This is a genomic window from Pseudoalteromonas sp. SR45-6 (assembly GCF_014163545.1).
GTDB classification, from domain to species: Bacteria; Pseudomonadota; Gammaproteobacteria; order Enterobacterales; family Alteromonadaceae; genus Pseudoalteromonas; species Pseudoalteromonas rhizosphaerae.
Genome location: NZ_JACJDM010000038.1, coordinates 1 through 48,030, shown reverse-complemented (window position 1 = coordinate 48,030; position 48,030 = coordinate 1). Strand labels below are relative to the sequence as shown.

38 protein-coding genes and 1 riboswitch are annotated in these 48,030 nt (G+C 41.0%); of the genes, 20 read left to right on the top strand and 18 right to left on the bottom strand.

The features are described from left to right. Positions 1-228 precede the first annotated feature (228 nt). The 5 genes from H5158_RS15635 to H5158_RS15615 form a co-directional block, all read right to left on the bottom strand. Positions 229-5,751 carry a leucine-rich repeat domain-containing protein gene (locus tag H5158_RS15635; protein WP_182740389.1) on the bottom strand — a complete coding sequence of 1,841 codons (5,523 nt, stop codon included), beginning with the start codon at positions 5,749-5,751 and terminating at the stop codon, positions 229-231. A gap of 495 nt (positions 5,752-6,246) precedes the next feature. Then, on the bottom strand, positions 6,247-8,844 hold the full coding sequence (gene acnB / locus H5158_RS15630; protein WP_182740388.1) for a bifunctional aconitate hydratase 2/2-methylisocitrate dehydratase: 2,598 nt from the start codon (positions 8,842-8,844) through the stop codon (positions 6,247-6,249). A gap of 276 nt (positions 8,845-9,120) precedes the next feature. Further along, the gene (locus H5158_RS15625) at positions 9,121-10,185 is read right to left on the bottom strand and encodes an OmpA family protein (protein ID WP_182740387.1); all 1,065 of its coding nucleotides are present in this window, start codon (positions 10,183-10,185) and stop codon (positions 9,121-9,123) included. Positions 10,186-10,648: 463 nt separating this feature from the next. After that, positions 10,649-12,064, bottom strand: coding sequence for a YdiU family protein (locus H5158_RS15620; protein ID WP_182740386.1), 1,416 nt, complete (start codon positions 12,062-12,064; stop codon positions 10,649-10,651). An 8-nt stretch (positions 12,065-12,072) separates the two neighbouring features. Then, positions 12,073-12,774: a DNA-3-methyladenine glycosylase I gene (locus tag H5158_RS15615; protein ID WP_149980470.1), complete on the bottom strand. Its 702-nt coding sequence runs from the start codon at positions 12,772-12,774 to the stop codon at positions 12,073-12,075. A 190-nt stretch (positions 12,775-12,964) separates the two neighbouring features. Beyond that, a riboswitch (Lysine riboswitch) is annotated at positions 12,965-13,158 on the top strand. A gap of 132 nt (positions 13,159-13,290) precedes the next feature. Here H5158_RS15615 and dapA point away from each other — a divergent pair. The 5 genes from dapA to H5158_RS15590 all read left to right on the top strand — a co-directional run bounded on the left by dapA (position 13,291) and on the right by H5158_RS15590 (position 18,589). Next, a complete protein-coding gene (gene dapA / locus H5158_RS15610; protein ID WP_182740385.1) occupies positions 13,291-14,175 on the top strand; it encodes a 4-hydroxy-tetrahydrodipicolinate synthase in 885 nt (294 codons plus the stop codon). A 15-nt stretch (positions 14,176-14,190) separates the two neighbouring features. Further along, positions 14,191-14,931, top strand: coding sequence for a 2,3,4,5-tetrahydropyridine-2,6-dicarboxylate N-succinyltransferase (locus H5158_RS15605; RefSeq protein WP_145237985.1), 741 nt, complete (start codon positions 14,191-14,193; stop codon positions 14,929-14,931). Continuing rightward, complete coding sequence (locus H5158_RS15600) at positions 14,931-16,136, top strand: PLP-dependent decarboxylase (RefSeq protein WP_182740384.1); 1,206 nt, start codon at positions 14,931-14,933, stop codon at positions 16,134-16,136. The genes H5158_RS15605 and H5158_RS15600 overlap by 1 nt, the downstream gene beginning before the upstream one ends. Before the next feature lie 5 nt (positions 16,137-16,141). Beyond that, positions 16,142-17,263, top strand: coding sequence for a succinylglutamate desuccinylase/aspartoacylase family protein (locus H5158_RS15595; RefSeq protein WP_182740383.1), 1,122 nt, complete (start codon positions 16,142-16,144; stop codon positions 17,261-17,263). A 285-nt stretch (positions 17,264-17,548) separates the two neighbouring features. Beyond that, on the top strand, positions 17,549-18,589 hold the full coding sequence (locus H5158_RS15590) for a phospholipase A (protein WP_149980465.1): 1,041 nt from the start codon (positions 17,549-17,551) through the stop codon (positions 18,587-18,589). A gap of 52 nt (positions 18,590-18,641) precedes the next feature. Here the strand turns inward: H5158_RS15590 and H5158_RS15585 are convergent, their stop codons facing one another. After that, positions 18,642-19,535, bottom strand: coding sequence for a bifunctional GNAT family N-acetyltransferase/hotdog fold thioesterase (locus H5158_RS15585; RefSeq protein ID WP_145237973.1), 894 nt, complete (start codon positions 19,533-19,535; stop codon positions 18,642-18,644). Between the two features lie 217 nt (positions 19,536-19,752). Here H5158_RS15585 and H5158_RS15580 point away from each other — a divergent pair, with 217 nt between their 5' ends. Beyond that, the gene (locus H5158_RS15580) at positions 19,753-20,442 is read left to right on the top strand and encodes a spermidine synthase (RefSeq protein ID WP_182740382.1); all 690 of its coding nucleotides are present in this window, start codon (positions 19,753-19,755) and stop codon (positions 20,440-20,442) included. Between the two features lie 13 nt (positions 20,443-20,455). On the opposite strand, the gene dtd is transcribed toward H5158_RS15580, so the two are convergent. From dtd to H5158_RS15565, 3 genes are read right to left on the bottom strand one after another with little or no spacing between them, the layout of a single operon-like run. Next, on the bottom strand, positions 20,456-20,893 hold the full coding sequence (gene dtd / locus H5158_RS15575) for a D-aminoacyl-tRNA deacylase (protein WP_149980463.1): 438 nt from the start codon (positions 20,891-20,893) through the stop codon (positions 20,456-20,458). Then, complete coding sequence (locus H5158_RS15570; protein ID WP_182740381.1) at positions 20,881-21,834, bottom strand: alpha/beta fold hydrolase; 954 nt, start codon at positions 21,832-21,834, stop codon at positions 20,881-20,883. Before H5158_RS15570 ends, dtd begins: the two co-directional genes overlap by 13 nt. Before the next feature lie 32 nt (positions 21,835-21,866). Beyond that, the gene (locus H5158_RS15565; RefSeq protein WP_182740380.1) at positions 21,867-22,760 is read right to left on the bottom strand and encodes a virulence factor BrkB family protein; all 894 of its coding nucleotides are present in this window, start codon (positions 22,758-22,760) and stop codon (positions 21,867-21,869) included. A gap of 88 nt (positions 22,761-22,848) precedes the next feature. Between H5158_RS15565 and H5158_RS15560 the strand changes: the two genes are divergently transcribed. Together H5158_RS15560 and H5158_RS15555 are read left to right on the top strand one after the other, a co-directional pair. Then, positions 22,849-23,505: a DUF2959 domain-containing protein gene (locus H5158_RS15560; RefSeq protein WP_145237960.1), complete on the top strand. Its 657-nt coding sequence runs from the start codon at positions 22,849-22,851 to the stop codon at positions 23,503-23,505. Positions 23,506-23,682: 177 nt separating this feature from the next. Continuing rightward, on the top strand, positions 23,683-24,774 hold the full coding sequence (locus H5158_RS15555; protein WP_182740379.1) for an MBL fold metallo-hydrolase: 1,092 nt from the start codon (positions 23,683-23,685) through the stop codon (positions 24,772-24,774). Here the strand turns inward: H5158_RS15555 and H5158_RS15550 are convergent. Next, positions 24,769-25,044 carry a hypothetical protein gene (locus H5158_RS15550; protein WP_182740378.1) on the bottom strand — a complete coding sequence of 92 codons (276 nt, stop codon included), beginning with the start codon at positions 25,042-25,044 and terminating at the stop codon, positions 24,769-24,771. The genes H5158_RS15555 and H5158_RS15550 overlap by 6 nt on opposite strands. A gap of 194 nt (positions 25,045-25,238) precedes the next feature. Between H5158_RS15550 and H5158_RS15545 the strand changes: the two genes are divergently transcribed. Further along, entirely contained in the window at positions 25,239-25,967 is a 729-nt protein-coding gene (locus tag H5158_RS15545; RefSeq protein WP_182740377.1) for a CBM9 family sugar-binding protein, read from the top strand. Between the two features lie 453 nt (positions 25,968-26,420). On the opposite strand, the gene typA is transcribed toward H5158_RS15545, so the two are convergent. Next, the gene (typA, locus tag H5158_RS15540) at positions 26,421-28,244 is read right to left on the bottom strand and encodes a translational GTPase TypA (protein ID WP_182740376.1); all 1,824 of its coding nucleotides are present in this window, start codon (positions 28,242-28,244) and stop codon (positions 26,421-26,423) included. Between the two features lie 519 nt (positions 28,245-28,763). On the opposite strand from typA, the gene glnA reads away from it, so the two are divergent. From glnA to H5158_RS15515, 5 genes are all read left to right on the top strand, one after another. Further along, a complete protein-coding gene (gene glnA / locus H5158_RS15535) occupies positions 28,764-30,170 on the top strand; it encodes a glutamate--ammonia ligase (RefSeq protein ID WP_182718979.1) in 1,407 nt (468 codons plus the stop codon). Positions 30,171-30,302: 132 nt separating this feature from the next. Then, complete coding sequence (locus tag H5158_RS15530) at positions 30,303-30,815, top strand: DUF4124 domain-containing protein (protein ID WP_246175485.1); 513 nt, start codon at positions 30,303-30,305, stop codon at positions 30,813-30,815. Positions 30,816-30,905: 90 nt separating this feature from the next. Continuing rightward, positions 30,906-31,976: a nitrogen regulation protein NR(II) gene (gene glnL, locus H5158_RS15525; RefSeq protein WP_145237942.1), complete on the top strand. Its 1,071-nt coding sequence runs from the start codon at positions 30,906-30,908 to the stop codon at positions 31,974-31,976. An 18-nt stretch (positions 31,977-31,994) separates the two neighbouring features. Next, the gene (gene ntrC, locus H5158_RS15520; protein ID WP_145237940.1) at positions 31,995-33,380 is read left to right on the top strand and encodes a nitrogen regulation protein NR(I); all 1,386 of its coding nucleotides are present in this window, start codon (positions 31,995-31,997) and stop codon (positions 33,378-33,380) included. Positions 33,381-33,408: 28 nt separating this feature from the next. Next, positions 33,409-33,867 carry a cyclic nucleotide-binding domain-containing protein gene (locus tag H5158_RS15515; protein ID WP_182718978.1) on the top strand — a complete coding sequence of 153 codons (459 nt, stop codon included), beginning with the start codon at positions 33,409-33,411 and terminating at the stop codon, positions 33,865-33,867. On the opposite strand, the gene H5158_RS15510 is transcribed toward H5158_RS15515, so the two are convergent. Further along, positions 33,864-34,529: a hypothetical protein gene (locus tag H5158_RS15510; protein ID WP_182740375.1), complete on the bottom strand. Its 666-nt coding sequence runs from the start codon at positions 34,527-34,529 to the stop codon at positions 33,864-33,866. The genes H5158_RS15515 and H5158_RS15510 overlap by 4 nt on opposite strands. Before the next feature lie 56 nt (positions 34,530-34,585). After that, positions 34,586-34,873: a hypothetical protein gene (locus H5158_RS15505; RefSeq protein WP_182718976.1), complete on the bottom strand. Its 288-nt coding sequence runs from the start codon at positions 34,871-34,873 to the stop codon at positions 34,586-34,588. A 257-nt stretch (positions 34,874-35,130) separates the two neighbouring features. On the opposite strand from H5158_RS15505, the gene H5158_RS15500 reads away from it, so the two are divergent. From H5158_RS15500 to H5158_RS15480, 5 genes are all read left to right on the top strand, one after another. Then, positions 35,131-35,514, top strand: a complete 384-nt coding sequence (locus H5158_RS15500) for an RNA-binding S4 domain-containing protein (protein WP_182740374.1) — start codon at positions 35,131-35,133, stop codon at positions 35,512-35,514. Positions 35,515-35,597: 83 nt separating this feature from the next. Further along, positions 35,598-36,017, top strand: coding sequence for a hypothetical protein (locus tag H5158_RS15495; protein WP_149980456.1), 420 nt, complete (start codon positions 35,598-35,600; stop codon positions 36,015-36,017). 197 nt (positions 36,018-36,214) lie between these two features. After that, positions 36,215-38,962: an aconitate hydratase AcnA gene (acnA, locus tag H5158_RS15490; RefSeq protein ID WP_182740373.1), complete on the top strand. Its 2,748-nt coding sequence runs from the start codon at positions 36,215-36,217 to the stop codon at positions 38,960-38,962. 125 nt (positions 38,963-39,087) lie between these two features. Next, positions 39,088-39,324 carry a hypothetical protein gene (locus H5158_RS15485; RefSeq protein WP_149980454.1) on the top strand — a complete coding sequence of 79 codons (237 nt, stop codon included), beginning with the start codon at positions 39,088-39,090 and terminating at the stop codon, positions 39,322-39,324. Then, a complete protein-coding gene (locus H5158_RS15480) occupies positions 39,308-40,180 on the top strand; it encodes an ABC transporter substrate-binding protein (protein ID WP_182718974.1) in 873 nt (290 codons plus the stop codon). The genes H5158_RS15485 and H5158_RS15480 overlap by 17 nt, the downstream gene beginning before the upstream one ends. Here the strand turns inward: H5158_RS15480 and H5158_RS15475 are convergent. The 5 genes from H5158_RS15475 to H5158_RS15455 all read right to left on the bottom strand — a co-directional run bounded on the left by H5158_RS15475 (position 40,177) and on the right by H5158_RS15455 (position 45,946). Next, positions 40,177-40,707, bottom strand: coding sequence for a DUF4124 domain-containing protein (locus H5158_RS15475; protein WP_182740372.1), 531 nt, complete (start codon positions 40,705-40,707; stop codon positions 40,177-40,179). The genes H5158_RS15480 and H5158_RS15475 overlap by 4 nt on opposite strands. 45 nt (positions 40,708-40,752) lie before the next feature. Beyond that, positions 40,753-41,490 (bottom strand): transporter substrate-binding domain-containing protein, encoded by a 738-nt coding sequence (locus H5158_RS15470; RefSeq protein ID WP_182718972.1) that lies wholly within the window; start codon positions 41,488-41,490, stop codon positions 40,753-40,755. A 104-nt stretch (positions 41,491-41,594) separates the two neighbouring features. Continuing rightward, entirely contained in the window at positions 41,595-42,335 is a 741-nt protein-coding gene (locus tag H5158_RS15465; RefSeq protein ID WP_182740371.1) for a phosphoadenylyl-sulfate reductase, read from the bottom strand. Positions 42,336-42,377: 42 nt separating this feature from the next. Continuing rightward, positions 42,378-44,075 (bottom strand): assimilatory sulfite reductase (NADPH) hemoprotein subunit, encoded by a 1,698-nt coding sequence (cysI, locus tag H5158_RS15460; RefSeq protein ID WP_149980449.1) that lies wholly within the window; start codon positions 44,073-44,075, stop codon positions 42,378-42,380. A gap of 62 nt (positions 44,076-44,137) precedes the next feature. Beyond that, positions 44,138-45,946 carry an assimilatory sulfite reductase (NADPH) flavoprotein subunit gene (locus tag H5158_RS15455; RefSeq protein ID WP_182740370.1) on the bottom strand — a complete coding sequence of 603 codons (1,809 nt, stop codon included), beginning with the start codon at positions 45,944-45,946 and terminating at the stop codon, positions 44,138-44,140. Between the two features lie 407 nt (positions 45,947-46,353). On the opposite strand from H5158_RS15455, the gene H5158_RS15450 reads away from it, so the two are divergent. Beyond that, positions 46,354-47,985 (top strand): endonuclease, encoded by a 1,632-nt coding sequence (locus H5158_RS15450; protein WP_182740369.1) that lies wholly within the window; start codon positions 46,354-46,356, stop codon positions 47,983-47,985. Positions 47,986-48,030: the final 45 nt, after the last annotated feature.

Sequence of the window (48,030 nt, the reverse complement as noted above, 5' to 3'; positions counted from 1 at the left end):
CAGTTTGCTGTAGATCCAAAAACAGGTTCATTAAATGGTCGAGCGAATGGCAGCATCCAAGAAGGAACGCTGCATTCACCTCATTTCACCGCTAGCGCATCGGGCCATATGCATGCAACGGGCTAATAATAGTCAGTTGAGTCCCAAGTACCATCACAGCCTGTTACGCTTACAACTTCATAACCACTATCAGTGGTATAAATTTATCCCGCGGCTTTCACCATCTGATTATAGAAAGTTAGATTCACTAACACTACCGTTGCCAGTAACGTTCACAGTAACACTGTAGTTTACTGAATACGAAATATTGTAATAACCTTGGTTATCACGTAAATCATCTAAATAACTAACAGTACCACTGCTTAGCGGATTATAATCAAAGTCCAACCTTGCTGATTTATCAGCAATAGCTTCTATTCCACTAATAGTCTCTAATGCATTCTGTCTAGAATAGACGTCTGTTAAATTGCTATTATTACTAAAATCTAGAGTCGTAATTGGAGAGTTATTCACCTGCAGCCAGTATAAAGACGTCATCTCACTTATATTTAGCTGTTCAAGCTGATAATTACCAAACAAATCCAGTGATAAAATTAGCTCAGGATTAGCAATTGACGATAAGTCACTAATACCTGATTGATATATTCCTAGTCTTGATAAATTAGTAAAAGACGAAAAATCAAAACTTGTATAATTAGCTCCACCTATCGTTAAACTTGATATGTGATAGACCTGTGACCATGGCACAAGTGATTGCTCAATACCTTCGATACTTAATGAAGTCAAGCTTTGTAAAGCTGAAAAATCTAGATTATTTATTGAGGTATAAGAAATGCTAAGGCTTTCTAAATTAACGAGATTTGTTAGGTTAAGCACTGAAACCCCCATTTTACCAATATCAAGGCGAGTTAATTTCGTTAAATTGGTGACATCAAGCTCTGTTACCCCCGTTTGCCCCCATAAAAACGCATTTCTTAGCTCTGTTAAATGCCCAATATTGAGTTCAGTTAAGCTACCACTATTAATTGCTAAGTACTCTAACTGAGTGTTAAAGATTAGGTCTAGCTGATTTAACTCTATGCCTTGTAAGTCTAAATGCACTAATTGTGTTTGATTAGATAAATCAATCTGAGTCAATGGCATATCATGCAAAGTTAAATACTGCAGTGAGGTATATGCAGATAAGTCAATATCTGAAAGATTTTGTCCACTCAACTCTAGGCGAGTAATTAGACTAGAGTCGTAAAATTGAATAGATTCTATTTTTGTTTGCTGCTCAGAACCATAGTTATAACCATTAGAAAACTCTGTTAATTGCTCAAAAGCAGATAAATCAAGATGGGGACCCAAGTTTAAGTCTGAGAGTTCAAGAATCTGTAAATTAGGCAAGGCCTCTAGACCGGCTAAAGACGTAATCTCACCATAGTTGTTCCACAGGCAATTTAATTCAATCACACTCTCTAAGCTTGTTTCACCTGAATTATCAACACACATTGCAAGCGCAGGATCTGTAATATTCGCTTGGGTAGATAACGGAATAAGCTCTTTAAACGTTACATCAATTTGACAACTTTCTTTCACATAAGGGATTCTATAATCACTGCCATCTTCATAGCCGTCACAACCTGAAATACTATCAAGCTCATAACCTGAACTTGGCTCAATAGATGTCGACCAATTTGAGCCATGAGCAACATTACTATCATCTCCTACAGCTAATGAGCCATTACCATCACCATTAACTGTGATTGTATGCATAGGTAAATCAAACGATAAGTAAACTTTATCTTGCTCTAAGCAGCTATTACCTTTTAAGTACTTACAGAAAGTAACATTACGGCGGTTGTTATCAATTAATTCAATAACAGTATCTTGACCGTCGAGGGTTAACTCTAACTTTCCATCAACTAGCTCAACATATACAGGTTCAGTGTCGTCAATCTGGAAAATATAGTGTTGCTTATTTAGCACTTCATCATAGTAACCATAGGTAACAGCCCAGCGAGCAATACCATTACTATCATTTTGATAAAGGCTAAAAACTAAGTTATGTTCTTCAAACTGAGCGACATCTGTTGAAGGTGTGTAATCATGTATATATAAATGTGCTGTAGTGTCTCCACCATTTACGGCACCGCCAAGCGTCCGTTCTATAAAATAACGCTGACCATCAACAGCGACTAGGGTATATATAAACTCCCCCTCAAGTGTGCATGTATCTAAAGAAACATCGCACCAATCAACTCTCTGATAGATGCCATCAACGTATTCAGAATATCGATCACGTTTTAAATGTCCACCTTCAAACCCTCCTTGAAAAGAGCTTGTGTCAAAAGTAAAGAAAACCTCTCCATCATCATAAACTTGTATTTCCCCCCAATGGGTGTCTAGGTCATGACCATCTCTAAACTGGTGACGACCAGCAAAGTTATCTGCACTAATTGGTTGTTCATTACGACGCACCATGATGCCTGAATCTGTATAATGCTCACCGTCAAAAATACCTTGAGTAACAAGCTGGTAACCAACATTTAAACCTTTAGTGATATAAAATGATTCAGTTCCGTTATCTTCAGGAAAGAAAAGCGCTATAGAGTTATCAACTATTTGCCAAGTGAAATTCTCTTCGGATAAGTCACTTATATTATGAGATACACCAGACCCATCAAGATTAAAATTTACTTTATTAACAGTCTTTTCCCCGACCAAGTCAACTGACCATTGTCCTGCGATATCATCGGTTGTAATAGCTAAACGTTGATCGAGTGATGTTTTACTCACTTCATAAGAAGTTGTGTATTCATCAACTAACACATCATCTTTATATTGTTCGATTACTCGATCTAACTCATACCAGTTAATTCCTTTCTCTGGTAATGGTTTTAATCTCAGGCTTGTAGCAATATTTTTAAAATTAACCTCAAGTGGAAAACCCTCTGGATATTCTATATTTTGATATTCATTAAGAATAAACGCTTGCTGTGGGGTGATTTCAATCACACCTTGCTCATCCTCTTGCCAAGTAATATCAACTTTACCGTTGTAGGTTAAATAGCCGGTATTATCTTCATTAAGATCTACAGTATAAGCACTTGCATAATACAGATCTTGATTACCAATAATGAAGCTACCAGCTGTTGCCTGCTTCTCTTTAAAGGTTGCTGTAATTTCACAATCAGTGTTACTTGCAAATGCAATGTAGTGATTACCTTCAATATAGCCATCGCAGCCTTCAATTACGTCTAAAACGAAACCGTCGTCAGGAATGATTTCAAACCCAACTTTTTGATACAAAAATGACGCTTGTGATGCGGGTGAAATTTCACCATTGCCACTTGAGTTAGCGCTAAGGGTAACTTTAGGGCGCTTTGGTAAGTAAGTAATTTGTGACGCAGCATTACACGTGCCACCATCTTGATAATGGCAAACTACAATGCTGCCGGTATCTGATGAAACAAGCTCAAGATGCCACGTTTCACCATTTCGGTCATAACTTAATACACCGTCATTAAAGGTTGCGCCGGTGTAAGTCTGCCCCTCTAATTCAACAACGTATATTACGTTACCGTTTTCGTCATATTCAGTATAAATTCTATCTGTTTGGCCATCTGCTGAATAAAACTCTGTGTAATTCTCTAATAGCTCTTCGGTGAATGCGCTGTAGGTTAAGTCTTTGCTGTATTCATAAACTAATATTGCACCGCTTTGAGACCTAATCTCACCATTTGGTAAATAGTAATTTAGAGTGCGCTTAATGTAATACAGGTTACCAACAATACTGATGAACTCATGAATCATTTCACTTTCAAGGTAGCAACTTGCACCAAAGCCTTCACATGACGTAACAATTTCATTGTTATAAATAAAACGCTTACGTGTAAACTGACCATCATTTAAATGCCCCTGCCAATCAGTGATGCCTAGGCCGATCATCATTGTGCCATCGCTAAAAATATTTAAATCATACGATTGAGATGTGCCGATAAAGCCATGCCAACGACCAATTAAATCATCATTCGTAGTCGATACCGCTTGTTTTTTGATTAATAGCCCCGTTAGGGTGTCACTCGGCTTATCAAAGCTCGTATCAAGACCAACTAATTGATAGCCGCCACTTAATGCTTTTGTAAACCAAAGCTCTAGCTGCCCTGTTTCGCCGCCGTCATCATAGTTAACAATTAAGCTATGGCTATTTAGCTGCCAAGTAAACGCTTCGCTACTATCAACAACGCCTGTACCGTCAGCATAAAATTGCAGAGTTTCAGGTAGGTTGGGATCGTAGCTAGTATAAAAGTCATTATCTTGTACATGAAGTGCCCACTCACCTACCAGCTGTTCAGCTAATAATGAAATGGTTTTATTTTTATATATTAGATTCGTCGTATATGTTTCATCATCTTCAGTCGTCATTGTAACTGAACCGCTGTTGCTATTAACAACCGTTCGCTCTGTTGAACGCGTCACTTCGATGGTTCTAAACACATCGTTTTCAGCCAATACAGTAAAGCTGAATCCAGTTAAAACTACAGACTCTGAACTTTCTGCATCTGAATTTTGATAAATCGTAACTTTTTCAGCAAAGTCTAATGTATAAACGCCTGCATTTTCAGCCCAAGAGATCGCACTACTGGTATTAGAGCTAAACTGCCCGCTTCCATCAGCCCTTAAGCTAAGGTGGAATGCTGTATTGGTATGATAACGAGGTGAGTTAATAATATAATTACCCTCGAGCGTACCTGTTGCGCCGGTTACGAGAGCATCATCTTCTTTAATTTCTTTTTTGGTTTTTTCGATGATTTCAGGATCTTTCTCTATCACTTCTTCTTCAAACTGCTTCGCGACTTGTTCATTCGCAACAAGCTCCAGCGTGCTATTAATACCTTCAGGTAATTGATAATCTGGATTATCAACAACAATCTTAATAAGTGTTGCTAGCTGAATCTTCTCATCCGCATCAACATTTAACAGTGCGCTATTAAGCTCTTCTTCACTCGCAGGCTCTGTACCATCACGTGTTAAAAGTGCAAATTCAGCAGTGGTAACATTAGTGATATTGACACTAAAATTATCATTACTATCAAGCGTATTATCCTCGCCCGCTTGTGCTAAAAGCTTTTCAACTGAACTTAGCTGCGATACAAACTCAACACCTGGGTTTAAGGCATCTAGTCCTTTCGCTTTTACTCTTACCAACTTTTTAGTTGATGACTCATCGATATTTAAAACCGCTGTATAACGACCACTATCATTTGCTTGAACCTGGAACGATTCACCACCAACAACAATTTCAAGTTCAGCATTTGCAATTGGCTCATCAGTAACAAGCCCTGTTATGGTTACATTGGATACTTTACGCTTGATGAGCACCGCTTGAGAGGATGATGCTGAAGCACCATCATTATCAGTAACCGTTACAGTAAAATTAACCGTAATGTCTTCACTGATATCGGGGGAAGTAAAGCTCACTTCAGCACTGGAAAGACCATCACTGATAAAGTCAAAGCTCGCATCGTGGCTCCAACTATATGACGAAATTTCACCATCAGTATCATTTGCTGTCGCTTTAAGAGTGAATGTTTCTTGTTCTATTTGTTCATCTGCAGCCGTTAGTGTAACTATTGGGCCTTGGTTAACTGGGTCAACAGGTTTTGGCGTTGTACTACCGCTATCATCACCTCCGCCTCCACAGCCAGTTAAAAATAGCGCACTGGCTAGTAAGCCTATGCGTAGCTTTATTTCAAAAAAACCCATTTTATTCCCCTTTTAAATGGATGCTATTGAGGGAGCTGTGTTTAAATCATTTCCCTTTAATAATTTAAAAAAGCCTTAGCTTAATGTGGCTTTAAAATTTTGTTTTCGGTTCTTATAACTTTTTATATTTATACTTTAAGAATTACACCTCAGAAGCCTCAAGCTCGAATCATCATTCTCAAGTTATTAAATCTCCCAATCCCCTGATTCTCATAGGCTAATTATTCTTTCGTACACTAAAGATATTGATGCTGCGTAATTTGATGTGGTAAATGAAATTGAAATTAGCTAAGGAGTTTACGATGGTGCCTTTCATTGCTGATTAATTATTTTAATAGCATGAAGGAAGTTATCGCCTTTTCCATGGCAACTAATAACATATGTTAATTTTTTATTGGTAAGATTCTAGACTAAGAAAACTTTTCGTCAAGTGGAAATGAACAAAGGCTTAACAAAAACCCACATATTGTGGGTTTTTTTGCAACAAGTAGACTTTTAAACAGCTTGTTGAATAATCACGTTGTCTGCTTTTTTAGTGTAAGCAGGCATCCGATGGAAGTTCAAGTAACGGTATGTATCTGATGCTGTTGCATTGATCTTCGCAGCATATTCTTGATACTCAGGAGATGTTGGTAACCTACCTAAAATTGCAGCGATTGCAGCAAGTTCAGATGAAGCTAAAAATACGTTTGCGCCATTACCTAAACGGTTCGGGAAATTACGTGTAGAGGTAGACACAACTGTTGCTTGATCTGCAACACGTGCTTGGTTACCCATACATAGTGAACAACCTGGAGTTTCGATACGTGCGCCAACACGACCAAAAATACCGTAATAACCTTCTTCTGTAAGTTGGTCTTTATCCATCTTAGTTGGTGGAGCAACCCAAAGCTGAGTCGGTAATTGACCTTTAAAGCCATCAAGCAACTTACCAGCAGCACGGAAGTGACCAATGTTAGTCATACAAGAGCCGATGAATACTTCATCAATTTTCTCGCCTGCAACATCAGAAAGAAGACGCGCATCATCTGGATCATTTGGTGCACAAAGAACTGGCTCTTTAATTTCGGCTAAATCGATATCAACTATATGAGCGTACTCAGCGTCTTTATCAGCTTCCATAAGTTCTGGGTTAGCTAACCACTCTTGCATTGCTGTAACACGACGTTCAATCGTACGTACATCACCGTAACCTTCAGAGATCATCCACTTCAGCATCACAATGTTTGATTCTAGGTATTCAGAAATAGATTCTTTAGATAACTTAACAGTACAACCTGCCGCCGAACGCTCTGCAGATGCATCAGATAATTCAAATGCTTGCTCAACAGTTAGGTGCTCAACGCCTTCAATTTCTAGTACACGACCAGAGAATTCGTTAATTTTTCCTTTTTTCTCAACGGTTAATAAGCCTTGCTTAATACCGTAGTAAGGGATTGCATGTACTAGGTCACGTAATGTGATACCAGGCTGCATTTCGCCTTTAAAACGGACTAAAATTGATTCAGGCATATCAAGTGGCATTACACCAGTTGCTGCTGCGAATGCTACTGCACCCGACCCAGCTGGGAATGAAATACCTAATGGGAAACGTGTATGTGAATCACCACCAGTACCGACGGTATCTGGTAATAACATGCGGTTTAACCATGAGTGGATAATACCGTCACCTGGGCGAAGTGAAACACCGCCACGGTTCATGATGAAATCAGGAAGCGTATGGTGAGTATTTACATCAATAGGTTTAGGGTAAGCTGATGTATGACAGAAAGACTGCATTGTTAAATCTGCAGAGAAACCTAAACAGGCTAAATCTTTAAGTTCATCACGCGTCATAGGACCGGTTGTATCTTGCGAACCAACAGTTGTCATTTTAGGCTCACAGTATTGACCTGGGCGAATACCAGCAACGTTACATGCTTTACCAACCATTTTTTGCGCTAGTGTGAAGCCTTTATCAGAAACTTCTGTTGCTGTTGGTACTTTAAATACATCAGTTGCACCCAAGCCAAGAGATGTACGCGCTTTGTCAGTTAAACCACGACCAATGATTAGTGGGATACGACCACCAGCACGAACTTCATCTAAAATTACCTCAGATTTAAGTTCAAAAGTAGAAATAATTTCATCAGTACCGTGACGCTTAACAACACCTTCGTAAGGGAAGATATCGATTTGCTCACCCATGTTAAGTTCATCAACATTTAATTCGATTGGTAATGCGCCTGAATCTTCCATTGTGTTGAAGAAGATTGGCGCAATTTTATTACCTAAACATACACCGCCAACACGCTTGTTTGGTACAAACGGGATATCATCGCCCATAAACCAAAGTACAGAGTTAGTTGCTGACTTACGAGAAGAGCCAGTACCAACAACATCACCTACGTAGGCAAGTGGTAAGCCTTTCGTTTTTAGTTCTTCAAGTTGTGTAATTGGACCAACTTCACCAGCTTTATCAGGTGTAATACCGTCACGTTCAATTTTTAGCATTGCTAAAGCATGCAATGGAATATCAGGACGTGACCAGGCGTCTGGCGCTGGTGATAAATCATCAGTATTTGTTTCGCCTGTTACTTTGAATACCGTAACTGAGATTTTTTCAGCAACCGCAGGTTTATTGGTAAACCATTCTGCAGCAGCCCAAGATTCAATAATTTGCTTAGCGTATTCATTACCCGCTTTTGCTTTTTCTTCAACGTCATAAAATGCATCAAACATTAATAACGTATTTGCAAGACCTTTAACAACGATTGGCGCAAGCGCTTCTTCGTCAAGTAGCTCAATCATGGGGGCGATGTTGTAACCGCCAAGCATTGTGCCTAATAGTTCAGCTGCTTTTTCTTTTGAAATTAGTGGTGAAGTTGCCTCACCTTTAGCAACTGCGGCTAAAAAGCCAGCTTTGATGTAAGCTGCGTCATCCACACCTGGCGGCACGCGATTTACTAATAAGTCTAAAATAAACTCTTCTTCACCTGCAGGTGGTGTTTTAACTAGCTCGATAAGATCAGCCGTTTGCTGAGCATCCAATGGCGCTGGTACGATACCTAACGCGGCACGTTCTTCTACGTGTTTACGATAATCTTCTAGCACAATATTGCCCTCTTGGTGACGTGAAAGTATTCAGTAATACACATTCTCGCGAAAAATTACTCAATACTTATAGTATTCTGACGATTAATTATAAAGCTTTTAAATATAGATGAAAATCCGTGCAATCAAGCAAAATTCTATACTCATTATAAATACTGTGAATAACCAATTAGGAAAAAACCATTCACATGAATGTTAATTAACTGCGAATCATTGCTATTTTTTAGGCATAAAAAAACCCAGCATCTTGCTGGGTTTTTAATAAATCAAATGCTATTAACGCTTAACTTTCACGCGCTCAATTGACTTAAGGTGTGCTTCTACACGACGGTTTTCCGCGTGTGCAGCAGGTGTGTTGTCTGTATTTTTAAGACGCTCTTCGCCTAGACCAACAGTAGTAATACGATCTTCAGCAATGCCATCAGCAATTAGCTTAGCAGCAACTGCATCAGCACGCTTTTTCGATAACCACTTGTTATACTCAGCTTTACCAACAGCTGAAGAATGACCTTCAAGTAATACTGTTGTGTCTGTATGCTCTTTTAAGAAGCTAGCAACTTGGTCAATACCGCTGTCATATTTACCAGCAACTTTTGAGGCGTTGTTAGGGAATGTTACTAACAAGCTTTTAGTTACTTCACGGTCTTCATATAAAGTACAACCTGTACCATCAACAGCATCTGTCATTGGTGTGTTTGCACATTGGTCATCTGCATCAGGGATGTTATCACCATCGCTATCTACCGGGGCAACTGCTACAGGTACTACTGTAGCTGGAGCTGGAGCAGCTTTAACTGGCTCAGCAGCTGAACTTTGCTTGCCAAATAAATAGCTAAGACCAAGTTTAGCACCTACATCTGTGTAACCACGGTCAAGGCCTTGGTAAATAGATGTTTCAGCATTAAATGCAAAATTATCAGTGAAGTAATGTTGGTAACCAGCACCCACATTAGCAAAAGTTAGGTTTTCTGTAATATCGATTTTTTTAAGACCGAAAATACCATAGAAAGGGCCGCCGTTGATGTGATAAAGACCATCAATACCTAAACGGTCGCCGTCCATGCTTGTTGCGTTCATGGCAGGATTTGCATTTGAAATGTCAAAATCCATATCAGCATATTCTAGACGTGCACTCCAGTAATCGTTAAAACGATAACCAATTTCTGCACCCCAACCAGTTGAATCATCAACGTTGGTACCTGCGCTTCCACGGACATTTTCCCATGAAGCATCGTAATAATCGCCAAAAGCACCGATAAAGAAACCTTCTTTTTCAGCAGCGAAACTTGAAGCGCTAGTTGCAGCTAGTGCTAAAGCAATAGTAAGTGATTTTAATTTCATTGTTTCCTTCCCATTTTCACAATTAAAATTGTAGCTAAGAGACCCTAGCTCAATAAGTTTAACCATAGAGTACCGTATCTTTAGTTAATCATTACTTAACGAAAATATTTAAATGCATATTTTGCAATTTAACTATTTATTAAAATAAAGCGCCCTACATTATAGTTCAGATAAAAAACTTTACCTAACTTGCACATCTATCGATTGTCAGCATTGTAATTGCTATCACTGCAATTTCAGCCACAACGTTTCTAATATCTTTGGCTTTAATAATTTAAATGCTTAAGCTAATGAGTGCATTATATTGGTTAATTTTAAATCAACAAGTAGTTAAGCATATTTATTTCTTATAATTATTAATAAATAACAGCTTTTAACTAAAGATCTGGATGTATAAGTCACATCAATTCATTAATCGTCGCTCAATTTACGAACAATACGCCTAACAATCAGCACTGCGTTATTATGTTCCGCAGAATGTTTGGTAATTAGTATCCCCATCAACAGGCGGGGAGTACCAAAATGCAGGGCTTGCCAACAATTGGTAAGGCGACCTCAAGGCCGTTAAATATTCATCTAACATGCTGCTTTCACCAGTACTTTCATACTGCTGTATTATGCTTTCAACGATATGATTACGCGGGATCAAGCGTGGGTTGGCTTGGCGCATCAGCTGATAGCTTTGCGTATTTGTTCTGGCTAACCACTTAATAGACCAACCAGCCAAGTCACTCGGAATGGCAGTCTGACCTTGCAATGATTCTGTTAAGGAGTCAAAAGTATTGGTGTAATCAAGCTGATGACTTTTCAGTAAAGTTAATAACTCGAATACTAATTCAGCATCGCCGTCTTGATGACCATCAAAGCCCAATTTTTTCGCCCACATCTGTGTAAATGCTTGATGAAACTGCTCAGCAAAACTATTTATTAATGGGCTTAATAGCTCAACAGCCTGCTCTTCGTCATCGCTAATTAAAGGAATTAAACTTTCAGCTAAACGTGCACAATTCCAATTAGCAATATTAGGTTGATTGCCAAAAGCATAGCGGCCTTGGCGATCAATAGAACTAAATACAGTATCAAAATCAAACTGATTCATCATTGCACAAGGGCCATAATCGATGGTCTCACCACTGACGAGCGTATTATCAGTATTCATTACTCCATGAATAAAACCAACGCGCATCCAGCTAACAATCAGGCTAACTTGCTTTTCAATTACCGCACTTAAAAATGCCAAATAACGCGCAGAGCCCGTAGACTTTATCTCAGGATAATGACGCTCAATAGCTAAATCAGCTAAGGCTTTTAAACCAGTAACGTCACCTTGCGCAGCTAAATACTGAAACGAACCGACACGTATATGACTACTAGCAACGCGGGTAACAATGGCTCCTTGTTGTGGTGGTTGACGGTAAACTGTTTCACCACTGGCAACAACTGCCAAACAACGTGTCGTCGGTATGCCAAGCCCGTGCATTGCCTCACTCATTATATATTCACGTACCGCAGGACCGATTGCACAACGGCCATCACCTCCACGTGAAAATGGCGTAGCACCAGAACCTTTGAGTTGAATGTCCCAAAGCTGTTGCTGCTGATCAGTGACAGCCCCTAATAAATGTGCTCGCCCATCACCTAAACGCGGTGAAAAATGTCCAAATTGATGCCCTGAGTAACCTAATGCCACAGCAGCAACATCGCTGTTATTAAGATTACCAGAAAAAATTACCGCACGTTCTGATGTGGCAACCTCAATATTAAGCTGCCTAGCTAACGTATCGTTCCACAGCAGTAAGTTTGGAGCAATAACAGCACTTGGCTGATCCGCCACAGCAAAATCATCAGTAATCTGGGTGTAACGAGCAACTAATTTCATAGTATTCCTTAGGCTTGGGTTGTTTGTATGCCAACGCGATTATCGCCCACGCTGTATGCAACTAACAAACTGAGCTCTTGAAGGCTTAATCCGCTTTGTTGCTGCAATTCATTAAAAAAATGTTGAGCGCTGGCAAGTGACTTTTTAGTTTGTAAACCGCCATCAATTATTTTATGAGCACGGAGATAACTTTCTACATCACGCGATAATAAAAAAGTATCTTTCCCTAAGGTTCGCAATGCATAAGGGCCGGTGTTACCACCTAAACGCGCCCCATGCTTTTTTAAATACCCCCACAAACCAATAATATCGTCGCTCGGCCAATCTGCAATAAACTGACTAAAACTGCCATGTTCACTTGCCACTTCATGGATCATATACGCATTTTCTGGGATCGTTTGCACTTTTTTAAAGTTACGAACGATTCGCTCATCGGTGGCTTTTTGCTCAAGCATATCTGGCGGCATCATTAATAATTTAGCCACACTAAAATCCCAAAATACTTCCCGAAAACCTGGCCATTTATTGTTGATCACTGACCAATAAAAACCACTTTGAAAAATTTTGCGGGTAAACTCTTCAAGCCATGCATCATCAGGTAAAGCAGTTAATTGCTTTGCATTTTGAGGGGCAACAAGTAATTGCTGTAACATTACTTCGCTACCTTTTCGCTGTGCCGCTCGTTGATATATATCTTGAAATTTTTCCATTACTCACTACCACTGCTTGTTATTACGCTTACTGTAACGCTATTTACGTTGTAAAAAAATGTCAGGAGCACATTGCAGCTAAAAATAAACTTAAAAATATCCAGCCTTGACACCTAGACGGCTAAAATGCTTTAATCTTTCGCATTACCCCTATTAAAGGTTTGAGTTTTAAACGATAAAACTTACACCATGGGCTAGAAGAGGTGCGTTATTCAGGTAACGTATGTGAGGAGCACACACTCCAGTGATCATACGTGAGGGGAATTAACGCCGAGAAGTAACACTTTTTGTGAAGTTTTACTTCGGGCGACTGGGTTGAATCCCAGCGACTGTCACCAATAACAGCTTGGCTGTTAAAATATTTGGTGGAGAGCTTCTGGTCTTAGCGTAATAAGGCCATAGCGCCCTATTATATTAAGCCCATTCGCTCTTCGAATTATTAGTTCGAACGACGTTAATGTGGCTCCAATCATAAAAGCTTATTAACTCCTCGAATCACTTATAAGTTCGTGAGAGATGATCAATAACTTCAATTTAAATGACTACCCTTTGTGGACGGCACTCGTCACGCCATTTACTGACGCTGGTGAAGTCGACTATGCCACTCTTGATCAGTTAGTTGCACAGCAGCAAGTGGCTGACAATGGTATTTTATTACTTGGTAGCACCGGCGAAGGCCTCGCACTAACACTCAAAGAGCAACAAGCGATTGTTGAACACGTGTGCCAATTAACGCCAACAGTACCGCTGATGGTTGCAGTAGGCGGTATAAATCTAAAGCAACAAATTGCCTGGGTTGAATACTGTAATCAGTTACCCATTCATAGCTATTTACTGGGCACTCCCCTATACGCTAAGCCCGGCGTGGTAGGCCAAACACATTGGTTTGAAAGCTTACTTAATACCAGTAAACATCCTTGCATGCTTTATAACGTACCAGGGCGCAGTGCTGTTGATATTCCATCGGCCGTAATTAGCAACTTGAAAGACCATAAAAACTTGTGGGCACTCAAAGAAGCCAGTGGCGACATTACTAAATTTGAAGGTTTTAGAAAAGTCGCACCTAATTTAGCTATTTTTAGCGGTGACGATGCACTGATGCCTTACTTTGCCCAGGCTGGCGCAAAAGGTTTAGTCTCTGTGGCTGCTAATGCATGGCCTGTGCAAACCCATGAGTTTGTAAAACGAAGTCTCAGCGGTCAACACCCCAATTTATTTGCCGACTGGTCACAAGCCATTCAAAGCTTGTTTGCTGTCGCAAACCCTATCCCCGTCAAAGTATTGATGCATTTACAAGGGCGAATTAACAGCCCGTACTTACGTCCACCTTTGACGCATCTTGAGTTAACGCAAACTGATTGTATTAACAACGCAAACAACACCATTTTATCTTGGCATTAAATACAGGTTTTTATAATGAGCTGGTTAGAACTACTAAATAATTTAGAATCGGGCGCTGTGCGCGCAGCAACACAAGACGACAACGGCCAATGGCATGCTAACGTTCTGGTAAAACAAGGTATTTTAGAAGCGTTTAAAAATGGCACTAATACCGAATTTCCAGGTGGCTTTGTTGATAAACACAATTTAGCACCACAAGGTTTTGCAGCCGATGCTGGAGTGCGTATGGTACCTGGTGGCTCAAGCGTTCGCCGTGGCGCACACGTTGCTAAGGGCACGATTATTATGCCACCAGCATATGTAAACATTGGTGCCTTTATCGACGAAGGCACTATGGTTGATAGCCACGCGTTAGTGGGGTCGTGTGCGCAAGTAGGTAAAAATGTACATTTAAGCGCTGCAGTACAACTAGGCGGTGTACTTGAACCTATTGGTGCAAGCCCGGTGGTGGTAGAAGACGATGCATTCATCGGTGCAGGTTGCGTGATTGTTGAAGGCGTAGTAGTGAAAAAAGGCGCGGTGCTCGCACCAGGTGTACGCTTATCAGCAACTATTCCTGTTTATGACTGTGTTAATGAGCGCCAGCTGGCTAAAGGCGAGCCTATTCCTGAATACGCGATTGTTATTCCAGGTTCTCGCCCAGCTTCTAATACTTGGGCTCGCGAGCAAGGATTAAGTATGTCGTGTGCATTAATTGTAAAATACCGTGATGAACAAAGTGATGCCTCATTGCTGCTTGAAGAGGTTTTACGTTAATGAGCTTTTTGAGCACGCCAGTTAAAACCGCCATTGATGAGCTATCAACTGCGCTTGATACACCCTTTTTTATTTACGACCTTGATACATTAAACGCACACTTAACGCGGTTAGTGACGCAAACTGAGGTAAAACTGTGGTATGCCGTAAAAGCTAACCCATTATCTAAAGTCATTCAAAGCTTAGATAACGCGGGTTTTAACTTTGATGTGGCAAGCAAGGGCGAACTTGAGCAAGTACTTGCTCAAGGTATTAACAGCGAGCGCGTGCTCAATACAGGGCCTGCCAAAAGCCCAAAACAAATTAAACACTTTATTGCGCGCGGCGTACGTACCTTTGTTGCCGAAAGCCTTAATCAAGTACGCTGGCTTAACGAGCAAGCAAGCTTACAAAACTGTCAGTTACAGGTATTACTGCGAGTGCAATTACGCTGGCCTGAAGGGGAAAAAAACCCACTTGGTGGCGATAGCCTTACTCCATTTGGTTTAGGTTGCGATGAATGGCAAGCGCTAAATACTAGCGACTACCCAGCGCTTAATTTTGACGGTCTGCATATTTTTCAGTGGGGCAACATGCTTAGCAGCGACAAACTCGCTGAGCTGTGGACACAAATGATTACGCCGTTAACAAAGCTTGCCAACGACTTAGGTATTCACTTAAAAGTACTCGACTTAGGCGGTGGTTTAGGTATTCCTTACACTCTTGATGCACCAACCTTAAGTTGGGATGCGCTCATTGATGCATTAGCTAACATTAAACATGCCGCAGGCGTACAAGAACTCTGGATGGAGCTTGGCCGTTATGCTGTGGGCGAATGCGGTCATTACGCAACGCCTGTCGTTGAGCGAAAACTTAACTATGCCCAACAACAAGTGATCTTAAGCGGCGGTATTAATCATTTATTGCGCCCTGCAGTCACCAGCCAAGATTTCCCAGCACGATTATTACGAGACTCAACTGCTGCATACAAAACTATGAGCTTATATGGGCCATTATGTACAGCACTTGATTGCTTAGGTGAACACCAATTACCTAGTGATTTAAATGAGCAAGACTGGTTGGTGTTTAGCCAATGTGGCGCGTACGGCTTTACCGAAAGTATGCCGTATTTTTTATGTCATGAGCTAGCCGCTGAATACACATTACAAAATGGCGAGCTTAACTGTATTCGCACAGCTGAAGATGCCAACTACTACTTAAGGTAATTGAGATGAGTACGACTAAAGCTATAAGCCAAGAAAACATAGTAGTTGGTGAAGTTGCCAACGGCCTACCGCTCACAATTCCTGTCTATCGTTTAAAAGGCGATGGCACTGGGCCAAGTGTGTATGTGCAAGCTAATATGCACGGTGCAGAAGTACAAGGCAATGCGGTTATTTACCAATTACTTGAGCAGCTTAAGCATCTTGAACTCAAAGGCGATATCACCCTGGTGCCTTACGCGAACCCAATTGGTTGCAATCAAAAATCGGGCGAATTCACCCTTGGTCGTTTTGATCCAATCACCGGCACCAACTGGAACCGCATGTATCACTGCAATAGTAAGCTCGCGAGCCAATTTGCTGAGCAATACAGTGATGCCGATGAGCAAACCTTAAAAAGTGAGTTTAAAGCCGCACTGATTGATGAAGTAGACCAACAACTAAGCGGTCCAGCTTATCGCCTAACTACAGGCAAACGCATTGCACTTAACTTGCAAAAGTTGGCACACCAAGCTGATATCGTGCTCGACTTACACACAGGCCCCATTTCGAGTCAGCATTTATATTGCCCAGATTATGCCAAGGCCAGTGCCAACTACTTTAATATTCCTCATGTATTAATCATCCCTAATGATTTTGCAGGAGCAATGGATGAAGCAAGTTTTTGCCCATGGTGGCAATTAACCGAGGCATTAGCTCAACAAGGGCGTGAGTTTAAAGTGCAGGTTGAAGCTTTTACGGTCGAACTCGGCAGCCAAGAAAAAATCGATTTAACTGCGGCCCTTGATGATGCTAATAGTATTTTAAGTTACCTAAATCATAAGCAGGTATTCGTTGATGCCCCCTATCAGCCAAAAGTAATGAAGCGCTACGGCTGTGATTTAAATGATTACCTTGCTTACTATGCACCTATGGGCGGCATGGTTGAGTATATAGCGCCACTTGGCGGCCATATCAAAGCTGGCGAGCCGATTGCTAGAGTATTGCGAATGGAGCGCTACCTAGCAGAGCAACCATTACAAACCCTAACACTTGATTGTGACGCCATCGCGATTTTGCATTTTGCTTCAGCAAGCGTAAACCAAGGCACCGAACTATATAAATTCTTTACTAACGTATTTGAGCTTTAATTTTTATATCAAGCTCAACCCTTCTCATTGCGTGAGAGCACGACTATCCAATTGGAAAAAGTGCATTGAACAAGCGGCTTCGGCCGCTTTTTCTTTGTATTTATGGGCAAAAAGCGCCACAATCAACTAAGTTCAGTAACAATTCACTGATATTCAGTTAAAGTAAATGCTGGATAAATGTATGGGATAGGTATCTTAGTCGTTTTATGATACTGAAATTAGCCTATTCTCATTTACGAAAAACACAATAGCTACTCTCTATTTGATTTTATCAAAGGAATAATAATGACTTGGCACTATGGGATCCTATTTACTGCACTATTATCAAGCTCTGCATTCGCACAATCAGAATCAACAGCAAAAACCAACGAGCAAGATGATGATGTCGAGCTAGTAAAGCAATGTATTTTAAATGAGGCAATTGGCGGGGCTGGCGAGATGACGCTAGCACAACTGCGTGAAAAATGCTCATCACTTGATGAAAGCAAACAACTTACCGCACTCGATAAGCGCCAAGCACGCGAAGAAGTAAGTAAAGAAAACCGTAATGTTATTACCCCACACAAACGTAACTACATTTTACCTGTTTCTTATGTATCCCACCCAAACAATAGCTCGTTTGAAGCGTATGACGAACTAACCGGTGAAAAACAAGATGAACCACTCGATAACTTAGAAGCAAAATATCAGCTTTCAATTAAGGTACCTATTTTCGATGATTTTTCTGATGAAGACCAGGCTATATTTTTTGCCTTTACATTACAGTCATATTGGCAGCTTTATAACAAAGAAAGTTCCTCACCATTTCGTGAGACCAACTATGAGCCTGAAATTTTTTGGGTTAATTATTTAGATAAAAAGCACGTTCCATGGGGCGACGAAATGGCAGTAGTCCTTGGTATTTCGCATCAATCTAACGGTAATAGTCAGCCTGATTCGCGCTCATGGAACCGTATTTATGCAAACTTTTTGTGGGAAAACGATGGCTATGTGTTTAGCTTTAAACCTTGGTACCGTATTTCAGAAAGCGAGAAGGAAACGCCATTAGATCCAAGAGGTGATGATAACCCTGATATTTACAAATACATGGGTTACTTTGAATTTAGCGGTGCATATCGACTTAATGATCATGAATTTAGTTTTATGACCCGCAATAATTTAAATTCAGATAACCGCGGTGCAATTCAGCTTGATTGGTCATTCCCATTATGGGGCCGAGTTCGCGGTTACGCCCAATACTTCAACGGCTACGGTGAAAGTTTAATTGATTATAACGCTGACATAGAACGTATTGGCGTGGGTATATTATTAACTGATTTACTATAAAAAAAGGCCAAGCAATTGCTTGGCCTTATCTTTTGTTTGCTCTGAATTCTAACTACTTAATAATTCTAAATGTACCTTCAAACTCAGCAACCAGTAACTCACCATCGTAGATTTCCACTGGCACTACATAGCTCGCTTTACCTTCTGACTCTAACTCGGCTAATTTACCCTTACAGCCGCTTAAATCAACGCTGCCACGTGGGTCGTTATTAAGCGGTTTTAAATATTTAATATTAGCATCAGCTAACACAATATTACCTTCAAGCCCGGCTTCTTTGAGTGCTAAATAAGTCGCGCCCCAGCCGGTTAACGTCGCTAAACTATAAATAGAGCCAGCAAACATAGTGTTATGCAAGTTTAAGTTCGCATTTAAATCTGCACTGGTGGTAAATTGCCAATCAGTGTAACTTTCAACTTTAATGCCCATAGCATCGCTGATCGGAATAGATTCGCGCCAGGTATTTTGCAGAACTTGGGTCCAATTGGGATGGCGGAACCAGCCTGGCTCAGACGGTTTTTGTTTCACCATTTTCCAGTGTTGTACATCATCGTAAGCTAAGTGAGCCTTTTCTTTTAATTCATAACCATGACGTTTGTAAAATTCTAATGCTCGTTCACGAGCGAATAAAACTAACTCATCGGCGTCTTGAGTCCAGGCAATTTTCTCGAGCTCATGCAATAAACGGCTACCAATGTGTTGATTACGGTTACCTTGTGCAACGGCCATATAACGGACTTGCGCTTGTTGTTGATTATTAAAATGCAGTCGTGCAACACCTAACACTGCCCCCTCTTTATTTTTAATAAAGCGATGCTCAGCATCTTGCTCTAAATCATCCTGCTCAGAACCACGCGGTTCATTCCAAGGCGCGCGCAATACTTGCCAACGTAATTGATAATACGCTTGCCAATCTTCGCTACTTTGTGGTGTTGTCACCTGAAACATAATCACTCCTGTTGCTACCAAGGCCGCAAACGCTTGCTAATTCAAGATGCGTTTATCTAACTAAAAATGCGGTCAGTTATTATTTGCAAACTACCATACTCCATCTGGTAAAAACTTGGAATACGACTTTGGTGAGCAACGCAAAATAACTGCTTTACCTGTAAAACTTGATAGACATATTGGCACTTTAGATTGACTCGTCTATGCTGATGTAACTATGGAACATTTTTTTGAAGACAACGGGGCAGTAAAACACAGCTTTATCGAAGATTGTCACCGTATCGGGCAACTACTCTATTGGCACAAATATGGCGCCGATTGCATTCAGGTACGCCAACATAAGCAGTTACGTTGGTTATTGATCAACGAAACACTACAGTCAGTGGTCGAGAAAAGCAGCCCAAGCCATTTGCTGTTTCCGCATTTACAATATTTAGCGCAATTATGGCAACCACTCCCGGCACCAAACGCCGTACTTGAACTGGGCTTAGGTGGCGGTGCTATCCGCAATTACTTACAACACACCTACCCTGATAGTCAGCTACTTTCTGTAGAGAAAAATCCGAATATCATTCATTGCTATAAGCGTTTTTTTGGTGGTGAGCATGCATCGAATTTACGCTGTTTTGATGCCGAAGCTGTATTAGAGCATGGCCCACAATACGATTGGATCATTCTTGATCTATTTAGCCAATTAGATGCGCCGTTATTTTTATACAAACACCGCTTTTATGAAAAACTGCGCTGTGCTTTAACTAAAAATGGCTATTTATTTATTAATTTTTTATCTGGTCATGAATCACAATTAAAGCAGTTAGAACATTTGCTGATCACCACTTTTGGTAAAATACCTAGCATCGAAAAAATTCCAAGTTATGCCAACAACATCGTGGTGATCAGAAAATAACTGCTAGCCTTAACTACACTGTTAAATTAAATGTCACCGGCCCATCATTACATAAACTGACTTGCATATCCGCAGCAAATTGCCCTGTAGCTACGCTTAACCCCATAACTCTAGCTTGGCTAACAAAGTATTCGTATAGCTCATTAGCCTGTGCAGGTGTGGCTGCTGATGAAAAACTTGGCCGCATGCCTTTTTTAGTATCTGCCGCCAGAGTAAATTGCGATACCACCAATAACTCACCTTGAATATCTTGCAGGCTTAAATTCATTTTGTCGTTTTCATCGCTAAATACGCGGTAATTGCTAACTTTATGTAGCAGCTTATCAGTGCTTTGTTGATCATCATGCTTTTCAACTCCAAGCAACAATAAAAGCCCCTGCTCAATTTGCCCAACCACCTGACCATCCACTTCAACTTTTGCGTGTTTTACGCGCTGAATTAATCCTTGCATCTATTCCTCGATAATTTGATCCACATAAGATCGGCTGCACGCCGCACTGCCGCTAAATATACATTACTATCAACACCATGCCCAACACCATCTAAAATAAGTAACTGTGCGTTGAGTTGCTCAGCTAAATGCTGTACGGCATTAAAACGACACACTAAATCATGCCTGCCATGAATAAACCAAGTAGGAATTTTACTAATTTTTTTATAGTGTTCACCAATGAAGTTATCAGTAATAAAACACTGAGCAGTAAAGTAATGGACCATTAAACGCGCCATATTAAGCCCCAACTGTGGTGAACTTAACCCCCATTGATGTTGCTGTTTACCATGGCTTAATACGTTTTCCCATTGGCACCATAATTTAGCAAAGTGATTTGCATTAATTTGATTATCATCATTTAACTGCCGCCGATAAAACGCAAAAATGCTGGCAACATCAGGTAACTCCTGAGAAAAACGCGCATATAATTCAGGATAAAAATGTGCAGCAGCACCATGACGACTATATAGCCACTGAAAATCGGCTGAAGTAGCCAAAAACGTGCCTCGTAAAATTAACCCATGTACATGTTGAGTGTGTTCAATGGCATACAGCAAACACAGAGTTGCTCCCCACGAACCACCGCTTAACACCCACTTTTCTAGTCCTAAGTAAGTGCGTAAATAATCAAGGTCAGCGACCAGTTCTGTGGTTGTATTAGCGCTAGTTAAATGAGGCGTTGATTGCCCGCAGCCGCGTTGGCTATATAAAATAATACGATAACGGGTAGGATCAAAGAAACGGCAATTATCAGCATGCAAACCCATGCCGGGACCGCCATGGCAAATTACCACCGGCAGGCCAGCTGGAGCACCGAACTCTTGTACATGAATTTGATGTCCACTCCCTACACTCAAATGAAAGTCATGGTATGGGGTAATATTTGGATATAACTGCATAATGCCGATTCTCCTATCAGCGATGCAGTGAATTACTTATTAGCACCGCCCTCATCAAGGATAATATCGGGTGTATCTTCGATATTTTTAGGGCCAATGCACACTGTAAACTCTGCACCGAGTAACACAACCACCCACGACAAATACACCCACACAAACAAAATTGGAATAGTTGCCACCGCACCATAAATCACTTCGTATGAAGGAAAGTGACTGATATAAAGTGCAAAACCTTTTTTAGTTAATTCAAACAACAAGGCTGCAAATAAAGCACCTGGTACTGCAGCTTTAAAAGATACGCGAGTATTAGGCACTAAAGTATAGAGCATAATAAAGCCAGCCATAGAAATTAAATAAGGCAGTAATTTTAATAAAAAGCCACTAAAGCCCGGAATACCCTGATCGGCAAATGATACTAACGACACAATATATGAAGTAACACCAATACTTGCGCCTAATAACAATGGCCCTAAACTCAACACCATCCAATATACCGCGAAAGAAATCATCATTGGTCGCTTGGTTTTAATCCGCCAAATTCGATTCAGTGTCGCATCAACATTACGGATCAGTAGCAATGCTATCGCTGCAAGAAAACCAATACCTACAGCAGTCATTTGATTCGCATTACCTGCAAAAGACGTTATATGCTCTTTAATTACATCTGATGAGGTGGGCACAAAGTTAGTAAATAAAAAGTTTTCAATAGCAATACGGGTATCTTCAAAGCCAGGAAAAGCCGAGAAAATAGCCACGCCAACTGCAATTAAAGGAACCAATGAAAGTAAGGTTACATAGGCTAAATAACCAGCATTTACAGTAATTTGGTCGTCAATACAGCGATTAATATACTGCATCCACCACGTTGGCTGCTGACGTATAAGTACCCTCAACTGCTGTTTATAATGTGCGACCTTTTCATTCATAAAGTTAACTTTCTGCTAAAATAGTTTTGATTATCATAGCAATCCACCACATAATTTACAGCACTAACGGATTTAAAAAGGGATCTCGATGAAAAAACTGACTTTACTCAGCGCACCAATATTGGCCTTATCACTGGCTTTATCTGGCTGCCAATCTGCATATTACTCGGCTATGGAATCAGTTGGTGTGCATAAGCGTGACATTTTAGTGGACCGCGTAGAAGCAACTAAAGAGTCTCAAGAAGAGTCTCAAGAGGAATTCCAATCTGCACTTGAGCGTTTAACAACATTGATTAACTTTGATGGTGGAGATGTACAAGCAGCCTATGACCAACTCAATGATGACTACGAATCTAGCCTTGCGGCTGCTAATGACGTTACAAATAACATCAACAAAGTTGAAGATGTAGCTGAAGCATTGTTTGAAGAATGGAGCGATGAATTAGAACAATATTCTAACGCTTCACTTAAACGTGAAAGTAATAAAAAGCTCACCGCAACCAAACGTGACTTTGATAAACTGTTACGCTCTATGCGTAATGCTGAAAGCAAGATGGAGCCGGTACTGTCATCACTGCATGACAATGTTTTATACTTGAAGCATAACCTTAATGCACAAGCTGTATCAGCCATTCAAGGTGAATTCACTAATCTTAAGCGCGACATCAAAGTGTTAATGGATGACATGAACAAGTCGATTGCTGATTCAAATAAATTTATTGAGCAAATGAGTAAAGCAGGCTAAATCAGCTGTGAGTTTGCCTGTCACTTATCAAGAGCGCTAGTTTGCTAGTCGCAGAGTAATCAAAGCCTACATTTATGTAGGCTTTTTTGTTGTTATATCTTGTTACTTTTTAAGTGTTTTTTCATCGGCTATTTTTGCTACAATTCTACCTAATTAGAATTATAAAAACATTAAACAATGAAAATACGTGCAGTTAGTTTAATTATCGCATCAAGTTTATTAGCTGCGTGTTGCACTGCCAATCATGTGCAAAGAATTGCAGGCGCTGATACTGTTGTGCCACTTCATCAAGAGGGTGAACAGGCTGGGCGCTACCACAACCTCTATCCAGGGAAAAAAACCTATCCGATTAGCTGCGAAAGTGATTGTTACCCAAGTAATGCTAACTTGATATGTGAAACTCCGGGTGAAAACTGCCTCTATCAAGGCGCGCAACTAGCACCACAACTAAATACCGGCTACACAGTTCGCTGGCTCGGTCACGCCGGGTTTATGATCAACACTCCTAACGGCCAGCAAGTTGTATTTGACCCAGTAAAAGAGCAATTTGACTCCCCTGTTGATTTAGCTTTTCGGCTTGCATCTGGGTTTTATCGTAAGCCTGGGGACTGGCTTAGCGAAAGCGAACTTAACAATCTAGACGCAGTAATTTATTCTCATATTCATTACGATCACTTCAATAAAGCAGACATTGAAAGCATCGGTAATAAACCTCGCTACTTAACACCACTTGGTATGGCAGATAACTTTCCTACCGGTGGTTTTAATATTAGCGAAATGGCGTGGTACGCAAACACTAACATTGATGATTTAACCATTCATGCGCTACCTGCACATCATTTTAGCGCCCGCGTGCTGGTACCTTTTATTTATGAAGATCGCGATAAAGATTTATGGAATGGCTGGTTACTTGAGCAAAATGGCAGCACTTTATTTTTTGCAGGCGATACTGGCTACTCCCAACATTTTAAGGATATCCAACAAAAATACGGTGATATTGATATCTGTTTAATGCCGATTGCCTCTTATTACCACGAAGAGAATGGCAACTGGTATCGTTATGTACATACTACTCCTGAGGATGCCTTAACAGCTGCACAGCAGCTTAATTGTAAAGTTATGATACCTTGGGGCTATGGCAACTCAAGTTGGAAGATGGGCGATCACAGCAGCCATTCTGCATTGCTGCGCTTATTGCATATGTATGATGAGATGAAGTCACAAATCCCGCTGTATATTTTAAATGAAGGGCAAAGTGTCGCACTATAAAACAATACTTGGGTACTGATACGATTGCTCTTCCGCCTTACATTCATCATCACCGAGAGAGCGATGTATTGGCCCAAGTAACATACTAAAAAAACCATTAATTATATTCGCTGTTTGGTGTGTCTCTGAGCTATCAAGCGAGTGGTTCTGCACTTGCCGTTGCTGACTTTGCGCACTACCAACAACAAAGTCACAACCTGAGCTCATTACTTGCGACGAAGTACAGCCAGATAACAACATAGCCACAATCAACAACAATACGTTAGCCACAATTATTCCTTTTATATTAATTCTAGTAGTGCCATTACTTTAGCTGTTAATTACACTCAACAATGTAAAAAACTGTACTCACTTACGATCCATTACTACCAGTAATTTTATACCTGAACATTATGTCTGTTGTTTTCAATTTTTGTTTCAGTCACTATTAAGCCATAAACAAAATAAGAAACTTTGAGAATTAGATGAAAACAGCCGCGCTTACCTTAAGCCTATTAATGAGCAACGCCGCTATGGCTATCGATGTAGAGCATACAGCAACACCAATTACTATTGACGGTGTATCTGAAAGCGCATGGGACCAAGCAAAATGGCAGCCTATGCCTTTTCTTATGGATGGCACCTTGCCTGACTCAGATAAAGACTTTATAGGCCGCTACAAGTTACTTTGGGATGAAAACCACCTGTATTTACAAGCCGATATTGTGGATGATGTACTAATTGATACCCATCCAGATCCTACCGATAAGTACTGGGACGATGATGCCTTAGAAGTGTTTATTGATAGCGACGCATCTGGCGGTAACCATCAGTTCAATCATACTGCGTTTGCCTATCACATTGGTCTTGATAACCAAGCTGCCGATTTCGGAGCTGATAAAAAACCCCATTTATACACAGATCATTTAATCAGCCACTGGCAACGAAACAGTACCGCCCCATATAACATCACATGGGAAGTAGCCATTAAGCTCTACCCGAATGATTTCCAAGAAGGCGCGCAAAACACCCCGCTTAAATTAACGGCAAAACAAGTCATCGGCTTTATGCTCGCCTACTGCGATAACGACGGCAGTAAAATTCGTGAGCACTTTATGGGTTCGCATGAAGTACAACCCGTAAATGGCAGCCGCAACCTAGGCTATATCGACGCCAGCGTATTTGGAAAGATTACGTTATTACCGAAAAAGTGATAGGAGTTGGCGAGTCAACTAGAGTAAAGTTATCAAGTTAAGCAAGGTTAGGTTGAGCGCAGCGAAACCCAACGAAAAAATACCCCGCTAACAAAAACAGGGGCTTTGCATTATCAGCTACTTTAAAAGCCCTTCCTCTTTTACTGCTCATTTTCTTCTCCTTGTGCAAAAAATCTTTAAGTCAGTTATTCACAAAGAGGATAAGAGGCGCTGCACTTTTAGAGGAAAGAGGTTATGTTGCATGGTTTATAAAATCTAGCGGTTTTTACCTAATAGCTATACAAACACCAATCTAGCCAACTACGCTGTTCTAATCTGACCGCTTATAGCTTACAGCTCTCCCCTCACAAACTTTACTCTCGCTAACTTTACTCTCGCTAACTAATAACCACAAAAAAGCCGCTGTATTTTACAATACAGCGGCTTTTAAAATCATTGTTCTAAATTAATAGATTATGATTTAGGCGCACGACCCGCACGTTTACGCTCATTTTCAGTTAAATGACGTTTACGAATACGGATGTTTAATGGCGTTACTTCTACTAACTCATCATCAGCAATGAACTCAAGCGCTTGCTCAAGTGAATAGTTAAGTGCTGGTGTTAATGTTTGTGCTTCATCTGTACCAGATGCACGAACGTTAGTAAGTTGCTTACCTTTAAGCGCGTTAACTGTAAGGTCGTTATCACGGCTATGAATACCGATAACCATACCTTCGTAAACTTCAATACCGTGACCGATGAATAAACGGCCGCGCTCTTGTAAGTTAAACAATGCGTTAGTTAGTGCTTTACCTGTTGCATTTGCAATCATTACGCCGTTCTTACGAACACCTAGCTCGCCACCTTTGTGCGGACCGTAGTGATCGAAAGTATGGTACATAAGGCCTGAACCTGATGTAAGCGTCATGAAATCAGTTTGGAAACCGATTAAGCCACGGCTTGGGATCATAAAGTCCATACGCATACGACCTTTACCATCTGGTGCCATGTCAGTAAGCTCGCCTTTACGAAGACCGATTTGCTCCATGATAGAACCTTGGTGCTCTTCTTGACAGTCAATCGTTACTGTTTCATACGGTTCTTCAAGAACGCCATCAACAGTACGTAAGATTACTTCAGGACGAGAAACCGCTAGCTCGTAACCTTCACGACGCATGTTCTCGATTAAGATACCTAAGTGTAATTCACCACGGCCAGAAACACGGAAGCTATCTGGGTTTGCAGTATCTTCAACACGAAGTGCTACGTTGTGTACTAATTCTTTGTCTAAACGTTCACGAATATTACGTGATGTTACAAACTTACCTTCTTTACCACAGAAAGGAGAGTTATTAACAGAGAACGTCATTGTTACTGTTGGCTCATCAACACTTAGTGGTGGTAATGCTTCAACATTAGTAGGACAACAAACAGTGTCTGAAATCTTAAGTTCGCCGATACCAGTAACAGTTACGATGTTACCAGCATAACCACGTTCAGTTTCGATACGCTCAAGACCTAGGTAGCTTTGTACAGAACCGATTTTACCGTTACGTTTAGTGCCATCAGCACTGATGATAGTAACTTGTTGGTTTACTGCAACAGAACCACGCTTGATACGGCCAACACCGATTACACCAACATATGAGTTGTAATCAAGTTGCGAAATCTGCATTTGGAAGTCACCTTCAGGATCTGCATCCGGTGGTGATACTTCGTCAACGATCATCTTGAACATAGGTTCCATGTTCTCTGATGGCTCGTCTAAATCTAATGTTGCCCAGCCGTTGATTGCTGATGCATAGATAACTTTAAAGTCTAACTGTTCGTCAGTTGCGCCTAGGTTGTCGAATAAATCAAAGATTTGATCCATAACCCAATCAGGACGTGCACCTGGCTTATCAATTTTATTGATAACAACGATTGGCTTTAAGCCTTGCGCGAATGCTTTTTGCGTAACGAAACGCGTTTGTGGCATTGGACCTTCTTGAGCATCAACAAGTAGTAATACTGAGTCAGCCATCGAAAGTACGCGTTCAACTTCACCGCCAAAGTCGGCGTGTCCAGGGGTGTCTACGATATTGATATGGTAGTCATTCCATGAAATGGCTGTGTTTTTAGCCAAAATGGTAATACCACGTTCTTTCTCAATGTCGTTTGAGTCCATCACGCGCTCTTCGTTACCGCCGCGTGTTTCTAATGTACCTGATTGCTCAAGTAGTTTGTCAACCAATGTTGTTTTACCGTGGTCAACGTGCGCGATAATCGCTATATTTCTTAACTTTTCGATGCTCATATTTTTACTCAGAGAAATTAATTCTCAATGATCCTGCAAGATCTACGCACTCACCTGCGTTTTCACGAGATGTCCCAGCATAGGATTTAAAAGGGCGCATATTATCCCTCATTAATGACATGGATGAAAGTTTATCCAATATATATTTCACAACTTTCTTCATACTTCTAATAAGTATCTGTTTTATATATGACATTTTAATTAATTTAATTTTTCAATTTGTCACTATTTTGCTCATTCCTAGCTATTATTGTCATAATTTGGCAGTATTTGGTGAGTAAGTTAGCTTTATGTTGGTGTTTATAATCTATACAATTTAGCGCCAAAGAGAAGTGACCACACTGACGCACCAAAATGATCACAATCCGATCCAATATGGTGCAAAACATATAAAAGCTGGATGTATAACTTATTTTTTAACCTTAAAAAACAATGCACTATAAAAATGGCATAAAAGCCGCTTACTATAAAAGCAAAAGCAATTATGCAGCAAAATAAAACCCAACAGTTGGAGGACACATGTCACAATCGGTTTTAGATTTTATTAAAGAAAATGACGTTAAGTTCGTTGATTTACGCTTTACTGATACCAAAGGTAAAGAGCAACATGTTTCTATTCCTCATCACCAAGTAGATGAAGATTTCTTTGAAGACGGCAAAATGTTTGACGGTTCTTCAATTGCTGGTTGGAAAGGCATTAACGAATCAGACATGGTATTACTACCTGTTGCTGAGTCTGCTAAATTAGACCCTTTCACAGAAGAAGCTACTTTAATTTTACGTTGTGATGTTGTTGAACCTGGCACATTACAAGGTTATGAGCGTGATCCTCGTTCAGTTGCTAAGCGCGCTGAAGAGTACATGCGTTCTACTGGTATTGCTGATACCGTGCTATTTGGTCCTGAGCCAGAGTTCTTCGTATTTGATGACATCAAATACAAAACTGATATGTCAGGTTCAATGTACAAGATTGATTCTAAGCAAGCAGCTTGGAACTCAGATAAAAGCTACGAAGGCGGCAACACTGGCCATCGTCCAGGCGTGAAAGGTGGTTATTTCCCTGTTGCTCCAGTTGATGATTTCCAAGATTGGCGTTCAGCGACGTGTTTAGTTCTTGAAGAGCTAGGTCAAGTTGTAGAAGCGCATCACCACGAAGTGGCTACAGCTGGTCAAAACGAAATCGCAACTCGCTTTAACACTATGGTATTAAAAGCGGATGAAATCCAAGAAATGAAATATGTTATCCATAACATGGCTCATTTATATGGCAAAACAGCTACCTTCATGCCTAAGCCAATAGTTGGTGACAATGGTTCTGGTATGCACTGTCACCAGTCTTTAGCTAAAGACGGTGTTAACTTATTCGCAGGCGACAAGTACGGCGGTCTTTCTGAAGAAGCGCTTTACTACATCGGTGGTATTATCAAGCATGCTAAAGCAATCAATGCTTTTGCAAATGCGTCTACTAACTCGTACAAACGTTTAGTACCAGGGTTTGAAGCGCCAGTAATGCTTGCATATTCTGCACGTAACCGTTCTGCATCAATCCGTATCCCAGTGGTTCCATCAGAAAAAGGTCGTCGTATCGAAGTACGCTTCCCAGATCCAACAGCTAACCCATACCTTGCTTTCGCTGCAATGCTTATGGCTGGCCTTGATGGTATCAAAAACAAGATCCACCCTGGCGATGCAATGGATAAAGATTTATACGACTTACCAGCAGAAGAAGCAGCAGAAATCCCAACAGTTGCAACTTCACTACAAGAAGCGCTTGCGTCTCTAGATGCTGACCGTGAGTTCTTAAATCAAGGTGGTGTATTCACTAACGATTTAATCGATGCTTACATTGCGCTTAAGTCTAAAGAAGTTGAAAAGCTTAACATGACGACTCACCCTGTTGAGTTCGAAATGTACTACAGCTGTTAATTAGGCTGTAGAAAAATTATCTTATAGATAATATATGTGTGTTCTCAAGGCCCGTTCTGCGGGCTTTTTTTATGGCTAATTTTCCCATTCTCCACTAAAGTTTAATTAGTGCAAAAAATGCAAGGTGACAAGGTGAAAAAGACGCTTTTATTACTAGTAACTCTGATTTTAATCAGCTTTTATGGCTATTCTGGCGATAAGAAAATTTATTCTTGGAAAGATAAAAATGGCGTATCAGTATTTTCAGATACTCCTAAACCAGGTGCGCAAGAAATCAAGCTCACCAATCAAAGTTTGTCGATGCCGACTGTTGATACAAGCATTTTAGATGAACAGCAACCAGCGGCTGTGAAAAGCTATAAAGCGGTTATTTCTTCCCCTGCCGATCAAGGCACTGTTCGTGAAAATACCGGTTCAGTGTATGTAACTAGCCGTATAACACCACGCTTTGAGAATGGTTTTAAAATTCAACTACTAGTTGATGGCGCACCGTACGCAGAACCTAGCAATATCAGTACTTTTGCTCTGCGCGAGGTAAACCGTGGCGAACACACATTGCAACTGAAGCTATTTGACCCACAAGGCTCTGTTGTCTCTGTTAGTCCAGTGAGCACATTTTATATGCATAGAGCATCGTCTTTATAAAAACCATGTATTTCTATCAAAGACCATAATTTACTTAAAATATTTGTGCTAAGCTGCTAACAATCATCAACGCACTAAAATGGTGCAATCATGCCCGATAATAAAAATTTTAACCCTGAGTTACTAACTAGCATTTGGCAAAACCTGTCAACGGCAGTGATCTTACTTGATCAACAATTCACCCTTATTTACGCTAATAATAGCGCCAGTGAACTGTTAGGATTAGGCCCTAAACGTATCCTCAATCAACCGTTTGACAGTCTTTTTAATTACCATTCCATTGACCTTAAACGCATTGCACAATACTCTTTGGTAGATGGTGTAGATTGCCACCAGCACAGAGCTGACGTGGTTTTTGTTGATTCTCGTCATGCCAAACTGGCAATTAGTTCGCGTCGCGTGAAGTTACAAAATGAGTATTTTATTTTATTCGAGTGTCGCCAAACTGATGATGAAATTCGCCACGATCAAGCTTCTAATCAAATGCATCAATATCAAGCAGCACGTAACCTAATTAGAGGGCTTGCTCATGAAATCAAAAATCCTTTAGGCGGAATTCGCGGAGCGGCGCAATTATTGCAGTATGAGGTTGATCAGCAAGAACGGGATGAATGTGCAGAATTAATTATTGAACAAGCCGATCGCTTACGAGAGCTTGTTGACAGGCTACTGGGCCCGAATCAATTACCACAAAAGTCATACGGTAATATTCATCAAACCTTAGAGTCTGTAATTAAACTAAGTACATTAGATAATTGCGCCAATATTAGCTTGGAGAAAGATTACGACCCAAGTATACCTGATGTCTATATTGACCAAGGTAAAATTCAGCAAGTAGTACTTAACATCGTTCGAAATGCACAACAAGCGTTAGTCGGTGGTGGCGTGATAAAAATTAAAACACGTATTAATCACCAGCAACGTCGCCCCGGAAAAGCCCCTAAAAAGGCACTGCTGATCCAAATTTCAGATGACGGACCAGGTATCGATTCCAGCATCAAAGAGACATTATTTTACCCGATGATCACCAACAAAGAAGGTGGTTCTGGCTTAGGTCTCTCGATTGCACAAACCTTGATCGATCAACACAACGGCTATATAGAATGCGATAGCTGGCCAGGTCATACAGAGTTTAATATATATCTGCCTTTTGCGGATTAATCGGTTTTTGGAGTTTGCATGAAAACAGTTTGGCTGGTTGATGATGATGCATCTATTCGCTTTGTACTTGAAAAAGCACTAACTCGCGCAGGATTTAATGCTGAAAGTTTTTCTAATGCACAAGACGTGCTGTCAGCATTAAAGTTTAGCCAACCTACGGTACTGGTGTCTGATGTACGTATGCCTGGTATGGATGGTATGGCATTATTAGAACTGATCGCTGAACAAAACCCAGGCTTGCCAGTGATCATCATGACTGCGCATTCAGATTTAGATTCAGCGGTAAATGCGTTTCAAAAAGGTGCTTTTGAATACCTAGCCAAACCATTTGATTTAAATGAAGCCGTTGCGTTAGTAGAAAGCGCGTGTCGCGCTAACTCAACTAAAAAAGTAAAACGTAAACCCGCACCACCTAAAAGTGCCCATATCATTGGCGAAGCGCCAGCCATGCAGGAAGTATTTCGGGCAATAGGTAAGCTGTCAGCATCAAGTATGAGCGTACTTATCAATGGTGAATCTGGTACCGGTAAAGAATTGGTAGCCAGTGCTTTACATAACCACAGCCCACGCAAAGAAAACCAGTTTATTGCCTTAAACATGGCAGCTATTCCAAAAGAATTGGTTGAATCAGAGCTATTTGGCCATGAAAAAGGCGCTTTTACTGGTGCTGATAGCGTACGTAAAGGTCGCTTTGAGCAAGCCAATGGCGGTACGCTATTCTTAGATGAGATTGGTGATATGCCGCTGGATGTACAAACCCGTTTGCTGCGTGTTTTAGCTGATGGTGAGTTTTATCGTGTTGGTGGCCATCAAAGTATTAAAGTTGATGTCCGGATCATTGCCGCGACTCACCAAAACCTTGAAGACTTAGTAAAACAAGGCAAATTCAGAGACGATTTATTTCATCGCTTAAATGTTGTGCGCCTGCGCCTACCTGCACTGCGTGAACGTACCGAAGACATTGAACGCTTAGCACAGCATTTTTTACATAAAAGCGCCAAAGACTTACAAGTCGAAAGCAAAATTCTCAGCTCAAAAGCCACCGACTTACTACGCTTGTTCAACTGGCCTGGCAATGTTCGTCAACTAGAGAACACCTGCCGCTGGCTTACTGTTATGGCTCCCGGCGAGCTTGTGAGTGAGCAAGACTTACCTCCAGAGATCTTAGCAATTGACGAGACTCAACAAGAGGGTGATTGGCTTGATGCCTTTCAACAATGGCTTAACCTAGAGCTTAAGCAAGGCAAAGAAAACATCTGGCCTAATGTACAAGCGCAATTAGAAACCCGCCTAATTAAAACCGCATTGGCAAACTGTGCAGGACATAAACAAGAAGCCGCAGTAAAAATAGGCTGGGGCCGCAATACATTGACCCGTAAATTAAAAGAGCGCAATATCAACTAACTTCCCTGCTCAAACGAAGGAAAATAAGTTGAAGTTAATCGAGCATATTCCATTAATAAAGCAGATGGAGATACTTAATAGGCTGAGTTTTTTTAGAGAGTTCAGCCTCAATGAGCGCCAAGTATTACTGGAGTCATTCAGTCACTTATACTTAATCAATAAAGATCGCTTTGTGTTTAAACAGTTTGATAACGACAAACAACTGTATATCGTGCTCAGCGGCGCTATTGTGGTATTTAAACATAGTCATTTGATGGATTTAGGCACCATTGAACCCGGCGAATTTATTGGTGAAGGTGCATTTATAAATAACCGCGAGCACAGCACCAGTGCTCGTGCTAAAAGCGATACCATAGTACTGGCGATTACCAGCGAAGCACTAATACGTTTACCAAATGTGATCCGCGAAAAAATTAAAGACCGCATTATCGAAGGGATGAGTGGACGTATTGCTAAATTAAGCGATTACCTCGAGTCACGCGGCTAATCCATATACACAACCTGTAGCGAACAGTTTAACCATTGCGGCCCTGCAATGTGTGCGTTATAGCGAAATGTATCTGAGGGTTTTTCACCAAAAGGCGTTGCAACCAAAGGGGTTGAATGCGTGTATGACTGCGCAGTATCTCTATAATTGATGACTAAATAATTTTCATAACGCTGCCAAACTAACTGAGCGCGGGCACCGTTTAGTAAAGTAAATTCAACCAAGTTATCAAAAAATCTGACTTTAAGGTTATTGTAGCGGTCTTCAACGCAACCAGTAGTATGCAGCTGTTGCGGCATCTCAAAACCTTGCTCTATTTGCTCACCACGTAAGTAAAAGCCAATATTGCCATCGCTATAGTGATGATTTGCCACCGACACATAATTAAGCTGCGGCTGATAACCCATTGCTTGCATAATATTTGCAAGCTGCTCTGTTTCAGCAGTAAGTATTTTATCTTCTGAGGTTAATAATGTCGCAGCGCTAAACTCTTTGGGTACTGCCAGTTCAGTAAATTGAAAAGGCAAGGTCTGCTGTTGTAGTTGCTCTGTCAGTTGTTGTTTTTGCAAAGCAGTTAACCCCTCCGTATAAACATACACTGTAGGGTGCTGACAGGCTGTTAAAAGCAACAACAGTATGCCAATTAAAATGCCATATTTCATAGTCACCTCAAATAGATTACATCTGTAGTCTATTCGGGGTGACTATTTATAGCAAGTTAATTTACCTGGCTTTTGAGCCAAGCATCCACACTTTTACGGGTATATAGAATATCCTTGAACAAGCGGTGACGTTGAAACTCAAGTAGTTTTTCTTTACTATTTTCACCACAACTTAATTGGCTGTGATTGTCGTTAAAACGTGAAATTAAAGAAAAACCACGATCTGACCTATCAGGCGCTTTTTTTACAATCTTGCTAAGTTCAGACCTTACATCATCAGCGGTCATAAACCCTGAACCCTCCAAGCCCATTAACTCTTTTTTCATGGCTGATCTAACACCCATTTTAAATCTCCAGTACTGCGGCATTTGTAATAAAATGACCAACTAAATATCGAATACGACACGAATAGCAAATTACAGGCCAGCTACTGACGCGGATACTACGCTTGAATTACTACCGTTTTTTTAAAGACGGTAGAAAATTCAAAAAAGTTTCAGATTAATTCTATTTAATGCCCTGTATACTTTTGGCAGCTTGATGCAAAAGTCGCGCACAGCCTTTATACTACAGGCTGTGCCCTACCTTAATGAGATCAAACATGAACGACGAATATATTGAAATTGAATTAGAAGAAGAGCCAATTGAGCTATGCAAACTCTTAAAAGTTCTTGATTTAGTCGAAGGTGGCGGCCAAGCCAAAAACCTTATCACTGAAGGCTATGTTGGCGTTAACCATGAAATTTGTACAATCAAGCGGAAAAAATTATACAGTGGCGACATTCTTGAATTTGATGGTGAGCAATTTCAACTGACATTAAGCGAAAGTGCTATTCCAGCAGAACGCGCTGTTACATCAACGCAACCTGAACCACAACAAAGTGCAGAGCCTGCTACTAACGCGCCTGCTAAAGCTAAGCGTAAACGTACCAAAAAACCAAAAGTGGATGAAAAAACAGGCCGTCGCCCTATTTCATTCGGCTAATCCAATTTAGACTACGTGCAACTTGTAAAAGTAGCCGTAGTCGCCTTTAATAACTTTTTAAATAATAGTTTAAAAGGTAATGTATGACTCCTCCGCACTGGTTAAAATCTGTCGCTTGGGCAGCCCTTATTTGGAACTTGCTAGGGGTAATTGCATTCATTATGCAAATGCTCATGACTCCAGACATGATAAGTAAACTCCCTATAGAACAACAAGCTGCATATTCAAACACACCAATTTGGTCAACTATTGCATTCGCTACCGCGGTTTTTGGTGGGGTATTAGGCTGTATTTTATTATTACTTAAAAAAGCCCTTGCTCGAGTGCTTTTTGCGCTCTCACTCGCTGGGATTTTTATCCAGCAATTTTATAATTTCATTGTTATTAATAGTATTGAATTACTCGGTGCCAGCGCGGTGTTTATGCCAATATTCGTAGTCGTAATTGCAATTATCCTGCTACTGCTAAGCCACAAAGGCAAACAGCAAGGTTGGCTACTGTAAAACACGCTATTGAGTTGCTATTGTTTTACTGCTGACGCTTGAAATATAAATTTTCAGCATCATATATACCCTATTACTTGTATAAAAATCGTGCAAAGACACACTGGTATGTACTTTGCATTTTAATTATTCAAAGAGAGGTTACATTTACCACTTAAGTACCATTTAAGGATATTCATCTAACTTAGGGGCACATAATGAACAATAGTTTTGACACCCAAAAACAACTCACTATCAACGGTGAGCAGTTTCATATCCATTCACTGCAAGGTTTAGGCGATAAAGCCAAGCGACTGCCGTTCTCGCTCAAGATCCTACTCGAAAACTTACTGCGCAATGAAGACGGCGTAAATATTAAAAAACAAGATATTGAAGCGTTGCTAAACTGGGATTCACAAGCCAAGCCCAGTGCTGAGGTAGCATTTACACCCGCCCGCGTGGTGATGCAAGATTTTACTGGCGTACCAGCAATCGTCGATTTGGCCGCAATGCGTGATGCTATGGAAAGACTTGGCGGCGATCCTGCGAAAATAAACCCATTATCCCCTGCGGAATTAGTTATCGACCACTCAGTACAAGTAGACGGTTATGGTGAAGATGGCTCATTTGATTTAAATGCCAAGCTTGAGTACGAACGCAATAAAGAACGTTATGAGTTTTTACGCTGGGGTCAAACAGCCTTTGATAACTTAAAAGTTGTGCCACCAGCAACGGGGATTGTTCACCAAGTGAATTTAGAATACCTTGCTCGCGTTGTCTTTAATGAAGAGCGCAATGGGCAAAGATTTGCTTACCCTGACACCTTAGTCGGTACTGATTCACATACCACTATGATCAACGGCTTAGGCGTACTTGGTTGGGGTGTAGGCGGCATTGAAGCAGAAGCTGCAATGCTAGGCCAGCCAATTAGCTTACTGATCCCGCAAGTGGTGGGTATGAAGCTCAACGGCCGTTTACCGGAAGGCACCACAGCGACCGATTTAGTGCTGACCGTTACTGAAATATTGCGTAAGCATGGCGTTGTCGGTAAATTTGTAGAATTTTATGGCGATGGCCTTGCTGATTTACCACTGGCCGACCGCGCAACCATAGCCAACATGGCACCGGAATACGGCGCTACCTGTGGTATTTTCCCTATTGATGATGAAACAATTAATTATCTTCGTTTAACCAACCGTGATGAAACACAGCTAAAACTGATAGAAGACTACGCAAAACACCAAAGCCTATGGCGTAACGATGGCGATGAAGCAAATTACACCGACAAGCTCGAATTAAATCTAAACGATGTAGTGCCAAGCCTTGCCGGTCCGAAACGCCCACAAGACAGAATTGCCCTTGATCAAGCTGGCGAAGTTATTGCCAATCATTTAAAAACCTTTCAAGATGAACGTCTTGCTAAACGCGACAATAGTGATGAACAGCAATCACGTATCGAAAGTGAAGGCCCTGTCACTAATCCTGATGAGCCAACCAACGAAGCGCAATTTATGGGCGCAGCAAAGGTTAACTTTAAAGGCCAAGAATTTGAGTTAAAAGATGGCGCTTGTGTAATTGCTGCCATTACTAGCTGTACCAACACTTCAAACCCAAGCGTTATTTTAGCTGCGGGTTTAGTCGCGCAAAAAGCTCGCCAATTAGGAATTAACGTAAAACCTTGGGTAAAAACATCACTGGCACCTGGCTCGCAAGTGGTCACTGACTACTTAGAAAAAGCAGGCTTGATGGACGATTTAGATGCCCTTGGCTTTAATTTAGTGGGTTATGGCTGCACTACCTGTATTGGTAACTCAGGTCCGCTTGCCGATGAGATCAGTGAGGCAATTCAACAGCACAAATTAGTAGTAAGCTCTATTTTATCGGGTAACCGTAACTTTGAAGGACGTATTCACCAAGATGTGAAAATGAACTTTTTAGCCTCACCACCTTTAGTTGTCGCCTATGCGATTGCAGGTCGTACAGATATCGATGTTTATAACGAACCACTTGCGCAAGATGCTAATGGTAACGATATTTACCTGAAAAACATTTGGCCTAGTGTCAGCGAAGTGAATGAACTGGTGAAAAAAACCGTCACTAAAGAAATGTTCGCTACCAGTTACGGTAATGTTTATAAGGGTGATGATCGCTGGCAACAAATCAAAATTCCTGATGGTAAACTTTATGACTGGGATGATGCCTCAACGTATATTAAAAAAGCGCCGTTTTTTGATGGCATGACGACAGAACCACCAGGCATCCCTACTATTACGGGTGCTCGCTGTTTAGCAAAACTTGGCGATTCCGTCACTACTGATCATATATCCCCTGCTGGTGCAATTAAAGCAAGCGCGCCTGCTGGCGAATACTTACAAGAAAATGGCGTAGATAAATCGCAATTTAACTCATACGGTTCTCGCCGTGGTAATCATGAAGTAATGATGCGCGGTACATTTGCCAATGTACGCTTAAAAAACTTGCTTGCACCAGGCACCGAAGGCGGTGTAACGCGCACTCAACCTGATGATGAGCTTGCCAGTATTTACGATGCTGCAATGGCGTATCAACAGCAAGGCGTGCCACTCGTTGTGCTTGCCGGTGCTGAGTATGGTACGGGTTCATCACGAGACTGGGCAGCGAAAGGTTCGCTATTATTAGGTATTAAAGCGGTCATTGCGCAAAGTTATGAACGTATTCATCGCTCGAACCTAATTGGCATGGGCGTGCTACCACTGCAATTTAAAGCAGGTGAGAGCCATGAATCACTGGGGTTAACAGGTCAAGAGCAGTTCGATATCGAAGGTCTCTACGATAAAACCAAGGAAGTTAGTGTCGTTGCCACCAATAGCGAAGGAAAAAAACTAAGCTTTAGTGCCGATGTCCGTATTGATACCCCCAAAGAGTGGGATTACTACAAACATGGCGGCATTTTACAGTATGTATTGCGTAATATGTTAACTAGCTAATTAATCTATAATATTAGGGCTTTGCAAAATTAATTTGCTTAGCCCTTAATTTTTTGATGTAAAACAAGTCAGCTTACTCATTATTAACTACACTTAATTCATCTTATCATTAACGCCTGCATACTATGACCGAGCAAAAGATCATCAAAGTACTAAAAGTATTTATTGTCCTTGGCATATGCCTTATTGTGACTGGACATTATTTATTAGTGTCTGATCTGTTTGGTGAACAAAATAGTATTCATGGCATTATTATCAGCGCCGCTTTTATTGCTATTGGGGTGCTATTTTCTCTGCCTACAAAAATTTACCTCACTATTGTTTTAATGAACATAGAGGCTGTACATGACCAACATGTATAGCAGCAAGGTCTTGCAATTAATCAAACCATTTAACACCTCTAAAACTTTATTAATAGCGGCACTTTTAGTGCTTTGCTTACCCACTCAATTACGTGCAAATGAAAAACTGATTATTGCATCCGGTAATTTTGCACCTTATTTCATGCAAGATAACGTAACCGGTAATGGTTACTTCGATCAGCTTGTGGTTCAAGTGTTACGGATACAAGGCTATCAAAACCCGCAGTTGGTGCCGTTAAATAATGATGCTATTCAACGCTACTTCAACAATAAAGTCGCTGATATCGCGATCAACTATACGGCACAACCAGCTGCACACGCCTTTACTTCTCGTTATCGTGTGCGATTTATGAACCGCGTGACCATGCTCCGTTCTGCATGGACCGAGAAAGTAACTACGCTGAACGATTTGAAAAATTTAAGAGTCGGTAGTTTTATAGGGGCGAGCGATATCTTTGGTGCTGAGTATAAAAACATGGCGACACAGGTATTCACTCACTATAGTGAAGTAGGAAATCAACAAGCCCTAAATAAACAGTTACTTACCAATAAGATCGATGTCCGTATCGGTGATTATTTAATGCTCTACTGGCATACATCAACAAACACCCAACTTGACCCTACAAGTTTTATATATCGCGATATTTTAAACTATCAAGGCTCTTACATTGTTTTTCAAGATAAGTCTGTCAGAGATAATTTTGATGAAGGCCTGACAAGGTTAGTTGCTTCAGGAGAACTAATGATAGCTACTGAGCGTTGGTTAAAAGCTTATAACCTGCCAATCATTAAGCAACAATTTTTTGTAACACAGCCCGAAAAAACACAGCAAAACAACGCTATTGAAGCAAATTAATGCGTCTCATCTAACGATTTAGTGCGATGCTCTAACTGTTCTTTCACTTGCTCTGCATCTTCAAACAGCTTTTTCATCACCACGGGATCATAAACACTGCTTGAGTTTGGCATTAAAGACATATTAGTTGTTTTTGAGGTACCTTTTAAAATAGACGTATCTTCTGCGGCAGTTACCGTAATATCACGCGGATCTAGAATTACTTTTTCACTTGTACCGTTAGGATTAGGCTGATCGGAGTAATGCCATTGCCCTTGCTGATCTTGCCATTTATAAATAACGGTCGTTGCTACTGAGCTTTCATCGGTAATTGATTCAACAACTTTTTGACTAGTCTCACTGACCAATTTGGCAGCTATAGCAAAGGTGTCACTTGATAACTCAACCATTTGCTCTGTTAGCTGATTTGATTTACTACTAATACCATCACTGGTTAACCACGTTTGGCCATCGGGTCGTTGCAAGTAAAATAATGCCGCGACACTGATCAGCAATACCATAATCGCTAGGTACGCAAAATACTTCATCTTCAATCCTTTGAGTTAAATTTTTTTCTTTCTATTTTCTTACTATCATTGATAGCGAGCTATGATTTTAGCTAGGTCACCATTATCTTTCAAGCTTTGTAAAAAATCATTAAATTCTTTTGCCCGCTTCTTGCCACGCTCAGTATGTGCAAATTGTAGCTGCAAAGGCGCCTCACCGACATTAAAAGCACTTACACCAAGAGCTGAGAATTTAGGGTATTTATTGACGTACCAATCAAAAACCGCGCGCGACATAATAGTAAAACGTCTACTAATATGGTTATCATTATAAAGACTCTGTAATACATCTAGATCCGAATAAAAGTTCTCACGATGTAGGATTTGATCACGCACCAATGGCTCATATTCAGGATATACATAACCAAAGCGCCCTAGCAGTACACCATTATGCAGCACTTTTTCATCTTGAAAATCACTGGGGTTTGCACCATGGGTCACCACCATGACATCTTCAACCATCACAATTTCTTGACTCCAATAATACTTATGGGCTGTCAAGAGCCAACTTTCAGATTCCATACGCGCATCAACCTCACCATTACAAACCATTTTCTCCGAGCGCATTTCAGGGACATATGTATACTCAATAGTAAGGGAGTGCTGCTCAGCAAACTGGGTTATTAACTCATTCAACAGTCCTTTTTTAGCGCCTCCAATAATGTGATATGGGGGATAATTCTCATCAGGTAACGCAACACGAAAGGTGTCAGCAAAAGAGTGGTTTGGAAAAAATAAAAACAAGATAGCAAAGTATCTATTCATCAATGATGCACACAAAGCTAATGGCTACTTACTTTATACTGTAGTCAAAAAAATAAAGCACAGCTAGTAGGCTGCGCTTTAGGAATTTAATGATAACCGTAAGATTAGATCCCATCACCATCAATGTGTAGGCCACATTCGCGGTTTAGACCAAAAAAACGGGTCTCTTCTTCGGTCATACCTGGCTCTAGTTTACGCGTAGTATGCACATCGCCCATTGACACATAACCTTGCTCCCATAATGGGTGGTATGGTAAGTCATGTTTAGTCAGGTACTGATAAACATCGCGATTTGACCATTCAATGATTGGATAAACCTTTACCGTGCCACGGCTAATTTCAACAACTTGCTTGTCAGCACGTGTCGATGATTGGTCACGACGCAAGCCGCTAAACCAAGTACCTGCATTTATATCTTTTAATGCGCGAGTCATTGGCTCAACTTTATTAAGCTGGTTATATTGTTTAATACCCGCTTCGCCTAGCTCCCATAACTTACCAAACTTGGCTTCTTGCCAAGCTGGGCTTAACTGCGACTTATACACTTTCAAATTTAGTGATAAGCGTTCGGTCATTTGCTCAATAAACTGATAAGTCTCTGGAAATAAATAACCTGTATCAGTTAGCACCACTGGAATATCGGCTTTTTGTGACGTTACTAAATGCAACATTACCGCGGCTTGAATACCAAAGCTTGATGATAAAAACTGCGTATCTGGCAAGTTTTCCAGTGCCCATGCTACACGCTGTTCAGCGCTCATATCTTTTAATATGCCGTTAGCATCAGCAAGCAGTGTTACTTGGCTTTCTTTATCAAGCTGTAAAATGTTTTTAAATTCACTCATAGTAAATTCCAAACCTTAGCAAGCGCGAACGCTTGCTTTAAATTATGCGTAGAAATCGGTGACTGAGACTTTAACTTCAGCAACAATGCCTTTGCGGATCACAAAATCACCAAAACATTCGCCGTCGTTACGCTCACTTGCCCATTGACCTATTAATTTATCAAAGGCCTCTAAATACACGTCTTCACCGACATTCTCTAAATACAACTTAGGAATACGAGTACCTTCAAGATTGCCACCTAAGTAAACGTTATATTTGCCAGGTCCTTTACCCACCAACCCTGCTTCAGCCAACATTGCGCGGCCACAGCCATTCGGGCAACCAACAACACGCATGATAATACTATCATCAGGAATACCGTGTTTAGCAAGCAGCGCTTCAGTTTTTTCAATTAAGCTTGGTAAATAACGCTCGGCTTCCGCCATCGCTAAAGGGCAAGTCGGCAGTGAAACACAGGCCATTGAGTTTTTTCGCTGCTCTGAATCTTTGTCATCAATCAAACCGTGTTCACGCGCTATTTTTTCAATTATTGCTTTTTGATCAGCAGGCACACCGGCAATGATCAAGTTTTGATTTGCCGTCATACGAAAATCACCTTGGTGAATTTCAGCAATTTTACGACAACCTGTTTTCAGTGGTTTACCCGGAAAATCTAAAATACGACCACTTTGGATAAATAAGGTTAAGTGATGCTTACCATCAATACCTTCAACCCAACCAATGCGATCGCCACGATGAGTAAACTCATAAGGGCGGCTTGGTGCAAATTTAACCCCTGCACGTTGCTCTACTTCCGCTTTAAATACATCAGTACCTACACGATCTAAGGTGTATTTAGTTTTTGCATTTTTACGGTTTGAGCGATTACCCCAGTCGCGCTGTACAGACACCACATGCTCAGCAATTTTTAGCGTATCTTCGAGTGCGATAAAACCAAAATCATCGGCTTTACGTGGATACGTTGCAGTATCGCCGTGAGTCATAGCAAGACCACCACCTACTAGCACGTTAAAACCAACTAATTTACCGTTATCAGCAATCGCGACAAAGTTTAAGTCATTCGCATGCACATCCACTTCGTTGTTCGGTGGAATAGTCACTGTGGTTTTAAACTTACGTGGTAAGTAAGTTGAACCTAAAATTGGCTCTTCTGTGGTTTCGCTTTTTTCGCCGTTTAGCCAAATTTCAGCATACGCTTTAGTTTTTGGTAACAAGTGCTCAGAAATTTTCGCTGCCCACTCATACGCTTCTTGATGCAGCTCAGATTCAACCGGATTAGTAGTGCATAGTACGTTACGGTTTACATCACCCGCTGTTGCGATTGAGTCAATGCCCACGCTATCCAACATTTGGTGCATGCCTTTTATATTTGGCTTTAACACACCATGAAACTGAAACGTTTGGCGAGTTGTTAAACGAATACTACCGTAGCTGGTTTTTTCATCAGCGAACTTATCAATTGCTAACCATTGCTCTGGCTTGATGATACCGCCAGGCATACGTGCACGTAACATGACGTTGTGTAATGGCTCAAGCTTTTGCTTAGCACGCTCACCACGAATATCACGGTCATCTTGCTGATACATACCGTGGAAACGAATTAACTGAAAGTTATCCGCAGTGAAACCACCGGTGATCTCATTTTTTAAGTCTTGTTCAATTGTGCCACGTAAAAAGTTACTTTCTCTTTTCAAGCGCTCGTTATCAGAAAGCTTTACGTTTTTATCTTGTTCGCTCATGTTTAATCCTAAATTTGTTACAGTGACGGCTGTTAGCTTTTAATAAAATAAACAACGTGCGCTTAGTACACGTCTTTCTGATAGCGGTTAGCGCTGCGCAAATCTTTCAAGTATTGATCTGCATCTTCATAGCTCTTACCTGTGTTCTCGCTAATAATATCAACCAACGCATTGTGCACGTCTTTTGCCATTCGATTAGCGTCACCGCAAATATATAAATGCGCGCCCGCTTCTAGCCATGCAAATACGTCTTTACTGTTTTGGCGTAGCTTGTCTTGCACGTAGACCTTCTCTGCTTGGTCACGGCTAAACGCCACATCAACTTTACTTAGCAGCCCTGATTTTAAGTAACCTTGAATTTCTACTTGATATAAGAAATCTTGGGTAAAGTGTGGGTTACCAAAGAATAACCAGTTTTTACCGGATGCTTCGCGGGCATCACGTTCTTGTAAGAAAGCACGGAACGGCGCAATACCAGTACCAGGGCCGACCATGATCACTGGCGTTTCGTCGTTAGCAGGTAAACGGAAGTTATCGTTATGCTCGCTATATACTTTTACTCTACAGCCTTCTTCGGCACGACGTGCTAAATAACCCGAACAACCACCTAAGTGCTCACTACCGAATGCCTCAAATTCAACTAGACCAATGGTTAAATGCACTTCATCTTCAACCTCAGCTTGGCTTGAAGCGATAGAATATAAACGCGCTTGTAGTTTGCGTAGGCAATCAACTAAAGTTTGTGCTTCAAGCTTGGCTGGATTTTGGCGGATCACATCATAGATTTGACGAGGCTCGATGTATTCACGCATTGCCGCTTTATCTTCAACCAGCTTTAATAACTCAGGTGTGCCTGTCGCTATCGCGTACTTTTCCACAAAGCCAGGGTATGACTGAGTCAATTCAAGTTTTTCAATCAGTGCATCACGAACACTGAGCTCTTCATCAGCGATTTTAACTTGGCTTGCAGCATCAATTTGCGTCAGTGTCAGTACTTCATCAACCAGTGCTTCATCATTTAAGAAGTACACACCCAGCGAGTCACCCGGTGTGTAAGTAATATCAGACCCTTCCAGTGAAATCTCAACATGGCGCACATCTTTGGTTGAATCTCGACCGGTGATCTTTTGCACTAGGCTAAGCTCTGCTGGAAATGGGTTTTGCTTAGTATATTGGCTGGCAGCTGTTGCTGGTGCACCAAATGACACTACTTGCCCACCTGTTGCGCCTTGCTGTGCTTTTAAATCAGGTTCAAATGCATCAAGTGCTCCGCTGATCCAGCTGGCGGCTTCATCATCGTAATCAACGTCTAAATCAGCACGCTGATAAATGGTTTCTGCACCGAGCTTATTTAAGCGCTGTTCAAAGTCTTTTGCTGTTTGACAGAAGAACTCATAGCTTGAATCACCTAAACCTATAACCGCAATTTTAACGCCATCAAGCTTAGGCGCTTTTTTGGTTGCTAAAAACTCATGTAATGTTTCGGCATCTTCCGGCGGCTCACCTTCACCGTAAGTAGAAACAACGACAGTTAAGAATTTTTCTTTTTTCAGGGCCGTTGGTTTGTAATCAGCCATGCTAACTAACTTAACAGCTAAACCACGAGACTCCGCTTGCTCTTTGAGCTTAGTCGCTACACCTTTTGAATTACCGGTTTGTGAGCCATATAAAATGGTCAATGCAGCTGCATCTCCAGCACTTGGCGCAGCACCTACAACACCACCTAAGGCCGCCGTATTGGCATTCGCAGCAAGGTAGCCACTTACCCAAGCTTGCTGAATTGGATTAAGCTCAGCCACTAAACCTTGCAGCTTTTGTACTTGCTCTTGCGATAGCGGACTTGCCGCGGCATTGAGTTGACCTAACAACATGAATTAATTCCCCGTAACCCTGAAAGTTATCTGCAAAATGATCACTGATTGCAGTAATCATTTTGCCTAAAATTTGTGTCGCCTTTAAGGCAAATAACTCAGGCCCTAAAGATTTCTCTGAGTGTGAAGAATAACGGGGTACGCGCCAATAAAAAAAGAATAGAATCTGCTTTGTTATTCCATTTAGTTATTAATTTATAAATTAACCAGTAAAAACAGATTAAAAGGTAAAAATAACTGCTGATGATTTCAGCACCACGCTTAGCCGATCAGAAATATCATACAAAAATTTATTCACTTCATTTTTTTCAAAATGCAAATTAACTTTTTTGCAACAAACCTCGAGTAGGCTATAGTGGATTTGGCCACATTCTGTGCGCCGACTATAAATACAATAAGGAAACACTATGTCACACGGGGCATATAGAAAACTCATACTCAGCAGTGCTATGTTAGCTACAGCACTTCCCTGCATGGCCAGCATTAATAATGGTGACTTTGAAAACTGGTTAAGTAATAGCCCAAACGGCTGGAGTACGATTGACTCAGGCATTACACTATCAGCTTCAAATAGCATAGTGAATTCAGGAGCTCTTGCTGCAAAAGTAGTGGTTAATACCGCTAGTCAAAGCAATACTGATTTACTGCAAGAAGTTACTGTTGAGGCCGGCAAAAGCTACTTATTCTCAAGCTGGGTTTATCACACCGAAGGCGGCATTAAAGCGCGCTTAATTGCCGACGGCTATCAAGGCTATTCAAATCCAGCGTTATTAAATCAGTGGCAACAAATAAGCTATACATATACAGCAACCAGCAATGCTACGATTACCGTGGGCCTGCGTTTTTACGATGTCAGCGGCTTTGATGGCAGTGAAACTATTTATGTGGATAGTTTTACACCAGGTTCTAGTGATACCACCCCACCGCCACCAGTCGGTTGTGCTGATAACACCGTTAACTTAGCACTGACAACTGATAACTATGGCGAAGAGACTAGCTGGCAGATCACTAACGCCCAAGGCATAGCAGTTGCGTCAGGTGGCAGTTATAGTGGCAACAACAGCTATACAGAGCAAGCTTGCTTAGTTGATGGCGATTACACATTTAGTATTTTTGATAGTTACGGCGACGGTATTTGCTGTTCATTTGGTAATGGCAGCTACGCGCTAACATCCGCCCAAACAACATTGGCTAACGGCAGTAGTTTTCAAAGCAGTGAAGCAACTCCCTTTATACTTGGTGATAATACCAACCCAGAAACGCCACCCAGCGAGCCAACTGGCTACTATGTTACAGCACAAGGTTTAACGGGCTATACACTTAAAACGGCGCTTTATAACATTATTAAAGGTCACAACTCACAAGGTTATTCAGCTATTTGGAGTTTTTACGATCTTGCTTCACGGGATAAGTACTTTGAAAATGACAATTCAATACTCGATCGCTATTCAGAAAATCCCACCGGTCAAGACAGCTATAACTATGTCGCTGTAAGTGATCAATGCGGCACTTACAATAGTGAAGCTGATTGTTATAACCGCGAACATTCATTTCCGAAAAGTTGGTTTGGCGGCACAAATGAGCCTATGAACTCAGACGTACATCATATTTTTGCAACCGATGGTTATGTTAATTCAAAACGTAGCAATTACCCATTTGGCGAAGTAGGCAGCGCCAGTTTCACCTCAAGCAATGGCAGTAAACTTGGCAGCGCAGCAAGCTCGATTAATTACTCAGGCACAGTATTTGAGCCAATCGATGAGTTTAAAGGTGACTTTGCTCGCGCCTACTTCTATATGGCAACCCGCTACGAAAACGTCATTGGTACTTGGCAAAACAACACCACGGCTAGTAATGCCGTGCTTAACGGCTCTAGTAACCAAGTGTTTGAGAATTGGGTAGTGACTATGTTGGTTAATTGGCATAACGACGATCCAGTCAGTCAACTTGAACTAGATAGAAACCAAGCCGCTTATGAGCATCAAGGCAACCGCAATCCATATATCGATCATCCAGAATTTGTTGAGATGATTTGGTAAAGGTCAGCGGTCAGCGGTCAGCGGTCAGCGGTCAGCGGTCAGCGG

Bases quoted from the DNA above. Each gene is read 5' to 3' on its own strand.
- H5158_RS15565 (WP_182740380.1), bottom strand. From the start codon at position 22,760: ATGAATGAAAAGGTCGCACATTATAAACAGCAGTTGAGGGTACTTATA.
- H5158_RS15560 (WP_145237960.1), top strand. From the start codon at position 22,849: ATGAAAAAACTGACTTTACTCAGCGCACCAATATTGGCCTTATCACTG.
- H5158_RS15475 (WP_182740372.1), bottom strand. From the start codon at position 40,707: ATGAAGTATTTTGCGTACCTAGCGATTATGGTATTGCTGATCAGTGTC.
- typA (WP_182740376.1), bottom strand. From the start codon at position 28,244: ATGAGCATCGAAAAGTTAAGAAATATAGCGATTATCGCGCACGTTGAC.
- H5158_RS15455 (WP_182740370.1), bottom strand. From the start codon at position 45,946: ATGTTGTTAGGTCAACTCAATGCCGCGGCAAGTCCGCTATCGCAAGAG.
- acnA (WP_182740373.1), top strand. From the start codon at position 36,215: ATGAACAATAGTTTTGACACCCAAAAACAACTCACTATCAACGGTGAG.
- H5158_RS15545 (WP_182740377.1), top strand. From the start codon at position 25,239: ATGAAAACAGCCGCGCTTACCTTAAGCCTATTAATGAGCAACGCCGCT.
- cysI (WP_149980449.1), bottom strand. From the start codon at position 44,075: ATGAGCGAACAAGATAAAAACGTAAAGCTTTCTGATAACGAGCGCTTG.
- H5158_RS15500 (WP_182740374.1), top strand. From the start codon at position 35,131: ATGAACGACGAATATATTGAAATTGAATTAGAAGAAGAGCCAATTGAG.
- H5158_RS15485 (WP_149980454.1), top strand. From the start codon at position 39,088: ATGACCGAGCAAAAGATCATCAAAGTACTAAAAGTATTTATTGTCCTT.
- H5158_RS15570 (WP_182740381.1), bottom strand. From the start codon at position 21,834: ATGCAGTTATATCCAAATATTACCCCATACCATGACTTTCATTTGAGT.
- H5158_RS15620 (WP_182740386.1), bottom strand. From the start codon at position 12,064: ATGAAATTAGTTGCTCGTTACACCCAGATTACTGATGATTTTGCTGTG.
- H5158_RS15450 (WP_182740369.1), top strand. From the start codon at position 46,354: ATGTCACACGGGGCATATAGAAAACTCATACTCAGCAGTGCTATGTTA.
- H5158_RS15480 (WP_182718974.1), top strand. From the start codon at position 39,308: ATGACCAACATGTATAGCAGCAAGGTCTTGCAATTAATCAAACCATTT.
- H5158_RS15510 (WP_182740375.1), bottom strand. From the start codon at position 34,529: ATGAAATATGGCATTTTAATTGGCATACTGTTGTTGCTTTTAACAGCC.
- H5158_RS15585 (WP_145237973.1), bottom strand. From the start codon at position 19,535: ATGTTTCAGGTGACAACACCACAAAGTAGCGAAGATTGGCAAGCGTAT.
- H5158_RS15635 (WP_182740389.1), bottom strand. From the start codon at position 5,751: ATGGGTTTTTTTGAAATAAAGCTACGCATAGGCTTACTAGCCAGTGCG.
- H5158_RS15625 (WP_182740387.1), bottom strand. From the start codon at position 10,185: ATGAAATTAAAATCACTTACTATTGCTTTAGCACTAGCTGCAACTAGC.
- H5158_RS15595 (WP_182740383.1), top strand. From the start codon at position 16,142: ATGAGTACGACTAAAGCTATAAGCCAAGAAAACATAGTAGTTGGTGAA.
- H5158_RS15470 (WP_182718972.1), bottom strand. From the start codon at position 41,490: ATGAATAGATACTTTGCTATCTTGTTTTTATTTTTTCCAAACCACTCT.
- H5158_RS15600 (WP_182740384.1), top strand. From the start codon at position 14,931: ATGAGCTTTTTGAGCACGCCAGTTAAAACCGCCATTGATGAGCTATCA.
- H5158_RS15555 (WP_182740379.1), top strand. From the start codon at position 23,683: ATGAAAATACGTGCAGTTAGTTTAATTATCGCATCAAGTTTATTAGCT.
- H5158_RS15615 (WP_149980470.1), bottom strand. From the start codon at position 12,774: ATGGAAAAATTTCAAGATATATATCAACGAGCGGCACAGCGAAAAGGT.
- H5158_RS15465 (WP_182740371.1), bottom strand. From the start codon at position 42,335: ATGAGTGAATTTAAAAACATTTTACAGCTTGATAAAGAAAGCCAAGTA.
- ntrC (WP_145237940.1), top strand. From the start codon at position 31,995: ATGAAAACAGTTTGGCTGGTTGATGATGATGCATCTATTCGCTTTGTA.
- H5158_RS15590 (WP_149980465.1), top strand. From the start codon at position 17,549: ATGACTTGGCACTATGGGATCCTATTTACTGCACTATTATCAAGCTCT.
- H5158_RS15495 (WP_149980456.1), top strand. From the start codon at position 35,598: ATGACTCCTCCGCACTGGTTAAAATCTGTCGCTTGGGCAGCCCTTATT.
- H5158_RS15580 (WP_182740382.1), top strand. From the start codon at position 19,753: ATGGAACATTTTTTTGAAGACAACGGGGCAGTAAAACACAGCTTTATC.
- H5158_RS15505 (WP_182718976.1), bottom strand. From the start codon at position 34,873: ATGGGTGTTAGATCAGCCATGAAAAAAGAGTTAATGGGCTTGGAGGGT.
- glnL (WP_145237942.1), top strand. From the start codon at position 30,906: ATGCCCGATAATAAAAATTTTAACCCTGAGTTACTAACTAGCATTTGG.
- dapA (WP_182740385.1), top strand. From the start codon at position 13,291: ATGATCAATAACTTCAATTTAAATGACTACCCTTTGTGGACGGCACTC.
- H5158_RS15605 (WP_145237985.1), top strand. From the start codon at position 14,191: ATGAGCTGGTTAGAACTACTAAATAATTTAGAATCGGGCGCTGTGCGC.
- dtd (WP_149980463.1), bottom strand. From the start codon at position 20,893: ATGCAAGGATTAATTCAGCGCGTAAAACACGCAAAAGTTGAAGTGGAT.
- glnA (WP_182718979.1), top strand. From the start codon at position 28,764: ATGTCACAATCGGTTTTAGATTTTATTAAAGAAAATGACGTTAAGTTC.